The sequence below is a fragment of the Clostridium akagii DSM 12554 genome (genome assembly GCF_000686725.1).
In the GTDB taxonomy this organism is placed as follows: Bacteria; Bacillota; Clostridia; order Clostridiales; family Clostridiaceae; genus Clostridium_I; species Clostridium_I akagii.
Genome location: NZ_KK366007.1, coordinates 298687 through 356357, shown reverse-complemented (window position 1 = coordinate 356357; position 57671 = coordinate 298687). Strand labels below are relative to the sequence as shown.

General features: G+C 30.2%; 54 protein-coding genes, 1 pseudogene and 1 other annotated feature (1 of these 56 running past the window's edge). Of the genes and pseudogenes, 17 read left to right on the top strand and 38 right to left on the bottom strand.

Annotated features, from left to right (window positions below; genetic code table 11):
* The 8 genes from BR66_RS0117220 to BR66_RS0117180 form a co-directional block, all read left to right on the top strand.
* Positions 1-478: the 3' end of a sensor histidine kinase gene (locus BR66_RS0117220; protein WP_026884011.1), read on the top strand. The gene continues 644 nt to the left of window position 1, outside the view; only the last 478 of its 1122 coding nucleotides appear in the window; the start codon falls outside the window, past its left edge; its stop codon occupies positions 476-478.
* Positions 479-508: 30 nt separating this feature from the next.
* The gene (locus BR66_RS0117215) at positions 509-1144 is read left to right on the top strand and encodes a response regulator transcription factor (protein ID WP_207641271.1); all 636 of its coding nucleotides are present in this window, start codon (positions 509-511) and stop codon (positions 1142-1144) included.
* Between the two features lie 461 nt (positions 1145-1605).
* Positions 1606-2394, top strand: coding sequence for an MBL fold metallo-hydrolase (locus BR66_RS0117210; RefSeq protein WP_026884009.1), 789 nt, complete (start codon positions 1606-1608; stop codon positions 2392-2394).
* A 307-nt stretch (positions 2395-2701) separates the two neighbouring features.
* Positions 2702-3637 carry an ABC transporter ATP-binding protein gene (locus tag BR66_RS0117205; protein WP_026884008.1) on the top strand — a complete coding sequence of 312 codons (936 nt, stop codon included), beginning with the start codon at positions 2702-2704 and terminating at the stop codon, positions 3635-3637.
* A 12-nt stretch (positions 3638-3649) separates the two neighbouring features.
* Complete coding sequence (locus BR66_RS0117200) at positions 3650-4831, top strand: ABC transporter permease (protein ID WP_026884007.1); 1182 nt, start codon at positions 3650-3652, stop codon at positions 4829-4831.
* Entirely contained in the window at positions 4824-5981 is a 1158-nt protein-coding gene (locus tag BR66_RS0117195; RefSeq protein ID WP_026884006.1) for an ABC transporter permease, read from the top strand. The genes BR66_RS0117200 and BR66_RS0117195 overlap by 8 nt, the downstream gene beginning before the upstream one ends.
* Positions 5982-6304: 323 nt before the next feature.
* Positions 6305-8041 carry an ABC transporter ATP-binding protein gene (locus BR66_RS0117185; protein ID WP_026884005.1) on the top strand — a complete coding sequence of 579 codons (1737 nt, stop codon included), beginning with the start codon at positions 6305-6307 and terminating at the stop codon, positions 8039-8041.
* Entirely contained in the window at positions 8041-9825 is a 1785-nt protein-coding gene (locus tag BR66_RS0117180) for an ABC transporter ATP-binding protein (RefSeq protein WP_026884004.1), read from the top strand. The genes BR66_RS0117185 and BR66_RS0117180 overlap by 1 nt, the downstream gene beginning before the upstream one ends.
* 250 nt (positions 9826-10075) lie before the next feature.
* On the opposite strand, the gene BR66_RS0117175 is transcribed toward BR66_RS0117180, so the two are convergent.
* The 8 genes from BR66_RS0117175 to BR66_RS0117140 form a co-directional block, all read right to left on the bottom strand.
* Positions 10076-10993: an aldo/keto reductase gene (locus BR66_RS0117175; protein WP_026884003.1), complete on the bottom strand. Its 918-nt coding sequence runs from the start codon at positions 10991-10993 to the stop codon at positions 10076-10078.
* Positions 10994-11169: 176 nt separating this feature from the next.
* Entirely contained in the window at positions 11170-12432 is a 1263-nt protein-coding gene (locus tag BR66_RS0117170) for a DEAD/DEAH box helicase (RefSeq protein WP_026884002.1), read from the bottom strand.
* Between the two features lie 89 nt (positions 12433-12521).
* Positions 12522-12719, bottom strand: coding sequence for a cold-shock protein (locus BR66_RS0117165; RefSeq protein WP_026884001.1), 198 nt, complete (start codon positions 12717-12719; stop codon positions 12522-12524).
* 189 nt (positions 12720-12908) lie between these two features.
* Positions 12909-14258, bottom strand: coding sequence for an MATE family efflux transporter (locus BR66_RS0117160; protein ID WP_026884000.1), 1350 nt, complete (start codon positions 14256-14258; stop codon positions 12909-12911).
* Between the two features lie 171 nt (positions 14259-14429).
* A complete protein-coding gene (locus tag BR66_RS0117155) occupies positions 14430-15065 on the bottom strand; it encodes a CatB-related O-acetyltransferase (RefSeq protein WP_026883999.1) in 636 nt (211 codons plus the stop codon).
* An 87-nt stretch (positions 15066-15152) separates the two neighbouring features.
* Positions 15153-15797, bottom strand: coding sequence for a class I SAM-dependent methyltransferase (locus BR66_RS0117150; RefSeq protein ID WP_035796493.1), 645 nt, complete (start codon positions 15795-15797; stop codon positions 15153-15155).
* A gap of 99 nt (positions 15798-15896) precedes the next feature.
* Positions 15897-16829 carry a GNAT family N-acetyltransferase gene (locus BR66_RS0117145; protein ID WP_026883997.1) on the bottom strand — a complete coding sequence of 311 codons (933 nt, stop codon included), beginning with the start codon at positions 16827-16829 and terminating at the stop codon, positions 15897-15899.
* Positions 16830-16839: 10 nt separating this feature from the next.
* Positions 16840-17127 carry a YciI family protein gene (locus BR66_RS0117140; RefSeq protein ID WP_026883996.1) on the bottom strand — a complete coding sequence of 96 codons (288 nt, stop codon included), beginning with the start codon at positions 17125-17127 and terminating at the stop codon, positions 16840-16842.
* A 112-nt stretch (positions 17128-17239) separates the two neighbouring features.
* Here BR66_RS0117140 and BR66_RS0117135 point away from each other — a divergent pair, with 112 nt between their 5' ends.
* From BR66_RS0117135 to BR66_RS0117105, 7 genes are read left to right on the top strand one after another with little or no spacing between them, the layout of a single operon-like run.
* Complete coding sequence (locus tag BR66_RS0117135; protein WP_026883995.1) at positions 17240-18565, top strand: aminotransferase-like domain-containing protein; 1326 nt, start codon at positions 17240-17242, stop codon at positions 18563-18565.
* A gap of 55 nt (positions 18566-18620) precedes the next feature.
* A complete protein-coding gene (gene sigY, locus BR66_RS0117130; RefSeq protein WP_026883994.1) occupies positions 18621-19157 on the top strand; it encodes an RNA polymerase sigma factor SigY in 537 nt (178 codons plus the stop codon).
* Positions 19150-19554, top strand: coding sequence for a hypothetical protein (locus tag BR66_RS0117125; protein ID WP_026883993.1), 405 nt, complete (start codon positions 19150-19152; stop codon positions 19552-19554). Before sigY ends, BR66_RS0117125 begins: the two co-directional genes overlap by 8 nt.
* A complete protein-coding gene (locus BR66_RS0117120) occupies positions 19547-19750 on the top strand; it encodes a hypothetical protein (RefSeq protein ID WP_026883992.1) in 204 nt (67 codons plus the stop codon). Before BR66_RS0117125 ends, BR66_RS0117120 begins: the two co-directional genes overlap by 8 nt.
* A 46-nt stretch (positions 19751-19796) precedes the next feature.
* Positions 19797-20072 carry a PLDc N-terminal domain-containing protein gene (locus tag BR66_RS26715; protein ID WP_341350072.1) on the top strand — a complete coding sequence of 92 codons (276 nt, stop codon included), beginning with the start codon at positions 19797-19799 and terminating at the stop codon, positions 20070-20072.
* Positions 20073-20089: 17 nt separating this feature from the next.
* Entirely contained in the window at positions 20090-21016 is a 927-nt protein-coding gene (locus BR66_RS0117110; RefSeq protein WP_051624285.1) for an ABC transporter ATP-binding protein, read from the top strand.
* On the top strand, positions 21013-21771 hold the full coding sequence (locus BR66_RS0117105) for an ABC transporter permease (protein ID WP_156946318.1): 759 nt from the start codon (positions 21013-21015) through the stop codon (positions 21769-21771). Before BR66_RS0117110 ends, BR66_RS0117105 begins: the two co-directional genes overlap by 4 nt.
* A 26-nt stretch (positions 21772-21797) precedes the next feature.
* Here the strand turns inward: BR66_RS0117105 and BR66_RS24170 are convergent.
* The 3 genes and pseudogenes from BR66_RS24170 to BR66_RS0117090 all read right to left on the bottom strand — a co-directional run.
* Positions 21798-22148 (bottom strand): annotated as a pseudogene (locus tag BR66_RS24170) (ribose-5-phosphate isomerase A); the annotation flags it as partial.
* A gap of 61 nt (positions 22149-22209) precedes the next feature.
* A complete protein-coding gene (locus tag BR66_RS0117095; protein WP_026883988.1) occupies positions 22210-23268 on the bottom strand; it encodes a Gfo/Idh/MocA family oxidoreductase in 1059 nt (352 codons plus the stop codon).
* A 44-nt stretch (positions 23269-23312) separates the two neighbouring features.
* Complete coding sequence (locus BR66_RS0117090; protein ID WP_026883987.1) at positions 23313-24059, bottom strand: DeoR/GlpR family DNA-binding transcription regulator; 747 nt, start codon at positions 24057-24059, stop codon at positions 23313-23315.
* Positions 24060-24284: 225 nt separating this feature from the next.
* Here BR66_RS0117090 and BR66_RS0117085 point away from each other — a divergent pair, with 225 nt between their 5' ends.
* The gene (locus BR66_RS0117085; RefSeq protein WP_035796489.1) at positions 24285-26051 is read left to right on the top strand and encodes a GGDEF domain-containing protein; all 1767 of its coding nucleotides are present in this window, start codon (positions 24285-24287) and stop codon (positions 26049-26051) included.
* 5 nt (positions 26052-26056) lie between these two features.
* On the opposite strand, the gene BR66_RS0117080 is transcribed toward BR66_RS0117085, so the two are convergent.
* The 20 genes from BR66_RS0117080 to BR66_RS26870 all read right to left on the bottom strand — a co-directional run bounded on the left by BR66_RS0117080 (position 26057) and on the right by BR66_RS26870 (position 46927).
* The gene (locus tag BR66_RS0117080; protein ID WP_026883985.1) at positions 26057-27709 is read right to left on the bottom strand and encodes an FAD-dependent oxidoreductase; all 1653 of its coding nucleotides are present in this window, start codon (positions 27707-27709) and stop codon (positions 26057-26059) included.
* Positions 27710-27777: 68 nt separating this feature from the next.
* Positions 27778-28830: an ACR3 family arsenite efflux transporter gene (arsB, locus tag BR66_RS0117075; RefSeq protein ID WP_026883984.1), complete on the bottom strand. Its 1053-nt coding sequence runs from the start codon at positions 28828-28830 to the stop codon at positions 27778-27780.
* A 26-nt stretch (positions 28831-28856) separates the two neighbouring features.
* Positions 28857-30608 (bottom strand): arsenical pump-driving ATPase, encoded by a 1752-nt coding sequence (arsA, locus tag BR66_RS0117070; RefSeq protein WP_026883983.1) that lies wholly within the window; start codon positions 30606-30608, stop codon positions 28857-28859.
* Positions 30608-30982, bottom strand: coding sequence for an arsenite efflux transporter metallochaperone ArsD (gene arsD, locus BR66_RS0117065; protein ID WP_026883982.1), 375 nt, complete (start codon positions 30980-30982; stop codon positions 30608-30610). Before arsD ends, arsA begins: the two co-directional genes overlap by 1 nt.
* A 35-nt stretch (positions 30983-31017) precedes the next feature.
* Positions 31018-31347, bottom strand: a complete 330-nt coding sequence (locus BR66_RS0117060; RefSeq protein ID WP_026883981.1) for an ArsR/SmtB family transcription factor — start codon at positions 31345-31347, stop codon at positions 31018-31020.
* Positions 31348-31585: 238 nt separating this feature from the next.
* A complete protein-coding gene (locus tag BR66_RS0117055) occupies positions 31586-34177 on the bottom strand; it encodes a RyR domain-containing protein (RefSeq protein ID WP_026883980.1) in 2592 nt (863 codons plus the stop codon).
* 20 nt (positions 34178-34197) lie between these two features.
* Positions 34198-35550 carry an NAD(P)/FAD-dependent oxidoreductase gene (locus BR66_RS0117050; protein WP_026883979.1) on the bottom strand — a complete coding sequence of 451 codons (1353 nt, stop codon included), beginning with the start codon at positions 35548-35550 and terminating at the stop codon, positions 34198-34200.
* Between the two features lie 97 nt (positions 35551-35647).
* Entirely contained in the window at positions 35648-36649 is a 1002-nt protein-coding gene (locus tag BR66_RS0117045) for a 5-oxoprolinase subunit C family protein (protein ID WP_026883978.1), read from the bottom strand.
* Complete coding sequence (gene pxpB / locus BR66_RS0117040) at positions 36649-37353, bottom strand: 5-oxoprolinase subunit PxpB (RefSeq protein ID WP_026883977.1); 705 nt, start codon at positions 37351-37353, stop codon at positions 36649-36651. Before pxpB ends, BR66_RS0117045 begins: the two co-directional genes overlap by 1 nt.
* Positions 37354-37401: 48 nt before the next feature.
* Positions 37402-38424, bottom strand: a complete 1023-nt coding sequence (alr, locus tag BR66_RS0117035; protein ID WP_026883976.1) for an alanine racemase — start codon at positions 38422-38424, stop codon at positions 37402-37404.
* Between the two features lie 149 nt (positions 38425-38573).
* Positions 38574-39341 (bottom strand): LamB/YcsF family protein, encoded by a 768-nt coding sequence (locus BR66_RS0117025; RefSeq protein ID WP_026883975.1) that lies wholly within the window; start codon positions 39339-39341, stop codon positions 38574-38576.
* 67 nt (positions 39342-39408) lie between these two features.
* Positions 39409-40194, bottom strand: a complete 786-nt coding sequence (locus BR66_RS0117020) for a putative hydro-lyase (protein ID WP_026883974.1) — start codon at positions 40192-40194, stop codon at positions 39409-39411.
* Between the two features lie 57 nt (positions 40195-40251).
* On the bottom strand, positions 40252-41364 hold the full coding sequence (locus tag BR66_RS0117015) for a DUF4392 domain-containing protein (RefSeq protein ID WP_026883973.1): 1113 nt from the start codon (positions 41362-41364) through the stop codon (positions 40252-40254).
* A gap of 49 nt (positions 41365-41413) precedes the next feature.
* On the bottom strand, positions 41414-42256 hold the full coding sequence (locus tag BR66_RS0117010; RefSeq protein ID WP_026883972.1) for a D-amino acid aminotransferase: 843 nt from the start codon (positions 42254-42256) through the stop codon (positions 41414-41416).
* Positions 42257-42545: 289 nt separating this feature from the next.
* Positions 42546-42971, bottom strand: a complete 426-nt coding sequence (locus BR66_RS0117005; RefSeq protein ID WP_026883971.1) for an Lrp/AsnC family transcriptional regulator — start codon at positions 42969-42971, stop codon at positions 42546-42548.
* A 302-nt stretch (positions 42972-43273) separates the two neighbouring features.
* Positions 43274-44347 (bottom strand): iron-containing alcohol dehydrogenase family protein, encoded by a 1074-nt coding sequence (locus tag BR66_RS0117000; protein WP_026883970.1) that lies wholly within the window; start codon positions 44345-44347, stop codon positions 43274-43276.
* A gap of 52 nt (positions 44348-44399) precedes the next feature.
* Positions 44400-44660 (bottom strand) — a binding site (T-box leader).
* 58 nt (positions 44661-44718) lie between these two features.
* Positions 44719-45363, bottom strand: coding sequence for a DsbA family oxidoreductase (locus tag BR66_RS0116995; RefSeq protein ID WP_026883969.1), 645 nt, complete (start codon positions 45361-45363; stop codon positions 44719-44721).
* A gap of 81 nt (positions 45364-45444) precedes the next feature.
* Positions 45445-45879 (bottom strand): MarR family winged helix-turn-helix transcriptional regulator, encoded by a 435-nt coding sequence (locus BR66_RS0116990; RefSeq protein ID WP_026883968.1) that lies wholly within the window; start codon positions 45877-45879, stop codon positions 45445-45447.
* 149 nt (positions 45880-46028) lie between these two features.
* On the bottom strand, positions 46029-46703 hold the full coding sequence (locus tag BR66_RS0116985; RefSeq protein WP_051624284.1) for a hypothetical protein: 675 nt from the start codon (positions 46701-46703) through the stop codon (positions 46029-46031).
* A 2-nt stretch (positions 46704-46705) separates the two neighbouring features.
* Complete coding sequence (locus BR66_RS26870; RefSeq protein ID WP_423219389.1) at positions 46706-46927, bottom strand: M56 family metallopeptidase; 222 nt, start codon at positions 46925-46927, stop codon at positions 46706-46708.
* 373 nt (positions 46928-47300) lie between these two features.
* Here BR66_RS26870 and BR66_RS0116980 point away from each other — a divergent pair, with 373 nt between their 5' ends.
* The gene (locus tag BR66_RS0116980) at positions 47301-49040 is read left to right on the top strand and encodes an ABC-F family ATP-binding cassette domain-containing protein (RefSeq protein ID WP_026883966.1); all 1740 of its coding nucleotides are present in this window, start codon (positions 47301-47303) and stop codon (positions 49038-49040) included.
* 356 nt (positions 49041-49396) lie between these two features.
* Here BR66_RS0116980 and BR66_RS24165 read toward each other — a convergent pair whose 3' ends face one another.
* The 7 genes from BR66_RS24165 to BR66_RS0116945 form a co-directional block, all read right to left on the bottom strand.
* A complete protein-coding gene (locus BR66_RS24165) occupies positions 49397-49939 on the bottom strand; it encodes a polysaccharide deacetylase family protein (RefSeq protein WP_084156546.1) in 543 nt (180 codons plus the stop codon).
* A gap of 240 nt (positions 49940-50179) precedes the next feature.
* Positions 50180-50986, bottom strand: a complete 807-nt coding sequence (locus tag BR66_RS0116970; RefSeq protein ID WP_026883965.1) for a hypothetical protein — start codon at positions 50984-50986, stop codon at positions 50180-50182.
* 217 nt (positions 50987-51203) lie between these two features.
* Positions 51204-52253, bottom strand: a complete 1050-nt coding sequence (locus tag BR66_RS0116965; protein WP_026883964.1) for an alanine racemase — start codon at positions 52251-52253, stop codon at positions 51204-51206.
* 85 nt (positions 52254-52338) lie between these two features.
* Positions 52339-53721: a L,D-transpeptidase family protein gene (locus BR66_RS0116960; protein ID WP_026883963.1), complete on the bottom strand. Its 1383-nt coding sequence runs from the start codon at positions 53719-53721 to the stop codon at positions 52339-52341.
* Between the two features lie 216 nt (positions 53722-53937).
* Entirely contained in the window at positions 53938-55107 is a 1170-nt protein-coding gene (locus BR66_RS0116955; protein WP_026883962.1) for a WD40 repeat domain-containing protein, read from the bottom strand.
* Positions 55104-56540, bottom strand: coding sequence for a sensor histidine kinase (locus BR66_RS0116950; RefSeq protein ID WP_026883961.1), 1437 nt, complete (start codon positions 56538-56540; stop codon positions 55104-55106). Before BR66_RS0116950 ends, BR66_RS0116955 begins: the two co-directional genes overlap by 4 nt.
* Before the next feature lie 13 nt (positions 56541-56553).
* Positions 56554-57249, bottom strand: a complete 696-nt coding sequence (locus tag BR66_RS0116945) for a response regulator transcription factor (protein ID WP_026883960.1) — start codon at positions 57247-57249, stop codon at positions 56554-56556.
* Between the last annotated feature and the right edge of the window lie 422 nt (positions 57250-57671).

Below are 57671 nucleotides of genomic sequence, written 5' to 3'. Positions count from 1 at the left end.
TAAAGAAAAAGGCATAGAACTTTTAAATTCTGTGTACAAAAATATAAACAAAAGTATTGAGACAGTTAAAGAAACAGTTCATAAGCTTTATCCTATAGGATACAAAACTAATTTAGAATCATTAAGAGATCTAATTAATAAATTCAAGCTAGAAACTGGAACAACTATGGAATTTGTAATAGATGGTAATGCCTTTGAAATACCCCCTGCTGTTGAAACAGTAATTTATAGTAATGTCCAGGAAGCAATTACTAATTCTGTACGCTACAGCTACTCTAATAATATTAGTATAAAATTATTATATAATCCACAATATATTGAAATTTTCATTTCTGATGATGGTGTTGGTGCTAAAGATTTAAAAAAAGGTTTTGGCATTACTGGCATTGAAGAAAGAATAACCCTTATTGGAGGAACTGTTTCATTTTCAGGAAATAATGGATTCCACATTCATATGGTAATACCTATAATGTCTTAGAAAAATTTGAAAATAGAAAGAGAGATGATAATTATGCCAATAAATGTGGTTATTGCAGATGACGATGCTCTAATACGCGATAGTTTAAAACTTATATTAGATCTTGATAGTGACATAGCTGTCGTTGGGACATGTCTTAATGGTGATGAAGCTTATAACCTTTGTTCAACGATTTCTGTTGATGTGGTCCTTATGGATATAAGGATGCCTGTGTGTGATGGAATTATTGGGACAAAAAAAATCAAAAATCAATTTTCTCACATAAATGTCTTAGTATTAACAACTTTTCAAGATGAAGAATACATAATGCAGGCTCTAAAAAATGGTGCTAGTGGCTATATTCTTAAAAATACGCCTTCAACTACAATAAGAGAATATATAAAAATAGTGAATAAAGGTGCCTTACTAATTCACCCTGAAATTGCTGCTAAACTTAAAGAGATGCTAAATGTTAAAACAGAAAAAGATTTATCAAAATATAACCTTACCCCTAGAGAAATTCAAATCATACAGCTAATAAGTGATGGATATTCTAATACGGAAATAGTTAAGAAGCTTTTTCTAAGTGAAAGCACTATAAAAAACTATGTTTCAACTATCCTTACAAAATTAAACCTAAGAGACAGAACCCAAGTGGCCGTATTCTATCTAAAGAGGAACCTATAATAATAATATGCCTGGGATAAACAAATGCAAGTTTGTTCCATGTTACCATCTTAATAGCAGCATTCTTATTATCAATAATTCCATAGAAATAATAAACTGGTATCTGGAACCTGCAATCTGACAACTGCTTCTTCGGTACTTTAGTACTATGCAATACCTACTTTTAACTCATACATGTGGAGATTAAAAACACTAATATAATATTGAGGAACCTATCATAGTTGTATGATAATTAACCTAAATGCTTCTCATAATTCTTATAGGCAAATTAATGAATATATGCATTGAAAGATTATGTATTTATATCCCACGGTATTACGTTCCATTTTGTGATCAACGTTGATGAGTAATATGAAAAAAAACGACGTAACTAGTAAAAGTTAAAATATGATATAATTACCATTAGTTAAGTTATATTAGTTTTTTATTACGAAGCATAATGGAAAGGTGGTATTGCTTTTATGAAATTTAGAATGGTTAAGAAGAATATATTTATTTTAACAGGGTCGGAATTCAGTTCAAACGCTATTTTAATTTTAAATAACGATGAAGCTGTGCTGGTTGATGGATTAGCAAGTCATGAAGATGCTATTGAACTTAAAGAAATGATTTCAAAAATTTTCAAGACAAAAGTGAAATATATTGTAAGTACACACTATTTCAGCGATCATATGGCAGCTTTTCCACTCTTTCCAGAAAGTAAGATAATCGCCCATAAAGATTATTTACATACGTTTACTTCTGAACTTTATAGAAGTCAAGAAGAAAAAGAACGTTTTGTAAAACCAAGTATAGTTTTTGATAGTTGTTTACAACTTGAATGGGGAATCTATATACTTAATATTTTCCATAATCCAGGTCATACACTAAGCACAATAGCTGTAGATATAGAAGCTGCTGATTTAATTATTACTGGTGATCATGTCTTTTGTAATGTTGCCTATTTGTGCTATTCTACGCCAGAGATGATAAGAGAAGCATTAAATAAAATTCGTATGACAAATCGAAACATTGTTATAACAGGTCATAACGGTATAGCATCTATGGATAAGATAAATGATGGTTTAGAATACTTGATGAGATTGGAAAAGTACGTAAAGGAGTCTCGCACCCAAAATTCTAAGGAATCAATTTTAAATATTAAGATTGAAGACTGTGTTAAACCTAAAGTTAGTATTACTGAGCCAGAAAGGATTTTCCACCAACGCAATCTTCAATTTATTATTGATAAAGAATTATTTTCTAATTAACTTCATAATATTCATATAAAACGTCACAACTATAAAAACCAAACAATTATTAAAAACACCCCATTATTCATAAATGGATTTTGGGGTGTTTTTACGTCGCATTTCAAAGATATTCAAAACAAACTCTGCCCCAAAATATCAAACTTTATTACAATCCAACTCTTAGCTTATTCCTTGTCAGCTACACTTGTCACTTGATACTTTGTAGTACTTTAGTACTATGAACTCCCTACTTCTAGCCCATGCTTATTCATGTTAAAAACACTATTATAATATTAAAGACTTACTAAAAGAGAGGTAATAAAAAATGCCACTAATAGAAATCAAAGATTTAATCAAAAGATATGACAGGAATATAGCTGTGGACAATATAAACTTAAAAATTCAGGAAGGCGAAATATTTGGACTTCTTGGTCCTAATGGGGCTGGTAAAAGTACAACTATAAATATGCTCTGTGGACTTATTAATCCAACCAGTGGTGAAATTATAATAGATGGACTTAAAATTTCTAAGAAAAACACTGAGTATAAAAGAAACCTTGGACTAGTGCCTCAGCAAATAGCAATATATGAAAGTTTAAGTGCGGAAGAAAACATACAATTTTTCGGCAAACTCGCAGGACTTAAAGGAACCCTACTTAAAGAAAGGATAACCGAGTCCTTAGAATTTGTTGGTCTTTTAGATAAAAGGAAATCTGTGCCAAAAAGTTTTTCTGGGGGAATGAAAAGACGGCTTAATATTGCCTGTGCCATTATGCACCATCCTAAAATTATTATAATGGATGAACCTACTGTAGGCATAGACCCTCAATCCAGGAATCATATACTCCAGGCTATTAAAAAACTTAATAGCCTAGGCTCTACTATAATATATACAAGTCATTACATGGAGGAAATCCAGGCACTTTGCAGTAGAATAGCAATAATGGATCATGGAAAACTTATTGCAGAAGGAACCACAACCGAATTAAAAAATCAGGTATCATCAGACAAGAAAATCAAAATAAACGTTAGAGATGTAAACTATAATTCTATAGAAGAAATTAAAGCTATTAGTGGAGTTACAGCCGTAGATTATAGTGGCAATAGCCTGGAAATCATTACAAAACTTGCCCAGAGTTTATTGCAAGATATATTATTTATACTATCAAAAAATCAAAATACAATAATAGGTCTAGAACTTTTAGAACCAAATTTGGAAACAGTTTTTCTTACCTTAACCGGCCGAAAGCTTAGAGATTAGGGGGATATCTAAATGAATATTTTAAATATAGCTATAAATCTATTTAAACTCAGAATTCGTAATAAACTTAGTTTTATACTCATTATATTGATGCCAATTTTAATGATATTTATTATGGGTTATGCTTTAAAACCTTCTTTTGAAGCTAATAACACCATAAAGAAATTTAAAGTGCTTTATGTTAATGAGGATAAGGGCGCTATTGGGAAAGCTTTTGACAATATGCTTCATAATGAGGCTTCAAAATATGTGGATGTAGTAAATACAACTACAACCAGTGTACAATCACAAATTGATAGAGGCAAATATGACGAGGCCATAGTAATTTCAAATAATCTTTCTGCAAGTGTTTTAAAAGGGCAAAAATGCTCAATTAAAATTATAAGCTCCGATAAAGATGAAATTAAAGCTTATGTAGTAAATTCCTTAGTAAATTCTTTTGTTAACTTTACAAATACGCAAACTGCAATACTTAAAAGTTATTCTCATAATTTACCACAAGCCAATATTACTGAAGAAGCACAAAAACTTACAAAGGTGCAATCATTCTATGGAAATACTTTTACCATTCGAAAATTAAACCTAATGTCACCAATAAAAAAATTATCTAGCTACCAGTATTTTACTGCTAGTATGCTACTGTTTTTTATGATGATGTCAGGTATTGGCATTGGTAATAACATTATAAAAGAACGTTCTGAGAAAATTTATACTAGAATTAATTCTTTTCCAGTTAATAAAAGTGAATACCTCCTTGGTCAGATAATTTGTAATGTAACCACCTCTATCTTTCAAGCAATAGCAATTATATTATTTTCTGCATTATTATTTGGAGTTAACTTTGGTAATAATTTTGTTGGAATAGCTATTTCGCTGCTACTTATAATACTGTTATCCTCTTCTTTAGGTGTTTTGTTCTCTAGTATTGTGAATTCACAAAAAGCTCTTAGTACTGGACTTTGTTTAATATTATGGTTTATAGCCTTTATGAGTGGTGGTTTTACACCTGTACCTTCCTTAGAACCTATAGGGAAATTAACATTTTATAGCTGGGGTTTTCATGCTTTAGCTAGCTTTATGACTGGTGGAACTTTTAAAACTGTTACATTTGAACTTACTTCTCTAGCGGTTTTAATAATAGTTTTGTGGACTGCTTCACTAGCTTTATTTAATTGGAGGTCACAAAATGAATAGTTTATTAATAGCTGAAAATATTATAAAAAGAACTTTAAAAAGTAGAAAAGAACTCTTTATTATGCTGTTTTTGCCTATAATTGCCATTGTTATCATGACCTATTTTACGGGTTCCGCCTCTATGGCAAAAATAAATGTAGGAGTTGTTAATTTAGATAAGGGTTTATATTCACAAAAATTTATTAAGGGATTAGGTGATGAGAAAAATATAAACCTTACTACTTTAGATGAAAAAGAAATAAAATCTGCCATCGAAGATTCAAAAGATGTTTCCGTAATTACAATTAAAAATGGATTTTCAAAGGATATTCAAAGTAGCAAAAAGGTTAATGTGGATTTTTATAGTAATGGCGTAAATGAAAATACTGAGAGGATTAAACAAGATGTTAATCAATATATCAGCACACTTTATATGGTTAGTTACAGTGCAAAGGATATTGCTTTAAAAACAAACACAAATGAAAGCAAGCTAATCAATGAATTATTCAATAATATAACCAATGCTAGTCTAGAAACAAATAGTACTGCTCACGGCTCTGCAGATACAAATGCTCTGCAACAAAAACTTATACAATCCGTGGGTTTTTCAATGATGTTTATTATGGTTATAATATTTAATACTATGGGAACTATTATAGATGATAGAAAAAATTTGCTTCTAGCTAGAACTGCAAGCTTTCACGTTAATCTATGGGAAATAGCTCTAGGAAATTTACTCGGAACTCTTATAATAGGCATTATTCAAATAATACCTATCACTTTAGTAATAACTTATGTTTATAAATTACCAATGGGAATTAAAATATGGGGATTGTTTTTTATACTACTATGTTTTATTATTGCAGTAATTGGTATGGCTATTGGACTTTCAGGTATTATAAAGGAAAATTTAAATCCAAGTTTGATCCTTGCCACAGTGAGTTTTCCAACTTGTCTTATTGGAGGCTGTCTAATCCCACAGTCACTAATGCCAAACTTTATGAGAAGTATTGGTTATATAGTGCCTCAAAAGTGGGTATTGTCATCAATTCAAGAACTTTTAGAAGGATCCTCCATATATAAGATTTTTTTTGACCTTATAATAGTATTGATGTTCGGTCTGGCATTTACAACTTTTGGAGTAAAAACAATCAGACCATTAGATGATTAAAATAGTCATTGACAAAAATAAGTAAATGTTTTATTATTAGTAAGTAGTTAAATTTTAACAAGGAGGGGTAGGAATATGAGAATTATATATGCTTTTGTAACAGGCTTTAATTTAATATTTAAAATTTCACAAGATAGCCCTACCTTATCATTCGGATTATAAACCGTAATATTAGACTTTTAAAGTCATGGGCTATCAATTCCATGGCTTTTTTTATTTGCATAATTTCATGTAAATTTTATTGCCATTGGGATGCCATGGCTTTTTTATTTTGAAAAAAATAAAAAAGCTGACAAAATGAATTAGCTAGGGGGAATCATAAATTGAAGAAAATACTTAAATACGTATGGAAATATCACATTTTTATTTTATTACCTTTTGCAGCAATGCTTATAGGTATTATATTAGATCTACTAAATCCTTATCTTACACAGATAATGATAGACAAAATAATAACAGGTAAACAATATAGTCTATTAACTCCAGTTCTTGTTACAATTGGCGGTATCGCAATAGGAAGAGCAATCCTTGGATATATAAAGGAATATGGTTTTGACTGGATGTCTACAAAAGTTGCTATTGATATAAAAGAAGATTTATTTAATCATATTCAAAGTCTTTCTTTTAGCTACTTTGATAGCATGAATACCGGTGAGTTAATGTCAAGAATTGGTGAAGATGTTGATAATATATGGAGAGCTACTGGTTTTGGAGCTGCACTATTCCTTGAGAACGCCATATACTTTATTTTATCTGCAATAATACTTTTTAGATTAAACTGGATACTTGCACTTGTTTGTGTTGCAACAATGCCTATTTTAGCCTACACAACTATGAAACTAGAAAAAGAAATAAATACTGCTTTTGGCAAGATTAGCGATCAGACAGTTATTCTTAATACCACAGCTCAGGAGAATATTGCTGGTGTGAGACTTGTAAAAGCTTTTGCAAGAGAAAAACATGAAATTTTAAAATTTTTAAAGTTAAATAGAACAAATTATGACTTAAATTTAGAAGTAAATCGTATTTGGGCTAAATATAACCCACTACAAGATTTTCTTGGTAATGCATCAACTCTACTTGTAGTTTGCGTAGGTGGTATTTTAGTAATTAAAAATCAAATTACCTTAGGAACTCTAGTTGAATTTAATGGATATGTATGGCTTATGATTTCGCCTATGAGAATGATCGGTTGGATCACAAATGTCCTAGCACAAAGTTCAGCCTCAGCTAAAAAAATCGAAAAAATATTCCAAACTAAAATTGAAATCGAGAGTCCTAAAAATGCATTAACTTTGGATAACCTTAAAGGAGATATTGAATTTAAAAATGTAACCTTTAAATATCACAATGAAATGATTTTAGATAACATTAATCTTAAAATACCTGCTAATAGCACAGTTGCAATAATGGGTACTACTGGTGCCGGTAAATCCTCCCTTATAAACCTTATTGGAAGATATTATGATGTACAAAAAGGCTCCGTTTGTATAGACGATGTAGATGTAAAGGAACTTAATTTAAAATCATTACGAAGAAAAATGGCCATAGTTCCTCAAGATACTTTTCTTTTCTCAGATACTATTGAAAAAAATATACAATTTGGAAAAGCTGATGCAACTCTCGCTGAAATACGAAATGCTTGCAGTGATGCTTGTGCCCTTGATTTTATTGATAAACTTGAAGATGGTTTTGATACTGTTATTGGTGAAAGAGGTATAGGTCTATCTGGAGGACAAAAGCAAAGGCTTTCTATTGCCAGAGCCTTAATTAGAAAATCAAAAATTTTAATATTAGATGATTCTACTTCTGCACTAGACATGGATACAGAATACACTCTGCTTAAAAACCTCTATAAGCAAGTAAGGCAAACTACAACTATTATAATTGCCCATAGAATATCTGCAGTAAAAAATGCTAACATGATAGTCTTTTTAGATGGCGGAAGAATAGTTGAATCTGGAACTCATAGTGAGCTACTTGCTAAAAAAGGCAAATACTACGAAATCTATTGTGAACAATTTAAAGATTTAGATCAAAACGAAAGTGAGGTTATATAATGGCTAAAAATTCTATTAACCAAGATGAAGATTTAAACAAAGTTTCTAATACCGCACTATTAATGCGATTATTTAGCTATTTAAAACCTTATAAATTAAAAGTAGTTATTGTATTAATTCTTTTGATTTATGTAATGTTATGTGGTCTTCTTAATCCTTACCTCTTAAAACTAGCAATTGATAATTATATTTCCCGTAAAGATCTAAATGGCCTAATTACTATATCCGCCGTACTATTTGGTTTTAATATACTATCTATGTTTGCATCAAAAATAAGAATAATCATGATGGCTAAAATAACAAATAAAATAATATTAGAAATTAGACAAGAACTTTATATTCACATTCAAAAACTTTCCTTTTCTTTTTTCGATAACAGACCTATTGGAAAAATACTTGCTAGAGTAATTGGTGATGTAAATTCTCTTCAGGATTTGTTTTCAAACAGTATAACTAATTTTATTCCTGAAGTTTTAACCCTTGTGTGTGTTACTGTTATTATGTTTTCTATGAACGTAAAACTTGCCATTGTATCTATATGTATATTACCATTTTTAGGTTTAACACTGTTTTCAGTGGAGACTTTTTCGAGAAAGAGATGGCAAATATTTAGGCAGAAAAGATCCAATATGAATGCCTATACTCATGAAGATTTTTCTGGTATAAGAGTAATTGAAGCCTTTGCTGAAGAACAAAGGAGCTCAAAAAACTTTTTAACCTTTGTAAATGAGATGATGGATGGTTTTTTAAAGGCAGTAAAACTTAATGATACATTTTGGCCAATAGTTGCTCTGTCTTCTGGTATTGGAACAATTCTTGTATTTTGGTACAGCATAAGTCTTGTAAAAACGGGAAACATTACTGTGGGAACCATGGTTGCCTTTACTTCCTATGTAACAATGTTTTGGAAACCTATTATAGATATAAGTAATTTTTACAATACTCTAATAACAAATTTTGCTGCTGGAGAAAGAATATTTGAAATACTAGACATAGAACCAATGATTACTACTCTTTCAGAGGATAAAATGCCAAAGATAAAAGGAACTGTTGAATTCAAAAATGTAGTGTTTTCCTACGAAGCTGGAGAACCAATTTTAAACAATATAAATTTCAAAATAAATACTGGTGAAACTATAGCCTTAGTTGGTCCAACAGGTGCAGGAAAAACTACTATTGTAAACCTAATAAGCAGATTTTATGATTGCGATTCTGGAAAAATATTAATAGATGGTAAGGACATTAAAAATGTAGAGCTAGAATCCTTAAGAAGCCAAATGGGAATAATGCTTCAAGATACTTTTTTATTTTCAAATTCCATAAAAGATAATATACGTTATGGTAAACTTGATGCTACGGATGAAGAAGTAATTGCTGCGGCTAAAGCAGTTAATGCTCATGGATTTATTATGAAATTAAAAAATGGGTATGATACTGAGGTTAATGAAAGAGGTTCTAGGCTTTCTGTTGGAGAAAGACAACTTATCTCCTTCGCTAGAGCACTTCTGGCAAATCCAAGAATATTAATTCTTGATGAAGCTACTTCCAATATTGATACCCATACAGAAAAGCTTGTCCAAGCTGGTATTAGCAAACTTTTACACGGAAGAACTTCCTTTGTTATTGCTCATAGACTTTCAACTATAAGAGATGCGGATAAAATTATGGTTATTTCAGATGGAAAAATAGGTGAAGCAGGAACCCACGCTGAACTTCTCAAACTTAAAGGACATTATTATGACCTTTATATGGCGCAATATAAGTTTCTTAGCCAGGGAGCTTGACTAACTTAGAATGAGAGTGTTTCAATTTCAAGTGCAACTAAAACTACAAGCTTACAAAACCTAGATTCAATGACAAGCGCAACAACAAAAAAGTAGTGGAGATCATAGTTTCGAAGCCAAAGCATAATTATAAAGGTAGAGTCAAAATGACTCTACCTTTATAATTGTATTTATTCTCACTATCTAAGCCAAACATTAATAAGAAACTCTGAAAATCAATGCAATTTCAGAAATCTTTATTCTGACTTATTCATGGTAGTTTATTTCCTGCTGCTCTATATATTTCATACCATTCCTGCCTTGTTAATTCAATCCTTGAAGCCTGACAAATATCTTTCAAACGACTACTTTTAGTTGTACCTACAATAGTTTGAATTTTAGCAGGATGCCGTAAAATCCAAGCAACTGCAATTGCGGAATTTGTAACACCTTTAATTTTTGCTATTTCATTTATTTTATTGTTTAACTCTGGGAATTTGTCATTATCTAAAAATACTCCTGCAAACATACCATACTGAAAAGGTGACCATGCCTGTATTGTAATGTCCTTAAGTCGGCAATATTCTAGAATACTATTATCTCTATCAATAGAAGCATTGTTTTCCATATTCACATTAAGTCCAGAATCAATCATTCCTGTATTTGTTATACTTAGCTGAAGTTGATTTATAATAATATTTTGTTCTAAATATTTGTTAAGTAACTCTATTTGCATTGGCTTTTGATTGCTCACTCCAAAATATTTAACCTTACCACTACTATGTAACTTTGTAAAAGCTTCTGCAACCTCTTCTGGTTCCATAAGCGTATCAGGTCTATGAAGCAACAATACATCTATATAATCTGTTTTCAAACGTTTCAAGCTTTTATCCACAGAATTTAAAATATGTTCCTTAGAAAAATCAAAATACCCAGGTTGTATTCCACATTTTGTCTGAAGCATATATTTTTCTCTACTGTAATTAGTTGTGCCAATGGCCTCTGCAAAAACTTCTTCTGATTTACCATCACCATAAATATCTGCATGATCAAAAAAATCAATCCCCTGTTCTAATGCAGTGCTGATAAGACTAGCTGCATCATTACTAGTAATCTCGTTAATTCTCATGCACCCTAATGAAATTTCTGATGCACTTATTTCTCCATTTCCAATATTGATTTTTTTCATAATTGACACCTTCCCCTATGTTTATTTGTATCTAAACCTTTACACACATATAATTATAATGGTTATCCAAAATAAAATCCATTAAATAATTGTTACTTAAATGTGAAATAAAAAAACCACAGTAACTCCCAGGTAAACTTACCTAAAAAACTATGGCTTTTAATATATTATTTTTATTATTTGTTAGCTATTTTTTTATTTTTCCTAAAATAACTGTTTGGACGTTGTTTCTTAGAATATTCTTTTTTTCTACTATTGTTATTTTCTGACGCACCCAAAGTATTTGTAACAGTAGTTGAACTTCCCATAGGATAAGGATGATCTTCATTCACTGGTACTGATTTTTCCATGAGTTTTTCAATATCTCTAAGACATTCTTTTTCATCCTGATCACAGAATGAGAATGCAACACCTTCTGCTCCTGCTCTCCCTGTACGTCCAATTCTATGAACATAAGTTTCAGGTACATCTGGTAAATCAAAATTTATTACAAGTGATAAGTCATCTACATCAATACCTCTTGCAGCTATATCTGTAGCAACTAGAACTCTTATTTTCTTTTCTTTAAAATTACTTAAAGCAAGTTGTCTTGCATTTTGTGACTTGTTACCATGAATAGCTTGAGATTCTATTCCCACTTTAGTAAGTTCATCAGTTATTTTATTTGCACCATGTTTAGTTCTAGAAAATACAAGAACTGAATCAAAAGATTTATCCTCTAATAGCTTAATAAGCAAAGCTTTCTTATTGCTTTTTTCAACAAAAAATACTGACTGCTTAATTGTATCAATAGCTAATGCATCAGGAACAACTTCAACCTTTACAGGTTTTATGAGAATTGAATCCATTAATTTTGAAATACTCTCAGGCATAGTTGCAGAAAATAACATTGACTGCCTCTCCCTAGGAAGCTTTGCTATAATTCTTTTTACATCATGTCCCATTCCCATATCAAGCATTCTATCTGCCTCATCAAGAACAAAAATCTCTATATGTTGTAAATTTATATATTTCTGCTGAATTAAATCAAGAAGTCTTCCTGGTGTCGCAATTAAAATATCCACACCTGATCTTAATGCCCTTACCTGTGATCCTTGTGAAACACCGCCAAAAATAGTAGTATTTTTTAATCCTGTGTATTTACCATACGCAGTAAAACTTTCTCCGATTTGGATAGCTAATTCCCTAGTTGGAGCTAATACTAAGGCTTTAATACTTCTATTTCCCTTTTTAAATGTTTGGTCATTGCAAAGAAGTTGTAATGTAGGTATGGCAAAAGCTGCTGTTTTTCCTGTACCTGTCTGTGCACAACCTTCTACGTCATGTCCTTCAAGTAAAGCTGGAATAGTTTGTTCTTGTATAGGCGTAGGATTTGTATATCCATAATCTTTTATAGCCTTCAAGATAGGTTCTATAATATTTAAATTTTCAAATAACATTTTTTCTCCTTTAAGATATAATTTTAAACAACTAAAAACCCCTTAAATATAATAAATATTCAAGGGGTAAATATTAATTAACTAATTAATTAAGCAACTGTAATATTTTCAGCTTGAGGTCCTTTTTGACCTTCAACTACGTCATAAGTAACTTTTTGTCCTTCATCAAGGGATTTATAACCCTCTGAGTTAATTTGTGAAAAATGAGCGAAAACGTCGTTTCCGTCCTCTCCTGTAATAAATCCAAATCCTTTTTCTGCATTAAACCATTTAACTGTACCATTCATAATGTGTACCTCCGAAAAAAATTATTCTTAAACTCATTGTAACAATTCACTAATAAAATCTCGATATCAACATACTATAAATAGTACTAATTGAAATATATTTGTGTTTCATTATTTACTACTAAATTTAAGTCATTCATATAATAACATATAGAAATACAAAAAGCAAGTTATTTGAATATAATTTTATTATACAATACTTTCACTATTAATGCCTTTCGTTTTTTTTAATTCTTTAACACAAAACGGAACTTCATAAGCCAGCATAACAATCCAGCCACCAAGGCAGCTTAGGGCAATCCCTACAACTCCAAATTTTGGTGCTAGTAAGTATGCAAATATTACTCTTCCAACAATTTGCACGAAAGTTGACCTTAATGTAATTTTCAAATCTCCCATTCCTCTGAAATATCCTTGTATTCCATTTGTACACCCTGGAAGAAAATAAAAAAATGCCATCATCTCAAGATATTTTACTCCAAGTTCAACAACTTTGGAGTTTTTATCAGATACAAAAAGGTGCATTATATGTGGTGCTCCAAAAAAAACTATACCTACAATTATGCACCAATATAAAGTTTCAATTTTCATTCCAGACCAAAAACCTTTTTTTAAACGATCAAACTTTTTAGCACCTCTGTTTTGCGCTAAAAACGTGGTCATTCCACTGCTAATACTTTGTTGTGGTGTAAAAGCAAAATCATCAACACGGTTTACTGCATTAAAGGTTGCTATTGCCTCTATGCCAAGTGGATTGACTGCACCTTGGATTAATACTTTTCCAACATAAAGACACGTCTGCTGCATAGCTGTTACCCAGCTATAGCTTATGGTTGTTCGTAGTAAAATTCTATCAAGCACAATTTCTTTTCGTGAAAAACGAAGCATCGGTACTTTCATATAAGCATAGGAAATACATAGTACACTTGAAACCATTTCTGCTGTAACAGTTGCAATAGCGGCCCCAGAAACTCCCCACTTAAGATAAACCACAAAAATTATATCCATTACTACATTTAAAACTGAAGAAATCATTAGAAATATTAACGGTATTTTAGAATCCCCAATGCTCCTAAGTGTTGAAGCATAAACGTTATATAAAAATGTAAATATAAGTCCCAAAAATATAATTCTAAGATAATTTGAAGCTTCAGGAAGTATTTCCTTTGGCGTTCTAATCAGTTCTAACATTGGTTTAGTCATAATTATACAAACAATTATAAGTATTACTGTGAAAATAAGCCCACCTATCATAGTTGTTGAAACTTCACGTTTAAGCTTTTTTATGTTTCCTTCACCAAAATATTGACTCATCAAAACTGAAGCACCCATACAAATTCCCATAATAAAAAACATTACAATATTCATAATTGGATTTGCAATACCAACTGCTGCCAATGCCTTTGTACCAACAAACCTTCCTACTATAATAGAGTCTGCTGCATTATAAGTTAATTGAAAAAAGTTTCCCAGTATTAAGGGCACTGCAAATCTAACTAAATGTTTGGAAATATTCCCTTTTGTCATATCTGTAATCAAAATTAAAGTCACCATCCCATCTTTTATAAAAACATATATATTATTACATCTCAATTTAGATATTTATGCAAACGTGAACAACTCTTTCTTCCTAAGACTTTCTAAATTTATCTATAACTAATTATACACCTATTACAATGTATAATTAGTTATATTTTAGTTTAATGAATACTATAAATTCTTCAACCAATCAATGTCTCCCGCCTGAATAAATGGAATATTCTTTGCTATTTTCTCATTTGTAAAATTCCACCACTCAAGCTTTAGCAAACACGATATTACTTCATCATTAAATCTTTTTTTTATAGCCTTTGCAGGTATGCCACCAACAATTGTATAAGGTGGAACGTCTTTAGTTACCACTGCTCTAGTTCCTACTATTGCACCGTCACCAATTTTAACCCCAGACATTATCACAGCCTGATATCCTATCCAGACATCATTTCCAATAATAATATCACCTTTGTTGTCCCATGCATCTTTTGGTTTTAATGTTTCATCCCATTCTTCACCAAATATAGGAAATGTATAGTTAGATAATGATTTTAACGTATGATTTCCGCTATTCATCATAAATTTCGCACCACATGCAACAGAGCAAAACTTTCCAATAATAAGTCTATCATGGTTAATTGGATAGTGGTATAAAACATTATTTTTTTCAAAGTCTCTAGGATCATTACAAAAGTCATTGTATATTGTAAAATCACCAACTTTAATATTAGTTTTTGTTATGACATTTTTAAGATATATTGTTTCAAAATCATTACTTCTTGGATAAATTTTTTTTGAATTTGGAATAGTCATTTTTACACTCTCCTTTTAAATAAAAATCAGAAAATAACTATTCCGTTTGCAATGCAGATTTTCATTTTTTCACCTCACCTTATTACATTATTTTATATTCTTACCTAGGTAATAAAATCCATTTGATTTATTTCCATTCATTGTGGTATATGTAACTGTTTCTAGCTTAATATCATTATAATCTGATATGATCTCTTTTATCCATTTTATATCATGGTGCCTAAGCACTGCACCCTCTGGCAGTTCAAACACCCCATATTTTTTGTATTTATTTTCATATATTTTATATCTCTTTTCGTTTCTTTCATCTGTATTTAATAAAAAATCATTTATGTATAATATTCCTTTAGGTTTTAGAACCCTTTTTATTTCCTTCATTAGAAAAACTTGTTCTTCATCTTTAGCTATACAAGTTAAAACAGCGAATAAAATTATTGAGTCAAAGCTATTATCTTCATATGGTAAATTTTTGCCTCTCTTTACACATAAATTTAGTCCCGAGAACTGCTCCGTACCTCTTTTTACCATTTTTTCAGAAAAATCTATACCAAATAAATTTTTAAACCCTTGCAAATATAGCTCATTTAATGTCCTGCCATAACCACAACCAACATCCAAAATTTTATCTTCCTTGTCTACAACTTGAGAAAACAATTCAATTTGAAATGGTGTTGTAAAGTTTTTGTCAATAGCTACTCTATCCCAATACTCCTTTTGGTTTTCTATTAACATAATTATAATTTACCTCCTATAATTCAGTATAATAGTTTGTAAACATATTGCTTAAGTATATGTAAATTATATCATATTTTGTACATGCTTATACTATTATTATCCGGCTAGTCTTGTCAATAATATTGCTTTAGAACTTTTAAAAGGATTATCATTTCCCAAAATCATCATAATTTGAGTTTTTTGTATTTTAAAATTGTGTTTTGAAATTAAGAAATTACAAATTTCAGCATTGTAAGTATTGCAATCTATGGATATACTGTCATAGTTGATATTTTTAGCATACTTTGTACAAGCACTTACAATAGAATCTACGGCAACTTTGTAATTCACAGTATTATCTATAATAGCTAATTTTATTTGCAAGTTTTTTGTATTTGTATCTCTTACTGCTTTAGTATGACAGATTACAATGCTATGGACTTTACCATAAGCTTTTACTGTAAAAATAGTACCAAACCCTTCATATTTTATTAGGTGAAGCTCAGAATTCAAATCAAAGTAATGAAATATTTCATTACACATACGTTTTAAATTATCTTTTAAAGTTAAATAATCATGTTCGTTACTTATATCTACTTCATCAACATTATAATCATTGGGTAATGGTAATAAATCATCAAAATTGAGTTGTTTTTTTAAATTCAGTGATAGTCTAAGTGGTGTAAAGCCAAGTCCCATATAAAATCCAACATTGTATTGTGACTCAGGCATAGTATTAAGTCCTATGGTGGACACTTTGTAATTCTCTTTAAGGATTTTTATTGTGTGATTTATTAATGCTTTTCCAATGCCTTTGCCCTGATATTTTGGATGAACTCCAAAAGGACCAAACCAAGCAAATGAGCCACAAAGGTGTATAAAATTATATCCTACCACTGTATTATCTATTTCATATACAAGACTTGAATTATTACTTGCTTCAATATAACCTTCTATTCCTTGTGTTGTTCTTTTTTTATCAGCTTTAAAACTCAATTTATCTATTTCTTTTATCTTTTCAATATCTTCAAATTTCATATTTCTTATCATTTATAGCCTCCTAAATTATGAATTCTTTAAAGCCATCTGCATAATTTGTTGGTATAAATTCAATTATTTCGTATTTTGCAATATTATTTTTATAAAAAGGATCTTGTTTAATTATTAAATTTACCTCTGTTTTATCTTTTGCATTACACAATATTATGCCACCACATCTTGGCTCTTGCCTCCCAGAACATATGAATTTATTTAATGAATAATATTTTTCTAGGTAATTTTTATGGTCATCTAAATTATTCATAACATCTTCAATAGACTTTTTGTATTTTAAAATTATTATAAACATATAATTTATTCCTCCTACAATGTTATTATGGTACAATTATATTGTAAGTCACTAAATTAGCCAATTCAATAATGTAAAAATCATATTGTACTAGTACAATTCAAGGAGATATATGAGTAAATACAATGATATAGTAGATTTTATTAATGCTGAAATTGAAAATGAAAATATAAGCTATGACAAAAAAATGCCTACAATAAGGTATTTGTCCAAAAAATTTAATTGTAGCAAGCAAACAGCTGTACATGCTTATGAAAAACTTCAAAGCCAGCATATTGTATATTCGATACCGCAAAGTGGATATTATTTAGTTGATAAAAAAGAAATTCATACAAATAAAACAAATAAAATAATTAATTTTTCATCAGGTTCACCAGATGAAAGTATATTGCCCTATAAAGATTTTCAACACTGCTTGAATCAAGCTATTGATATATATAAAGTTACCCTTTTTAATTATTCCCCATCTAAAGGACTTACAGAACTTATCATTACTCTAAAAAAGCATTTTGAAGATTATCAGATATTTTGTGAACCAGCGGATATATGTATAACTTCAGGTTCACAGCAAGCAATAAACATACTTTGTACCATGCCATTTCCAAATGGAAAAAGCAATGTGCTTGTAGAACAGCCAACTTATAAAGGTGCTCTAAAGACTCTTGAAATTAGCAAAACTGCTGTTATTGGTATTGAGCGAAAATTTAACGGCATAGATTTTGCTGAGCTTGAAAGAAAATTTGCCTGTGATAATATAAAATGTTTTTACACAATTCCAAGATTTAGTAATCCCCTAGGTGTAAGCTATTCTAATAATGATAAAAAACAAATTTTAGCCTTAGCTAAAAAGTACAATGTTTATATAATTGAAGATGATTATCTTGGAGATTTAGAAGTTAAAAATAATGTTTATCCAATGCATTATTATGATGTTTCTTCTAGAGTGGTATACATAAAAAGTTTTTCTAAGATACTTCTTCCAGGGCTTCGAATTGCAGCGGTAGTACTACCTAAGATTTTAATGAAAACCTTTGAGGAACATAAAAGGTGGATGGATTTAAATACATCAGTTTTATCTCAAGGATCCTTAGAAATTTATATTAAAAGTGGAATGTTTAAAGCTAATAAAAAGAGCATAATAAAAATATATAGCGAAAGGATGTCAGCCTTAAAAGATGCATCAAAACAATTTAGAATTGCTGATGTAAAGTGGCATGTGCCTTACTCTGGTTTTTATGCCTCTATTGAATTTTTAAATAAGATTAATATGAATTGGTTAATTAAAGAATGTGCTAAAAATAACATATGTATTAAAAATATGAAGGGCAACTATTTAGATAATTATTTTAGCAATGGTATTTTAAAAATAAGCGTTGGTAGTTCTAAAATAAGTGATATTAAAACTGGAATTCGTCATATTTCAAAAATACTTTCCTAAGAATGAACTTTTTGCTCCTATCAAACGTTATATTACCGATAAAGAAGGTGCATAATTGGATGAACTGATTTTAATTGAAAAAGCAAAGCTTGGAAATAAATCCGCTTTAAATACACTACTTACTGAAAACTATAATTTTCTAAAGGGTTATATTATTAAAATGACTTGCGACCCTACGTTATCTCAAGACATTTTACAAGAAACTATGCTAAAAGCAGTATTAAATATTAAAAAGTTTTCACCAAAAGCTAAATTTTCTACTTGGCTAATAACCATAGCAACAAATCAATATAGGGATACCTTAAGAAAAAATAAACGTCTTACTCAGCTTGATGAAAATATGGTTTCTACATTATATAGTCCTGAGGAAAACACAATTTCAAAGCTTGAACACCATGAGATTCTTCAGGTTATCCAAGGCCTTAGCTATGAAAAAAGAGCTGTGTTTATACTAAAACATTTCTACTATTATAGCTATGAGGATATTGCTAAAACACTTAAATGTCCTGTAGGAACTGTGCGTTCTAGGTTACATTATAGTGTTAAGTATATAATCCTTGAGCTAGAAAGAAGGGGTATTGTACATGAATGAAAAAGAAAAGCTTATAAATGCACTTATTGATAAACACTATAACGAAGACTATGATATAAACCTTTTAAATAAATCAAATGATGAATCTAAATTTGAAAATAAGATTGATTCTACTTTAGAAAAAATGGATTTAGCTAATAGCGTTGATTTTAATTTTGATATAGATACTTTAAACATAATACAAACAGCTGTGCAAATCCAAACTAAAAGGAATTCCATTAAAGAAAATATATTTTTTTTAATGAGTTCAATTTTAATATTATCCTTACTTAGTATTATTTTTATTAAATTTGGCATAAAATTTTTAATATATTTTCAGCTTTTCCTTATTTTCATTATGCCTTGGTCATTAATACCACTTTCAAAACACGCACTGAGGAGGAATGAAAATGAATAAACCACTACTTATTGCTTTAGCCATAGCAATACCCTTTGCTTTGGCTCAAGGCTTTTGGATATACACCGATGCAAAAAAAAGAGGCGAAAAATATTATTGGCTTTGGGGCTTCTTTGGGTTATTAAACATTCCTAGTAATTTAATTATATATTTAATAGTAACAAGAATAATTATTGATAAATATAAGAAAAAATAAATAAAAAAGATCTTTTCTATTCCTGAAAAGATTTTTTTTATTCCCAATGAACTTTTTGATGAGTATATCGTTATATTTGTATAATCCAAAAATTATACAGAAAGGAATGATAACTATGCTAAGTGGCATGACTATAATTGAAATTATAAAAATGTTTTTACCTCTCATTATATTAGAATTTGGTCTAAAGATATTCTGTTTTTTTAAACTTTATAATGATAAGGTTAAATTTTTTCCAAAGTATATATGGTTAGTAATAATATTATTAATTAGCACTATCGGTCCATTAGCTTACCTAATTATAGGCAGAAAAAGAGACTAAATTTTTCTTAAAAAGGAGTGATAGTTTTGCTAAAGATTAAAAATTTAACAAAAAAATATGGAACCTTTGAAGTGTTAAAAGATATTAGCTTCAAGGTTCCTAGTGGCTCCATATATGGTTTTCTTGGTAAAAATGGAGCTGGGAAAACTACTACTATGAATATACTTACAGGATTAATAAACTGTAACTCTGGAAATATATCTATAGACGGCAAAGATTTTAGTACTAACAAAAGACAAATATTAAAAACTATAGGCTATCTTCCTCAAACGCCAGTATTTTATGGGTTTATGACTGGATATGAATATTTAAAATTCATAGGTAATTTAAGTGGAATGTCACCTAAAGAAATATCTGTAAGAACTGATGAAGTTCTTGAAAAGGTTGATCTTAAAAGTGATGCTGCTAGGCGGAGACTTTCTGGTTATTCTGGCGGGATGAAGCAACGTTTTGGCCTCGCCACAGCTCTATTTAATCATCCTAAAATACTATTTTTAGATGAACCTACTGCTTCTCTTGATCCTGAGGGAAGAATGGAGGTTTTAGAACTAATAGAAAACCTAAGGGTAGAAGGAATAACAGTATTTTTATCATCACACATATTAAATGATATAGAACGGGTTTGCAGTGAAGTAAGCATTTTAGATCAAGGCAAAATACTTGTCTCCTCAAATCTTAAGGAACTGGAAAAGAAATATATACAGCCTATTTTTGATATAGAGGTAGATGGTGATGTTACTTCGCTTAAAGAAGTTCTAATGGATCATCCTTTGATTGAAAATATCAAAGTAAACCAAAACAAGCTTTCAATCTATGTAAAAGATATAGTTGAAGGCAAAAAACAACTTTTAAAACTTATATTATCCACTAATAATACAGTTTTATCCTATAATATTAGAAAATCTAATCTTGAAGACATATTTATGAGGATGGTGATAAAGTGATGAACACCTTTAACTGCTATATAAGGAAGGAAATATTAGAATCTCTCCGTCAATACAAATATTTAATTATTGCTTTAGGTATAATTATATTTGCTATTTCAGGACCTATTATGCTAAAACTTACTCCACTGTTAATAAAATCGCAACCAGAAATAAGCATTAATTCTGACAGTTTCATGACTATAAAATCCTGTTTGCAGAGTTTTATTTCTAGTTTATTTCAAATAAGTATTATGTTTATCGTTTTTACGGTTTGCACTAGTATTGCGGAGGAACTTACTCTTCAAAAGCTGGTTTTTCCGTGCTCCAAGGGTGCATCACCAATGTTCATAGTAATCAGTAAATTTTTGAATTATTCAATACCTGTTACCATACTAACCACTGCTGGTATTTTTATTAATCATTACTATGCAAGTGTTTTATTTAAAAGTTCAGACGTTTCCACTACAAACCTGATTACTGTTTCACTACTAATTAGCTTATATTATATTTTTAATATATCTCTCGTTTTATTTTTTAGTAGCATTATGAAAAAAAGTTTACCTGCAGGAATATTAACTCTAGTTATTGGATATGCCAGTGCTGCAGTAATAAAGGTACCTCATATCAAAGATTTTCTGCCTTACAAACTTGTAAGTGACAGTTCATCATTAACATTTAAAGGTACCACATCAACTGTTCTTTTTACTATTTTCCTCACTATTATTTTTCTAATAGCAACAATATATAGAATGAATCATGTGGATGTAATATGACAAATTACTCCACTTTCACTAGACACCAAAACCTTAGTAACAACATTTGTTAATTTTTTTACAAACTTAGTATCATCCACAAGGAGCACATACTCATCATCCATGGACGCTGTGAGTTTTTCCTTTGTATGTATACCTCCACCACTTTTCATAGCATTTAGGGTTTCATCCACCTCATCACAGCCATCAAAAGCAACCTCTATTCTATCCACAAAAGATGTATGAAGAACTTCTAATCCTTTTTTTATGCAAAGCATTTTTGTTTTAACAGAAGGTGTAACTATTTTCACCGAAAGATCTTGATTTTCTTTTATATAATCAATTAGGTAAGATATGGTACTCCCACCACCTAATCCTATTATAGTATTGTTTTTTATATATTTTAGAGCTTCTTTAGCTCATCACTAGTCAATTTTATCTTCCTCCACTCCAAATTTCTTATTCAAATTTCACCCATTTCTTTTCTTTATTACTCATCTGGGCTAATTCAATTATCTTTATTGTATTTCTAGCCTGATATGCTTTTACTTCTATTTCTTCCTCACCCAAAATAGCTTTATATACATTTTTATAAAACTCTCTATAATCTCCAGCTTCACTTTCTATCTTACCAATAAAATGTGCACCATTAACTTCGGTGTTTATCTTTCCCCATAAATTTTCTGGTTCTACTCCCCAGTTTTCAGTATCCTTAGGTATTATTCCTTTTTTAAGGGCCTCTTCTTGAACATCCATACCATATTTTATGAATGATCCATTTTTACCATACAAACTAAAGTGAGGTCCAGCTTCTCTTACCAGCATCCCTGCTTTTAATGTAACCTTAACTTTAGGATAGTGCAGTATAATTTCAAAATTATCTACAGTTTTTCCTCCACTTCTTTGTATTTGTAAATCAGCAAAAATCTCATCTGGAACACCAAATAAGCACTGTGCTTGATCAATAAGATGAGCGCCTAGGTCATATAAAATACCTGAACCAGGTACATCATTTTCTCTCCATGAATTTTCTTTTATATAATTTCTGAACCTATCATAATGAGCTTCATACTCTGCTAGATCTCCAAGCAAATTTTCTTTAACAATTTTCCTTATTGTTCTAAGATCGCTATCCCATCTTCTATTATGATGCACAGTTAATATTTTATTTTTCTCACCTGCTAGTTTTATTAACTTGTCTGCTTCTTCTGAGGTAACTGTAAAAGGTTTTTCTACCACTACATTTTTACCACTTTCCAAAGCCTTTTTAGCTAGTACATAATGAGCTGTATTTGGAACTGCAAGAACTACAACCTCTATACTTTTATCAGAAAAAATATCTTCTATATTGGAAGTTATTTTATCTTGAGGATACTTTGTTTTAAGTATTTTTAAATTTAAATCATTAGTCTCATAAATTTTGCTTAAATTCAAACCTGGTACACTTGTTATTATAGGTTCATGAAATATCTGCCCTGCTGCGCCATACCCTATTAATCCAATATTTATTATTTTCATTAAATTCAACTCCTAATACATTTATTTTTTAATTAACACCTTGCTTAGTTTGCCACCGTTACTTTTATATTATTTTCCTCTAAGATTCTCAATTTTTCTTTATTTATTTGCTTATCCGTAATTACTAAACTAACTTTGGCTAGTTCCACAATTGATGTAAAACCTACATTATCAAACTTTGATGACTCAGCTAAAACAATAACTTTTTCAGCTCTATAACACATTTCTTTACCAACTTCGGCTCTAAGAAAATCCCCACAAGTAAAACCTAATTTTTCAGAAAAACCATCCATGCCAATAAACGCCTTATTAACTGCAATCCTACTTAAACAAAGTTTTGCTAGCGGTCCAACAATAGTTTGTGATTCCTGTTGTATATCCCCTCCAAGAATGGATATTTTCACATTTTTGTTGTCCGTAAACATTTGTGAGATATACAAAGAATTGGTTATTATATGAATTCCTTTTTTATTTGCTAGTTCTTTTGCTAAAATTGCATTAGTAGATCCTGCCTCAATTAATACATTTTCACCATCCTCTATAAGCTTTACTGCTTCTTTTACTATTTTAAGTTTTTCATCGTATCTGTAATGAATTCTTTTTTCTATAGAATTTGAAGCTATTTGCATGGCACCTCCATGAGTCCGTCTCAATAATCCTTGGTTTTCTAGTAAACTTAAATCTTTTCTTATGGTAACCTCAGAAACAACAAGAATTTTAGATAACTCCTTAACTGTTACTGTAGGTTTTTTTGATACAATATCAAATATTTCATTTCGTCTTTCATTCAAAACTAAATCACCTTTTTCTTTTATTAATACTAAATATTTAAACGTCTAATATAGCTTTACTATACTATTAATTTCATTTTAAGTCAATTTAAGTTTCATATGAAACTATATTGTATGGTTGATTTTTGTTTTAATATGTTTTTTATTCTTAACCTATTCTTAACAAAACTTAATATTAATATCACACTATAATGATATAAAATTATATAGAACTTAAAAACATTTATTCGAGGTGCAATTATAAAAACACATATAGAATTAACTAAAATAATTGATAATAAAGAAATTACTACTGTTTTTCAACCGATTGTAAATTTGAAAACTGGAGAAGTTATAGGATATGAAGCACTTAGCCGTGGACCATTAGGTTCCCCTCTGCATCAACCGGATAAGCTTTTTAAAGCAGCTGCAGACTATAATAAAAGCTGGGAATTAGAATCTCTATGTAGAACTAAAGCTATTGAAAAATCTAGTATGCTTAGCAAAGATAAATATCTTTTTCTCAACGTTGACCCTCAGATATTTAAGGATGAGAAATTCAAAAAAGGATTTACTAAAGAGTTTCTTGCTAGCCATAATATGTCTCCTGATTCTATTATATTTGAAATTACTGAAAAAACTGCAATAGAGGACTATAACAGCTTTAAAATTGTACTAGATAATTATGTGAATCAAGGTTATAAAATTGCTATAGATGATACTGGTGCTGGTTATTCAGGACTAAAGACTTTAGCAGAAATAAAACCACACTATATAAAGATTGATATTGATCTAATTAGAAATATTGATAAGGACACTTTTAAGCAAGCCATAATAAAAACCTTCGTATCACTTTCAAATACAACTAATATGAAACTTATTGCAGAGGGAATAGAGACAGAGGATGAGTTAAGCACCCTTGTTGGTCTTGGCGTATATGCCGGACAGGGTTTTTTTCTTCTAAGGCCTGCCGGTACATTTCTTGCCATACCAGATGAAGTAAAATGTTTATTATTGAAACTAAATAGGTCTGCTGAAGAAAATAATAGTCATTTTCAAAATCATATTGGTGCAATTACCATTAATGATATTGCTTTTCCGTCCTCTACCTTGAGTAAGGACCTAAAAAACTTTTTTCACGGAAAAAACATTACTGGTGTTTGTATTGTTGAGCAAGAGCATCCTGTTGGTCTAGTTATGAAACATTGTTTAGATTCAGTACTAGCTACTCAATATGGAATTGCTGTTTTTTCTAAAAGGCCTGTTTCTCATGTAATGGATATTTCGCCTTTAATTGTGGATTTCTATACATCAGTTAGTGAAGTTTCTAAATTGGCTATGGAGAGAGAAAATGAAAAAATATACGATTATGTTATTGTAACTAAAGACTCAAAATATTATGGTGTGGTAACAATAAAAAATTTACTTCAGCATACAACAATGCTTGAAAGAAACTATGCCAAAGAACTAAATCCATTAACAGGATTACCAGGAAATTCAATAATTCAAAATACTATTTCTTCTATTATAGACTATAACTATGAAGTATGTTTATTATACTTAGATTTAGATAATTTCAAAGTTTATAATGATAACTATGGTTTCGAAAATGGTGATAAAATTTTAAAATATTCAGCAACTTTAATTCAGAATAAAGTTAAAAGTCAATTTCCATTCAACAGTTTTGTTGGTCATATAGGTGGAGATGATTTTGTGTGTATGATAGAAACCTCCTATGGAAAATGTGAAGTTTTTTGCAGTGAACTCATAGGAGATTTTAATAAAGAAGTTTTAGAATTTTTTAATGAAGAAGACAAAACAAATGGTTATATAGAGTCCATAGACAGAAAAGGTAACAAAGATGTATTCAACTTGACCTCAGTGTCTATTGCAGGACTTTATGGTAATTTAAAAAACTTTAACTCCCCTGAGGAAGTAGCTAAAACCATTAGTGGTATTAAAAAAGATGTTAAGAAAAATGGTGGCAATAACTTTAAGATAACTTCACTTTGATAAATTTATTTAGGTGATCCATTTTTGTAGTTTTTAAATCCACCAGATAAATTATAAACCTTTTTAAATTTGTTATTTATCAATATATTTTGTACCGCATTTCCTGTTACTCCTTTATTGCAATAAGTAACTGTAATTTCATCCTTATCTAAACCATCTAAAATTCCACGTATTTTATCTTGGGGAATATTTTCTGATTCCTCAACGTGACCTGCCTCGTATTGCCCAGATACCCTTGCATCTATTATTTTAATCTTTTCCCCTTTTTTTATCCTAGCTTTTAATTCTTCTGGAGTTATAAGTTCTCTTCTTTTATTAATTGCATTGTCAAGTATCATTCCTGTATACATAACTGGATCCTTAGTTGTAGAAAAAGGTGGAGCATATGCAAGATCAAGATGAAATAGATCCTCTACCTTAGCACCAAAGGTTATTGCGGTTGCAAAAACATCAATTCTTTTATCAACACCATTTGTGCCAACAATTTGTACACCTAATAGTTTACTTGTGTTTTTATCCGCTACTGCCTTAATTGTCAGCTCTTCCCCCCCATAATAAATTGCCTTATCTGGCTTTATATTATGGCAAACAACAACTTCATACCCTTCTTTTATAGCCTCTTTTTCGCTTAAACCTGTATACGCTACTGCCAAATCAAATACCTTGAAAATTCCAGTTCCAAGAATTCCTCTAAACTCTAGAGCTCCACCTGTTATTGAATCCCCTACTATTCTACCTGTTTTGTTAGCAGTTGAGCCAAGTGGTCTATAGATATCCTGACCTGTTATAAGTGAATAACTCTCCGCACAGTCCCCACAAGCATATATATAATCATAATTCGTCTGCATTTTTATATTAACCTTTATTGCTCCACTTTCTCCAAGTTCAATCCCAGCTTTTTTAGCAATCATTGCATTAGGTTTAATTCCTACAGCCATAATCACAAAATCCGCTTCTATAATATTGCCACTACTTAATACCAACTTTGTATTTTCAACTTCACCTTCAATTGAGGCTACACTGTCACCTAATATTAGATTAACTGTTTTTTTTATTAAGTATCTTTCAATATATGTAGCCATATCTTTATCAAGTGGTGGCATAACTTGAGGTGCAAGTTCAACCACAGTAACATCAATTCCTAATTCTTTTAGGTTTTCTGTCATTTCAAGTCCAATGAAACCAGAACCAACAATAACTACTTTCTTAGGATTGTTTTCATTTATAAAGTTTTTTATTCTATCCGCACTTTGAACATTTCGCAAATAAAAAACATTATTCTTATCTACGCCAGGTATATTAGGTATTACAGATCTAGCACCAGTTGAAACTACAAGTTTATCAAACTCTTCTACAAAAACTTCTTCAGTATTTAAATTTTTCACAGTTAATTTTTTTCCGCTAGCGTCTATGCTTAAAACTTCATGCTGAGTAAAAACATCCACATTATATTTTTTCTTAAAAAAATTGGCATCTCTTGGAACAAGTTCGCCCCTATCCTTTACTTTGTTCCCAATATAATATGGCAATCCACAGCCTGAGTAGGATATATCCTTATCTTTATCAAAAATAATTATTTCTGCCTCTTCGTCGTTTCTTCTTGCTTTTGCAGCAGCTGATGTTCCACCTGCCACAGCACCTATAATCACTATTTTCATAACTTTTCCTCCTTAGTTTTATAAACATAATATATTACATGAATCTTTTCTAGCATACCTTTGTATTCTTAATTAATTTCTTTATTATATCCAAAATATTTTTTTCCCCACCACAAAGCTACATTGACAAGTCCTATCATTACAGGCACTTCTATAAGTGGTCCTATAACAGCAGTAAATGCTTCTTGTGAATTTATACCAAAAACTGCTACTGCTACTGCTATTGCAAGTTCAAAGTTGTTGCTTGCTGCAGTAAATGATAAGCTTACAGTTTTATGATAATCAATGCCAGCTTTATAACTCATAAAAAATGAAGCTGAAAACATTATTACAAAGTATATGATTAATGGTATTGCTATTCTTACTACATCCATTGGTAGTTCAATAATGTATTTTCCCTTAAATGTGAACATAACTACTATAGTAAATAATAATGCTATAAGTGCCAGTGGACTTATCTTAGGAATAAATTTTTTAGTGTACCATTCTTTTCCCATTTTAGGCTCTAATAATAATCTAGTAAGCATACCACCTAGAAAAGGAATCCCAAGATAAATTACTACTGATAATGCAACTTCTCCCATGGATACGTTAATTGCCATACCTTTAAGCCCTATAGCTTTGGGCAAGACTGTTATAAATATATAGGCAAAAACTGAATAAAATACTACTTGGAATATTGAATTAAACGCAACTAATGCCGCTGCATAATCGTTGTCTCCATCAGCAAGACTATTCCACACAATAACCATTGCAATGCATCTAGCAAGACCAATAAGTATTAATCCAACCATAAGCCCTGGAGTATTTCTTAAAAAAATAGCAGCTAAAGCAAACATCAAAATAGGTCCCACAATCCAGTTTTGTACCAGAGATAAAGATAAAACTTTAGGACTTTGAAAAACCTTGTAAAGCTCCTTATAATTAACCTTTGCAAGCGGTGGATACATCATTACAATTAATCCTATCGCTATTGGCACAGATGTAGTTCCTATTGAAATGCTAGATAACCATTTTGAAAAACTAGGGAATAAATATCCTAGACTTACTCCAAATGCCATTGCAATAAAAATCCATAATGTCAAAAACCTATCTAGAAAAGATAATCTACTTTTTTTCATCTAACTCCCCCTTATAATTCATTCTTTTATTTACTTAATAAATTCAACAAATTTTTTCCTTTTACTTCTTCTGTTTTCCATTCAATCAGTGCAAAATTACCTTTAGAAATGGCTTTAACCTTATTAATCCAAGCCACTTCATTTTCTGCTTTAGCACTAAGAATTTCATTTGTAGTATTGGTTGCATATAAACTTGAATTAATAACCCACCATTTACTACTAATGCCAGCACGCTTAAGATCTTTCTCAAGCCTCATAGCTTCGTAAACAGGTGTTGTTTCAGCTAAGGTTACAATTATAACTTCAGTTTCCTCTGGGTTTTTAAGCGTAGGAAGAAGCTTTTTAACGGACTCAGGAATATCCCCTTCTGAACGCTTAATTTCCTTATTATAGTTTTCTGTGGATTCTAAAAGTAAAAGCGTATGTCCTGTTGGAGCTGTATCTATAACTACTATTTCATTCTCAGATTTTGCCACTATTTCTGCAAAAGCTCTAAATACCGCAATTTCTTGAGTACATGGGCTTCTAAGGTCTTCCTTTATATATTCAAGGTCTTCCTCACTCATAGTTTCTCGTGCTTTACTTAAAACTTCCTCTTTATATTTCGCCAATTCTCTCTTTTCATCTATATTGCTTAAAGTAATGCCAAAGCTCTCATCTATAATAAATTTTAAATGTCCTGCAGGATCGGTTGTAGTAAGATGAACCTTCTTTCCTTTCTTGGCAAGACCTAGTGCAATTGTTGCCGCAACAGTTGTCTTTCCAACCCCACCTTTACCCATAGTAAATATAACCTTTTTGCTAGAAGCATATATGTCATCTACAATGGACTGTAACTTTGGGATCTCCTCTATATTCAATTTTTCTCCATTATTTTTTTTAATATCACCTCTTATAAGAAGAGCTCTTAGATTTTCAAGACCTGTTACATTATATGGTCTTAAAGGTATTTCATAAGTATGCAATTTTTTTATACCTTGTGGTATATCCTTTAGTGACATTTGCTGTTTATTAAAAATATCATTTGATAATTTATCATCAAAATTGTTAAGTACTCCATTTATAATAAGTATTTGATTATTTATGCCGATATCCCTTAACTCCTTTGATGCTCTCTCCGTTTCTTCTAAAGACGCAAATTGCGGCCTGGTAACAAGAATCAAAGTTGTTTTATCTTTATCACCTAAAGTTTTTACTGCCTTATTATAAACTTCCCTTTTGCCTTCAAGGCCTGCTAGTTGGCCAAGGCAAGACGCCCCATGAGTGCTTTCACTTATAAAATTACTCCAGGCAGATGGAAGTTCAAGCATTCTTAGTGTATGCCCAGTAGGTGCTGTATCAAAAATTATATAGTCAAACTCTTCCTTTGTTTTTTCATCAGTGATAAAACCTGAAAACTCATTAAAAGCAGCAATTTCAACTGTACACGACCCACTAAGCTGTTCCTCCATATTCTTAATAACAGCATCAGGAAGCTTACCTCTGTATGGTGCCACAACACTTTTCTTATACTCTAGTGCGGCGGCTTCTGGCTCAAAATTAGCTACAAATAAGTTGGGTTCCCCTTCTATTTGAGTCGCCTTATTAGTAAGTTTTGTATTAAACACATCCTGTAAATTAGATGCCGGATCTGTACTTACAAGCATAATCTTTTTCCCTTGGTCTGCTAAAGTTATTGCAGTAGCACACGCTGCAGAAGTCTTGCCAACTCCACCTTTACCTGTGAAAAATAAATACTTGGTAAGTTTTATCTCTATAGGATTAAAATTTCGGGTCATTAACAGCACCCACCTTTACATCCAGTGCTATTAGGTTTTTTTATCTTCATTTTAGTCTTAAGACTACCCTCTGGAATATCTAGTAGTTTACAAAATTCATCATTTGTAGGATATTCCTTTGTCTTAGCCACTTTACCATCTACAATAGTTGCAGGTAAAAAATCCACCCCATCACTATTAAGCATTTCATTAATCACCTTATTATCCACAAAAGCTTGAGGGTCACTTGATAGATTATATCTTGTTACAACTATCTCTTTATTGTTTAATATGTTAATAACATTTGATACCCTTAATAAATTCAGATCCACGCCAGGTCCACATATTCCAGTTGAGCAACACATTGCAGGTTCAAAAATAACCATTTTTTTCATAAAAAGCACTCCTTATGTTTCTATTTTTTTATACCTTATTTATTTTCACATTTTTCTTTTTCTTTATCCTTACAAATACAATCCTCTGTATCCGTAACCAGATTCATCAAACATAAAACCAATTTATTAGCATTTGTATTATCTAATGAGTAATAACTCCAAAGTCCATCTTTTCTACATTTTACAAGCCCCGAATCCATTAGTACCTTCATATGGTGTGATAATGTTGGTTGAGTAAATTTAAAATCTTCTAATATATCACAAGCACATTTTTCTCCACAAGAAAGCATATCAATTATTTTTAGTCTGTTATGATCTGACAAAATTTTAAATAATTTGGCATTGCTTTCATAACTGTCATTCATTTAATCACCTCTTATATAGATGTATATCTATGTATAGTATAGATTACCATCTATGTATTGTCAATAAAATCGTTTATTGATTCACTAGTATAATATTATTATATTTCTCTTCATCTATATAGTTACTACTTTTAGTATCATACTTGTGTTCAATATATTAATATGAACAAATATGGTGGCTGTCTCAGTATAATTTGAGACAGCCACCATATTTGTATTTCATTTCCATCTCAATATTTCACACTAAAAGATGAGTCTCACAATAGCACAAATATTTTAGCCTTTCTATGTTAAAGTAAGAATTTGCTAATATTTCAGGCCAAGACTTAACATTTTCAATTATATTATTTTTACTGTCACTAGGTAAATTATCCCAAGTTACAAGTAAAGGGTGAGTTTTTTTCTCCTCATCAAATATATCTCCATATTCCCATCTAGCCTCTTTTTTTTCAAGCGACCAACGTTTATGCTCGTATTCAGCTAAAATTCTTACTTCTTTTTCTGTAAAAGTTATTGCTTCTGGTTTTTCTTTAACTGAAATAAGCTCAAAATTAACCTTTTGTAATGCACTAGGTATATGCCTAACTTGATCTCTAGTAGAATCTTTCATTTCTTCGCTGAGTTCTTCCCAGGACTTCACTGAACTAGGATTTGATTTATGGCAGTCTTCATTAAGGATCATATGATTATAATGAAGAGTCATGGCAATTATATCAATTTTCTCACTAAAAAATGCATCATACATTAAATGACGTAAAAATTGTTCTTCATCTACATGTAGCTTAAGCTGTTCTTTAGAAGGCAATTGATATTGTTCCCATTTTTTCGCATTATTTATCATACTCATTTCTATTATTGCTTCCATAGATCTTGATTCATGTTTATATCTAGGAACTTTTAGTAATGCCCTTAATACACCGTTATCTATCTGAACTTCCCCTTTTTTATTTATAAGGTGTGGTGTTTTACGCTCTAACAGTGATCTTAGAAGCATTGCTCTACGAACTATAAATAGTTGGTCCCAATCTTCATCCGTTTGATTTGGTCCTAAAATATTTACATAACCTCTTAGACGGCTGACAAAGTCTGGTCCTTTTGTGCTTTGAAATTCATCCAAAAATTGTTTTTGTTCTATTTCATCCTTAAGATTTTCTCCACAAAATCCTTTAAATGTAGTACTTGTGCCTCCAGCAAATACAAAAATAGCTTTTCCAATAGGATGTACAGCATCTCCAGACCTAAATACTCCATCCTGCATTGGTGCTAAAAAATATTTTAACCATCCCAATTTTCTCCCTTGCAAAGTTGAATCAAATTCATCAAAAAATACTAATGGTAGTTTTCCCTTTAACGAAATATCTCTTACTTTATGGAATGCAACAATTAAGTCTGATTGAGTTTGAAATTCGGATAAGTTGAAATCCAATTTTTCAATTAAATTTGGTGCTATACTGGACGCAACTTCAGTTACACCAAATGATTTCCCCGATCCTGGAGTTCCAAATACAGCAATTGAAAGTGGACGAACAATATTTTCACCAGAAATATACTCGCACATAAGGTTTTTAATGCTTCTATATGCTTCTATTTCTGCTCTATCAACAGTTTTCAAGTTGCCAAATTGTGCTATGGGTATAAACTTTAGTGCACTTTTTTCTCCATATATAACAATGTTATATGCTATTTCAGCTAAATTAATAGAGCTATTATCTTTTATAATGTACCAACAAGACTGACAATCCGGATTATTAGAATTACGTATAGGCACATCTTGTATGTTCTCTTTATAAATAAAATCTTTTTCACCTTCAATAAATATGGAAGGTGCTGGAAAAATATTTTCCTGAATATTTTCACCAAACCCATTTGTAAAATACTTTTGTGCTAATACAATTCCCTCTCTAATACCTTCCCCAACAGATTTACTAAGCTGCTCTTTACTATGGATTCCCGAAATAATGCCACGTGCAACACCAGCAACGAAGCAGTCAGTGAGCCCATACATTTGCCCTTGACTCGCCTGCATGAAGTCTCCTTCAAATTCAGATGTAAGAAAAAATAGTTGAGATTCAGCGATATCTCCTTCATTTTTATAATAAATGGCGCCTTCAAGCCCAAAGTGAACTACAACATGATGACATTTACTAAGAAAATTAATATTAGGATTATTGTTCATCTGCCAAATAAAGTCTAAAGCTGTTCTTTCCCAAGAAAGGCTTTTACTTATATTCACTCCTTTAGAACGTAAATTATCTCCATTAATAACCACTATTGTATTGTCAGCATAAGACTCCTCTAATTTATTCAAAAGGTTATTTGAATTATTGGGGTTGCTCATTTTATATATAATTATAGGATTTTTTTCATGTGACTTTAAAGCTAATGGCCAAAAATCTTCACTTGAATTAAACCCATTATCTTCATCATCTAATATAATCATATCAGCATTTTCATCATCATTTATTATAGGAAGTAGCAATGGTTTGCCAGATGACGGTCCTGTAAATCCAAGAAAACTCTTTTCCCTGTATACTCTATTTCCATTTGCCGTCTTGCCTTTAGGAAACAGTCCCAATTCTGAAGTTGAACTAAGAAGCCCTTTTGGTAAAAAGACCTCAATACCTTGTATTTGTGGAGAAAGTATTGTTGCTCCTGTACCTAATGCAACAAGCTCTGATAATAATAATGCTTCACCAGTTTTGTAAGTACTATGTACATTAGGATAATGTTTCCAATTTAAATCATTGTTACTTTGAGGGTATGTTCTCCATATTAATAAGTTCATACATATATCCCCTGATACCACAATTTTAATTTTTTTGTTGTCCATTATAAAACCTCCTTCTACACTTATTTTTTTAAAAAATACCTACCAAGATATACCCCACTAGCTGCAGCCTGAGCTAAAGAATATGTTGTTCCAGAGCAATCTCCTAGAACATAAAGTCCTTCCTCTTTAGTCTCAAAATGTTCGTTAGTAGTAATTTCAGGTTCGTAAAATTTCGCATCAATTCCATATAACAAAGTATCTTTGCAAATTTTTTTATCTGTTAATTTTTCAATTGTTTCAATAATTTTTAATGCACCATTTATATAAATCCTTGGAATTTCATTATATAAATTCCCACCTTCACTTTCAAGAGTGGGATGAATGCTGTTTTTAATAAGTTGTTCTTTTGTAGTTACTCTATTTTTTATTAAATCCTCAAACCTTTGAATTATTATCCTACCCTTTCCTTTATTTATAGATTTTATTATGCTTGTAGCGTATTCCTTTGCTTGGTTACAATTATAAAAATATTTAGGTATAAGAATAGAAAAATTGAAATTACAACTTGGATTATCTGTTTCAAGGCAATTCTGACCATCTGCCATTACAAGTCCTTCTTGGTACTTTTTTATAACTTTACCTTTAGGATTCATGCAATAAGTTGTAGCTTCAATTTCATTATCCTTCCAACTAATCTTAGTTTCAAAGGACTTTTTAAGAATAGTTTCTAGCTCATACTCATTCATCTCAACCCTTACCCCTAAGTCAATCCTTCTTCTACAAGGCTCAATATTAAAATACTTACAATAATCCAGAAATTTGTCTCCTCCGCTTATACCAGTAGCTAATACAACTACCTTGGAATAAAAGACCTTCTCTTTACTATTCAAATTAAATACACAATTATTTTTATTTATAGAAATTATATCTGCGTCAAATTGAATATTAATCTTACTTTTAAGATATAAATACATTTTACTTATAATTTCATAAGACAAAGTAGTTCCTAAATGCCTTACCTTTGTACTTAGTATACTACAATTACTTTCTTTTGCACGTCTATTAAGTTCTTCATTTGATGTACTATACAATTTAACTTTATCGCCACCAAATAAACATAGTATTTTATCTATTTCCTCCATTATATCTATTACATTTTCATTTCCTATTTTTTCACCTAGTTTACCACCAAAATCATTAGTATAATTAAACTTACCCTCCGACCTACCCATACCGCCAAAACCTTGAGCCTTATTACATATTGTGCAATGAACACATTTTTCACTCATACCAGTTTCTATTGGACATATCCTATCTATAAATTTCTTTCCTTTTTCTATAATCAATATTTTCAATTTAGATTCTGACTGTAACAAAGTATATGCAAGAAAAATCCCACTAAATCCTGAACCAACTATAGTTATATCATACATATATAATCCTTTCATGGAACATATTTTCAATCTATTAATTTAATACAAAACGCCGTACTGGATTTTTCCAATACGGTTCATATATGCAAAGAATATCTTATATACTTATTAACTTCACAGATCTTTTCAGTTTTTCTATATCTTTTTCTCTGCTCAAATATAGCATTTCCGCTTCCTTTAGTGTGATTTTCTTAAATTGAACTTTATCATAGGGCTTAAGTTGAACTAACTTTTGAATATCAAAAGAAGCTACGTGAGCTATTTTAGGGTAACCTCCCGATGTGCCTCTATCAGCTAGAAGAATTATTGGATTTCCATCTGGTGGAATTTGAATAGTTCCAAATGCTACCTCGCCAGATATCATCTCAATATTTTCCTTAAACTCAATTTTAGGTCCGTTCAATCTGTATCCCATTCTATCTGATTTAGCATCTATATTAAAGGTGGCACTAAAAAATTCATTAATGCTCCCTTCATTTACATATTTAAATTGACTGTCTTCAAATACTCTAATCACTGTAACATCAGAACTAGGCAGCATAATATTTTTCATATACCACTTTGCGGCTGAAAAACTTTCTTCTTTACTAAATTCTTTTAGTTTGCTTATTATACTTAATGAAAGCTGACTTTTGTCTCCCAGTTCAAGTCTATCATCTTTTTTCAGAGCTCTTCCATCTTTCCCTCCAATCTTTGCTCTTAAATATGTGCTTTTGCTACCCATAAAAATCGGGATATCGAAACCTCCAGCCACTGACAAATAAGATCTGCAACCACTTATACATTTTCCAAACTTTAATACAATATCTTCATTTAAATAAATAGGTCTTCCCATAGGCACTTTTTTACCATTAATTGTTGGTGAAAGATTGGCCCCAGTTATGGCTATCAAATTCCCTTTTTTTATACTTAATGAAGGTCCAATTAAAGTAATTTCAAGCACGCCTTCATTTTCATTATTCCCTAGCATAATATTCGATAATCTCAATGCATAAGTATCCATAGCGCCGCTAACAATGACTCCATATTTTTGATATCCATACCTTCCAGTATCCTGAATTGTTGTTAAAATACCCGGAGTTAATACAGTTATACTCATCATATCTTCTCCTTTAAATTCAAATATTCATCCTGAGAAATAGGATAAAATTTTGCTATATCACCACATTTTAAAAGAGTTTTATCCTTGCTATTTAAATCAAATAATTTCAAAGGGGTTTTACCGATTATTTGCCACCCTCCAGGAGTTTCTATTGGATAAACTCCTGTCTGAGTTCCTGCAATTCCAACAGAACCTTCTGGTATTGCTATTCTTGGAGACTCACGCCTTGGTGTATATATTTTTTCAGACAATCCCCCTAAATAAGGAAATCCTGGTGCAAAACCAATCATATAAACTAAATATTCTCCTTGAGAATGGATTTTTATAACTTCTTCTACAGTAAGATTATTTACTTCTGCCACGTGCTTTATATCTGGTCCAAATTCATCCCCATAACAAACTGGTATTTCAACTATATGTTCCTCATAATTACAAGAAAAATCAAGCTTTGATAATATCTCTTCTAATTTTAACTTTACTGTTATAAACGGTTCATCACTTTTTATTTTTAAAGGATTATAAATCACGGAAACGCCTAAGAAATATGGTATATATTCTATAAGACCCCAAAATGCATTTTCATCAAGATACGCGCAAAATATTCTTATTTTTTTATTAATATTTTTGTCTATCTTGTTCCCAAACTGAATTAGAGCTGACGTCTCATTTATCTGCAAAATGCTAAAGTTATTCGTCCCCATATTTATCACCCGCCCCAAAATCTTTCTTATAATCAATAATTATTAGCTTTACTCATAAACTCTTTTTACTCTTTTACCTATTCCGCAAACAAACTCATAATTAAAGCTTCCAGCTATCTTTGCTAATTCTTCCACAGTAATAATGTTATCACCATCCTGCCCAATTAAAGTTACTGAATCTTCAATTTTCACATCATCAATGCCAGTAACATCTACCATCATTTGATCCATACAAATCCGTCCTACTATAGGAGCATATTGTCCATGAATCAAGACTTTTCCTTTTGAAGAAAGTCCCCGCATGTATCCATCTGCATAACCTACAGAAACAGTTGCAATCTTAGTGTTTGATTTTGTAATATATGTTTTTCCGTAACTTATACCTGTTCCTTCATGAACTTCTGAAATATTAATTATATGAGATTTCCATTCTAATGCTGGTTTTAATTTTATAGAATTTTTATTTACTTCATCTGATGGATATAACCCATAGGTGATTATTCCACTTCTAACCATATCATAATGATGATCATTAAACTCCATAATTCCTGCACTATTACAAACGTGTTTAATTGGAATGTCTATTTTATTATTTTCCAGCATAGTTAAAAATTCATCATACCTTGCCTTTTGCATTTTAGTGTAGGTTTTATCCCTTTCGTCTGCACAAGAGAAATGAGTGAATATACCTTCCAGAATTATGTTATCCATATACATAATCTTTTTAATATCCACAACACTTTTTGGGCTAACTTTAAACCCAATTCTATTCATTCCTGTTTCTAATGCAATATGGACTTTTATTTTCCTTTTGCATTTCATTGCACATTTTGATATGTTTTCAGCCATCTCTAGATTATATATAGTCTGAGTAATATCATACTCCGCTAAACCTAAATATTGTTTTGGTGAAGTATATCCTAGAATAAGTATTGGTGTATCTATTCCATTTTCACGAAGTTCTATAGCTTCCTCCAGTGTTGCTACTCCAAAATAATCTACTTTATCTTTTAGAAAATTTCCAATAGCAGAAGCTCCATGTCCATATCCATCAGCCTTTATTACTGCCATAACTTTTACTTGACTACCAATTTTTTTTTACTCCATTTATATTGTGTGCTATAGCTTCTAGATTTATTTTTACATAGGTTCTTAAATATTTTTCCATATACTAAATTAGCCTTCTTTCCTTTTCTCTATGGTTCTATAATTATATGTTTTTATACTATTTTCTCTAATGATGTTATTTTTATATTTTCTTTTTCTAAGGCCTTACTTATTGTTTTTACAAATTCCAATGCTTTTATTCCATCTCCATGTACACATATGGAATCCGCTTTAATTGCTATGTCGATTCCATTTATAGTCCTAACTTTATTTTCACTTACCATCCTAATTACTCTTTTAATTGCCATTTCTTCATCTGTAATAACTGCACCATATTTAGTTCTCGCCACTAAAGTTCCATCATCATTATAAGCTCTATCTGCAAAAACTTCACTGGCTACTTTTAACCTAGTGCATATTGCAGCCTCAATCATTTTACTTCCGGATAATCCAAGTAAAATTAAATTTGGATCAACTTCATATATTCCTTCGCAAATAGCTAATGCTAAATTCAAATCTTTTGCTGCCATATTATAAAGTGCTCCATGGAGTTTTACATGATTCATTTTTATTCCATGAGCTAAGCAAAAAGAGTTTAACGCCCCTATTTGATATTGAACAATGACTTTAGCCTCTTTAGCTGAAATGTCCATTTTTCTTCTTCCAAATCCAACTAAATCCGCAAGGCCCGGATGTGCTCCAACAGAAACATTATATTGTTTTGCTAATTTAACTGTATTATCCATAACTACTGGATCGGAAGCATGAAAACCACAAGCAATATTTGCAGAAGAAATGTATGGAATCACTTTTTCATCTGACCCGATTTTATAACTCCCAAAACTTTCGCCTAAATCACAATTCAAATCTACCTTGTGCATAATATCTCCTTTAGGGGAAGTATGACGCAAAATAGACTGACATACTTCCTTGTTATTTTTCCAATGCCTAATACTTTAAATCTATATTTTTTACATCTGTTATTAGCATATGCCCTGGAGAATGAGTAATAACTATTTTAGGCTTAACATTCATAACAACTGCTTGTGGTGTAACTCCACAAGGCCAAAATACAGGAATTTCATTGTTTTTTATAGTAACACGATCTCCAAAGTCAGGTTTATTTATATCTGTAATTCCAATAATTGCTGGATCTCCTATATGAATTGGTGCGCCATGTACCTTAGGCATTTCTCCACTTATTAAAACTGATTTAACTATATTGTCATAGGCAATAGGCCTCATGCTCACAACCATTTTCCCATTAAATATTCCGGCTGGAGTACAATCAATATTAGTAATAAACATAGGCACATTACAATTTTCCTCAATGTGTCTTATGGGAATATCAGCCTGAATAAGCTCTGATTCAAAAGAAAAACTACATCCAATTAAAAAACTTACAAAGTCATCCCTCCATAAATTTTCAATATTAGTATATTCCCCAGTTAAAACTCCATCTTCATAAACTCTATATTTAGGTATATCTTTAGTTATATCAATATCTTCACCTAAATATTTGAGTTTTTTATCTCCAACATCACTAACTTCAAGCACTGGGCAGGATTTAGGATTCCTTTGAGTAAATAATAAAAAGTCATAAGCTAATTCCCTAGGTAAAATCACTAGATTAGCTTGTGCATACCCAGGACACATTCCTGCTGTTGGAGTTGTAATCCTCTCTTCACGTATTAGTTTACGAGCAGCATAAGGCCTCATCTTTGAATAGTCCATATTTTATCACCCCTATATTTCCTACTCTATTCTCTGCTGCATAGTCATATCAGCAGTTTAAATTATCCTTTTTAATTCTTGTAGTTCATTATTTTTAACTTCTTGATTTTCATAAAACCCAAGTTCAATTACTTTTTCAAACCAGGTTGCACAGGTTGTTTCCAGTTTAAGAGCCGACGCTATACATTCCCTCATCAAATTAACTATTGAGCTATTCATTGATAAGCTACATCCGTCTATGGCTGGAATCAAATCCCCATACATATCTATCATGCCACTTCTAGATGCTGTAATTATAACTTCTTCTTCCATTTCTTTTGTATGCATTATATTTAAATCTTTTTTCAAATAAGATAATGCTGCTATAAGTCCATAACATCCCCAGTCTGAAACAGTTGCGGTTATAATATTATCAGCCTTTACATTTGCAAGTATTCCTCCATCACAGCCGCAGCAGCAACTCCCTTTAGCTGCGTATGGAACATATGCTTCCAAATGTTCATTTATAGTTCCCATACCAAGTTCATTTCCAAGATCCCCTATGGCTATATTTAAAACACCTTTTTCTTTTAATTTACTAAATAAAACATCCTGTTTCGCCTCAAGTTCACTTACATCTAGTCCAACAGCATTATGATAAACGCCAAGAGAATTAGCTCCTGGGCATTCTATACTTATAACTGCACTTGGAAGTTCTTCTGCAATTAGTTCATCCGCTTGTTTACTCGCCCATCTTATGTCTTTTGTAAATGTTATAGCTGCTAAAGATAAAGGATACTCTTTTAAACTTTTTATACTATCCTGGAAATGAAGTCCAACTACATAGGCTAAATTTTTTATTGCTATAATATTTTCCTCAGGACATATTATCACAGGTTTCACATTAAAGCCCTTTACTAATGCTCTTGCTAAAAGCATTGTGCTTACAATTCCGTCCATTTCTGCTTTTTTAAATGGAAGTAGCACAAAGCCTGTCATTATATAAACTAAATCTCCTTCTTTTAATGTGCTTATTAATTTTTTAGCACTATTCATTGTTAAAGGTTCTTTAGTGTAGTCTCTTGCCGCACTATATAAAATTCTACAAACTCCATAGCCTCTTGGGTCCAAATTCATTAAATTATCTAAATTTTCCCCTATATTTAAAATTGTTAATTCTTCTTGATTCATAAGCTTTCCTCCTCATTACTAATACTGCCCAAATAACAATTTATACTATTTAATTTGTCTCTTCTAAAAATTCATTCAGTAAGGCCTCTTGCAATTTTTTAACAATCTCAGTTGCTTTTCCACCTACTTGTTTACCATCTATTTCAGATGTAGCCATACAAAATTGTCCTGAACTTGTAACTATAACTTCATCTGCCTCCATTAATTCTTTTAAATTAAAAGCCGTTTCATTCACCGGAATCTCAAATTTTTTACACATTTTTATAATATGTGCTCTTGCTATACCTGGTAAAATCAGATTATCCGCTGGTGCTGTTTTGAAAATTCCATCTTTTATAATGGATACATTGCTATGAGCGCATTCAGTTACTCTATCACCTCTATGGAAAACTGCTTCTTGACAACCCATCTCTTCAGTCTTTTGTGCTGCCATGACACTTGGTAATAAATTCAAAGTTTTTATATTACAATGAAGAAATCTTGTATCCTCTAAAGTAATCAATTTTAATTTTTGTGACATATCCTTTATCTTTAATGGCTTTAATATAATCCATATATTTGCCTTTATATCTTCTGATGGGAAAGCATGATTACGCATACCTGTTCCTCTTGTAACCTGCCAATATACAAATTGATCCCCTGAGTCAACCTTTTGGACCATTTCCTTTAGCAATTCTTTTAACTCAGCCTTTGTACATGGAATCTTGATTTTTAATAACCCTGCGCTGTTAAAAAATCTATCTATATGTTCATCTAATGCAAATATAATATGATTTCTACTATAAGTAGCATCATAAACTCCATCACCAAAATAACATACACGATCATTCATTGGTATTTTCATATTGTTTATCAAATCGTACTCTCCATTGTAATATCCCAAATTTTCCATTTAACTTTTCCTCCTATACAATTAAGAAACTAATACTTATTAATATATAATTTTATGTTAATAATATAAATATACTGTTTTTTTTAATGATTCATTAAATATCTATAGTTATATACTATATTATTAATTATTATTTTTCAATGTTTTACAAAACATATGTATAATTTCTTGTTTATCATAGTTTGCGCAGTATTTTTTACTGTTTTTCATTATTTATCGCGTAAAATTTTCATTTTGATAAATTACCATAGATTAATTCATCAATTGTATTACATAATTCCTATATATATTATCTCTTCACATCTTCTAAAATATAATAGGTTTTTGTTCTAGATACACCCTCTAAACTTTTTATTTCACGATGAATTTTTTCTAGATCTTCTGCTGATTTGCAAAGTATCTTAAGCATAAAATCAAAATCACCTGTTAGATAGTAGCAAAAAACTATATTGTTATTATCTTTAATCGCCTTAGTAAATGATTCATTAAACTTTGGATGATCAAGACTAACTTCCATTAAAGCACTTGTATCATTTCCAAGTTTAGTTTCATCTAATACTATTGTATAATTTTTTATTGTTCCGTTTACTTCCATTTTACGAATACGTTCAAGTACTGCTGAAACTGACAAATGAATTTCTTTGCTTATTGCCGATGCTTTACTCCTAGCATTAGATTTTAAACACTCCAATATTCTATAATCCATATTATCCATAGTTAATCACTCCAATTTAAAAATATCCACCATATAACATTACATATAAAAATAACTAGCCACTATGCTAGTATATCTGCTTGTAATAATCAGGTGCATTGAATAAATCTCCACAAACCTTTTACTTTCTCATTCCAAATTTATACCATAATTATACCATAAGAAGTTTATAACAATAATATCAAAATATTAGTTTGATACTCTTAATGAAATTTTGTTTGAATTATATATTATTTAAATATTTGATTAGATAAATACAAAAAAATACTGCATCAGGCTAAATACCCTATGCAGCATTTTTATTATAAAACTACCTTTTCTAAATCCATTATTGCATTATAAATCATTTGTCTTGTTATTTTATAAGGAACATGTTTTATATCTCCTGTTTCCATGGCTTTATCAAGTACTTTATCAAGATCCTTTTCCTCAACTTCAATATCAGCTAGACAAGTTGGAAGTCCAATACTTTTATTGAAAGCAAAAACTCTATCACGTTCTTTATATTGCTTATCACAGGTAAGCATAACCAAAACACCATAAGAAACCACTTCTCCATGCAAATGATTTTTTTCTATGTTTTCTAGGGTAGTACATCCATAATATACAGAATGTGCAAGGCAACTATTGTAATCATTTATTACAAAAACTGATACAAGCCCTGTGGTGATTATTATATTAAGAATTACTTGTTCTAGTTCACGTGTTACCTTATGTATTTTAACATCTTCGTAGGCTTTTCTGCCATACCTGAGAATTGGTTCTACGCAGTTACGGCTTATATCTACACCTAAAAGATTAGTATGGTCAAGTTCATCATCTCTTGAAGAAAATGTACATTCATATTCTTTCGATAATGCGTCGCCTATGCCTGCCCAAATAAAATCACTTGGTGCTTCTGATATTATTTTAGTATTAATAAAACAATGGGTTGCCGGTTTTTTAGGAAAATATAACTCTTTAAATACATGATCTGCATCATAAATCACTGTGGTTACTGTTATTGCAGCACAATTTGAAGCTATTGTTGGAAATACAAATAATGCTTGCCCTGTTTCATCACACATGGTTTTGCTTGTATCAACGCTCCTTCCACCTCCAACAGCAAATATCATATCAGCATTTGCAACTATTGGATTCTTTTTAAGCATCTCTACATTTTCATAGCTGGAGTCCCCACCAAACCACACAAAATCTAGTATCTCTATATTAGAATCATTAACCCCTTCTAAAAGTGCCTCTTTAGCTTTTGCCATGGCTGTTTTTCCACCAACTACTACTGCTTTCTTTCCATAACCTTTACAAATTTCAGGAATTTTTTTATAAACATCCTCTCCTATACTATAACTTGGTAAAAATACACTGTAATCACTCATTTTTTTGCCCCCTAATTATTTTTTGTAAAATAAAAAGACTCTGCCTCTATTAACTAGAGACAAAGTCTAAAACTCTGCGGTACCACACTATTTGTCACTTAAAAAGTGACCTCTCAAAAATATCTCAAGGAAATCCTCTTCAATATTTGGCAATATAACGGTTGCTACCGGTCTTGCTTACACAATAATTAAATCTTCAGCAAAAACTACTCGTGAGTGATTTTCAATTTCTTCGCAAATCTTATCTCCCACCAAATGATAAGTTCTCTTACTAAATGCTATAAAATTTACTTTTCTCTATCAACGTATTTATTGATTAACTTGTTCACAATTATATGTCTAATTTTGTATACTGTCAAGGCGTTTATTAACTATAATCTATATTCTTCTTCTCTTGCTTTCTCAAGTGTCTCTAAAAATATTTCAGATGATTGTGCACCAGACACCGTATATTTATTATTAATTACAAAGTAAGGAACACCACTGATTCGAAGTTTTGAAGCAATTTCTTCATCCTTTCTTACTTCTTCACCATACTGATCTGATTCCAAAATACTTAATGCTTTAAGGCTATTAATTCCAACTTCACCGGCAAGACTAGCTAACACTTTATGATCAGATATATTTAAAGAATCTACAAAATAAGCCTTTAAAATTCTTTCTGATAACTCATTCATCTTTCCTTCTGTTTTTGCATATTGTGCTAATCTGTGAGCATCAAAACTATTTGTTGGCATTATATTATCAAAATTATAGTTAAGTCCTATAGATTGAGCCTCCGCTGTTATTTGATTATTGGATGCTTTAGCTTGTTCTACTGATATACCATATTTTTTGGCTATAATCTCATTAATATTTTCATCAAATTTCTTTTCAGATGACGGATCTAGTTCAAAGCTTCTGAAAACTAATTCAACCTCGTCCCTATGTTCAAATTTTTCTAATGCAATTTCTAATTTCCTTTTACCCATATAACAAAATGGACAAACAAAATCAAACCAAACTTCTATTTTCATTACTATTCCTCCCCATTTCAATATTTAATGATTATATTATTTCGTACGTGAACGAATTTATTACCTATAAAAAAAATGCTCCTATGGCATTTTTTTTATACTTTTTAAAACTTTATCAAAGTTTTGTTCGAAAATTTCTTTCTCTTTCCTATCAAAATCCTTTAACATCAAATCTAATATCTCAGCTTCTATACTGGCAATTTTCTGTTTTATATACATCGCTTCTGGTGTTAAACTTATATATACGCTTCGCTTATCTTCGGCGCAAATACATTTTTTTACTAATCCTTTGTTTTCATACTTATTTATAATATCAGACAAAGACGATTTAGATATTTCCCAAATATTTGATATTTCGTTAAAAAGCAAGGCACTTCCTTCTTCAGGAAGTATACAAAATAAAGGAATATGATTCTTTAATATTGGTAATCCTTCTTCCTTTATCCTTTTTTCAATATATTTATTAGAAATAGAGTTAATTTCATTTATCTTATCTAATATACAGTTTTTTGTCATTTATTCACCTCGTTCGTTCGAGTATGAATTAATATTAACTCTTAGAGCTTCTTTTGTCAATCCTTACTATTATTTTCTTATCCATTTTGAGATTTATTCTTTTATTTTTATTAATATAGCCAAAAGTGATAATTATCATGTCTTAATAATTATCCATGATAATTACCAGTTCTTGATGAAACTGCAACATAAGGTACTTCTTTACCGTTTATTACAACGTATACTTGGTATAAATCATTACCCAAATATTCGTATCTAGAGATTTTTTTTCCATATGAAGCATAGTAAGTTTTTTCAAATAACTCTTTCCAATTGCTAGGTACAGGTGCATTAAAAGTTATATATTTGGCAAAGTTCTCTACGTTGTTAGCTTGCCCCCCACTGGCAATATATTTTTTATAAAGATTTTCCATATCAACTTGATTTAGGAATGCTGGGTTCCAATTAAAACTCTCTGCCGATGATTTATTTCCTTGACCATTAAGAATATAATCTTTAACTTTTGCTGCAATATCTTCATAGTTAGTGGTAGAATCTTGGCTTGGTATTTTATTACTTACTGATGTACTATTATTTGTAGTAGTACTATTTTGCTTAGCCACATTTCCTTGGTCTTTAGGTGTATTTATTATATTTGCACTAGATGTATTTGCCACATTGTTAGTGGAAGATTCATTTGAGTTAGTTGTATTGGTCTTATTTGTACTATTAGCATTGTCATTACCACTCAGGGTATTTACTTTACTTGAGCAACCCACCATAAATACTAGACACAACGCTACAATAGTCCCTGTAATTGATTTTTTATTAAATAATGAAATCATAATTATTCTCCTTTACTGTATTTATTGGAAAATCCAAGCGTACCAATGTACAAATTAGGTTTTGAAAGTATTTGAAGCATATCAATAATAGTTTCACCATATTCTCTAACTTCCTTGGAATTTAATATTTTAATAGCCGTAACATCGCAAGCCAGTTCACAATCCTGCTTAAACTGATAAAGTGAATAAACAATTAATGGACTATTATATACCGTTGCTAAAATTTTTGCTGTATATTCCGTAATGCTGTCACCATATAACTCAAAAGGTATTTCACCCTAAATCTTTTCTTAAATTATATCATTCTTAATTATTATTTACCATTTAATTTACCATTTAATTTACTAATAATCCCCTCGTGTAGATATTAGTTCTACAACAATTTCATAGCTTCATAACTTCCGTTCCTGAGATAGTTTTTGCTGCTGATATGAAATGATTGAACTTAGTCTAAAAAAATGTTATGATATCAATGTTAAACTCAGTAAAATGTCTTTAATACGAAAATTTAAATGTAAAATTGCAATTGATGAGAGAATACATTGAAGAGCTTATTTTTATAGGCTCTTTTTTAGTGATAAAGAGAGGTAATAAAAAATGATAAAAGTTGATAACTTGTCCTACTCATTTCCCCAAAAGGAACTATATAATAACATTTCATTTACATTAGAAGATGGTGAGCATTGTGCTTTTATAGGCACAAATGGTAGCGGAAAAAGCACACTGATAGATATAATTATGGATCCAGAAAAATATATGTTTGATGGTAAATTAGAGATGTCCCCAAACTGTAGAATTGGGTATGTAAGTCAGTTCTCACAACTAGACGAAAGAAAAGAAATTACAGTTTTCGAATATATAGGTGATGAATTTATTAAACTCCAAAATAAAATGACACGTATTTGTACTGAAATGGAAACATCTTCGGATATTGATACTTTACTAGAGGCGTATCAACAAACTCTAGATGCATTTAATGCAATTAATGGGGATGATTTCGAAAACATTATTGATAAAAAGTTAAGTCTTACAAACTTGATTAAGTATAAAAATCTAATGATATCTGAACTCAGTGGTGGGGAATTCAAGCTTATTCAAGTAATTAAGGAAATGCTAAATAGTCCAGACCTCATTATTATGGATGAACCCGATGTGTTTTTAGACTTTGGAAACCTTAATTCGCTTAGAGATCTAATTAATTCATGCAAAGGAACAATGTTAATTATTACGCACAACAGATATTTGTTGAATCATTGTTTTAACAAAATCCTACATCTTGAAAATCTTGAACTCCAAGAATTTGATGGAAACTATATTGATTATAACTTTTCATTGCTCCAAACTAAAATTGAGTTACAAGAACTAGCCGCTGCTGATAATGAAGAACTTGAGAGAAACCAAATTTTAGTAGATAGACTAAGATTTCTTGCAACTGATCATAATGAAGCCTATAGAGGGAGAGCTCTAAATGCTAGAGTTAAAATTCAAGAAAGATTAGAAAAACGTAAAATCAAAACTCCATTTGTAGATATTAAACAACCTAATATAAGTTTTGCTAGCGATAAGAAAATGGATGAATCCATTGCTTTAAAAGTTAGTGATTACAGTGCTCGCTTTGATGATGTACTTCTAGAAAATGTTAGCTTTGAGATTAAATCAACTGATAAAGTAGCTCTTGTTGGTTTAAATGGTACTGGGAAAACAACTTTACTCACAGAAATTTTCGAAAATACAAATGATTGTATTGAGATAAATGAAAACATTGAAGTAGCTTATTTATCTCAACTTCAGGGCAAAACACTAAATGAATCTAATACAGTACTTGAAGAGTTCTTCGAAGCTGGCTTTAAAACTTATGAAGATATTAAATTGCATATTGCTAGCTATGGTTTTGAAGAAGACATCATTAATCAAAAGATAACTTCTTTATCTGGTGGAGAAAAAAATATGCTTCAATTGGCTAAAGTTTCTGCTAGTAAGACAAATATGCTACTTCTTGATGAGCCCACAAGTCATTTGGACACTTATTCACAAATAGCACTGGAAAAAGCCATAGAGAACTATAAAGGTGCTATTCTAATGATTTCTCATGATTTCTATACTATAGTAAACTGTATGGATTATGTTTTAATCATTGAAGACAAAACAATTAGAAAAACCAGTATGCGAAAGTTCAGAAAGATGATTTATGCTAATCATTTTGACAAAGACTATTTAGAAATTGAACAAAAGAAAAAATTAGTTGAAACCAAAATAGAGTTAGCGTTAAAGGATACTGATTTTACCCTTGCAAAAGATTTATCTAATGAGTTAGAAGAGCTGATTAAGTTATTGTAGCAAGATGCTTGCTGGGAACGTACGTAGATTTATGTAAATCAAATCTACGTACGTTCTTTTTATGTATATGTAGCAACACAGTAGATTTAGTAGGTAAAAATTGCTTGATCCAACGATTGCTTGGTGATATAATTCAGCAATTTCTAGAATCAGAAATGGAAGAACATTTAGGAAGATCTATCCACATATTTTAATTTTCCTCCGGAAATTAGAAAGATAATATATACAAACAATACACTTGAAAGATTCAATTGACAGCTACATATCTCCATTATTAGTAATTTCTAATTAAATTTCTTGTCTTATTTTTAAATTTAATGGATTGTGTCAAAACTATATCCATTTTCCCTAAGATACTATATAACTTCTGGTAGGGCTTGTACAGTATTTTTCTTTGGTCCTGCATTATGCATTAAAACTACTACTGAATCAGATGATGCCGAGGCAGTATTTACTTTTAAATTATTCATTAGTACTGGAACTGCTGGATTGCTACCTTCTGCATCTCCTGTTTCATCATTCCAGTCTACATATGTGTATCCCGCTTTTACCACTGCATCTCTATATGGAACTAATCTATTTCCATGTCCCAAATAGCCACCTGGAAATCTCATAAGCTTTGAGCTATATTGATCGCCTAATATGGATTTCAACACTTGATTACATCTTTGCACATCATCAAGAAAGTTTTCTGCTCCTTCGTTATAACTAATTGAATGACTATATGTATGATTTCCAACCACATTTCCTTCATTTACTTCTCTCTTAACAAGGTCTACGTTCTTTTCCGCACTTTTACCAATTAGAAAAAATGTTGCTTTTATACCATTTTGATTTAATATTTGTAATATAGATGCAGTATTCTCAGATGGACCATCATCAAACGTTAAATATGCAATTTTTCATATTGATAAATTATAACAAAATACCAAGTCCTCAAAGACTTGGCATTTCCCATTTTATTCGGCTTATGATGTGATTCGAGCACATAACCTACTGATTATGAATGTGGAGTTTTACCTTGTGTAGCTTTTACTATATTCCAGTAAAACTTTGTGTACCAATACATTGACAGTATTATCTTGAATTATATCTTCATAGAATTGGTACTATTTTTTATTTGCATTCTTAAATGCACCTTATAGAATTCCAAGGTTCACTAATTTTACTCCACTTGTATTAAAAATCTTTCCATCATCTTGGATAAGCTTATACTCATACTCAGTAGTACTTCCTCCATTTGTAAGTTTTCCTTTTAAATATACATCTACTTTAACTGGAAGACCATCTTCATTAAGATAGATAACATGCATTTCATCGTTTATGTCACCAGATGATACTTTCTTTAATTTTTTGCCATCCGATGTGGTATATGTTCCTGCATCTTTCCAAACTGATGAATCAGCATATAATGCTTTAATACCAGCAAAAGATCGGTTTTTCTGTATGTCTTGTATTTCAGAATCTGCTTCTTTTTGTGTTATTTGATATTCATTACCTTTTACTGCATTACCGTTATCATCTCTTGTTATATTTACAACATGTTTTCCTTCATTATAGGTACTACTATATTTGACAATATTAGCTTTAGCTTGTTTAGTTTTAGCAATCTGAGCATCAGTTTCCTTAAATTGACTATCATTAACCCAAACATTATTTATATCATCTCTAAAATCAAAAGTATTTGGATTCACCCAAGTCTCTTCAATAGACTTAGATCCATCTTTGGAGATTTCGGTCCTTTTTGAATATTCTATGACTCCCTGAGTTGTCTCTCCGCTAACTTTAGCTGCTGCACTATTTTGTACCTGCTGTTTTGACCCTGCCAATGATATTTGTGTACCTTTGTTTGAATCACTTGTTTGATGAACATTGGTTGCTGAATAAGATGTAACAGAAGTGGCCATTACTGCAACCAGTGCAGCTCCTAGAATTGTTTTTTTCATAATAATAATCTCCTTTATAAATATTATTTTGGATTAATCTTATAAGATTTATTCCATAATTTTATTATAGACCTAAGATATTTCAAATTTAATGATAGTTATCTCAGACTTGTAAACAAAATGTATAAGTTTTGTTTTTTTATTACTCTATCACATATCCCTAAAGGAACTGCTTAAGAATTAAAAAACAAAGCTGATTTAATCAATTTAATTAATTTTATAGATTTGATATAACATACTCTTTTTTTATGGAACTATCTGCTAAAATTGAGGACATATGTACAGTTAATATAGAATCTTCACTTATATTATCTGAATTAATCAGTACATTGTTCATAAATTTACCAATACTATGCACAGTTTCGCCTTTATTTGAAATAAGTATTGGTGGTCTAAAATAATGAAAAATCTTTTTTAATAAATTATATATTAAGCCATTTCCAGAGTTCTTAGAACATCCAAAATTATCAATATAACCAAAATTAAGCAAACTTACTTTAATGTCCTTATTTGTTTTAAATGTATTGTTATAGCCTATATATTGATTTTTAGATACTTTATAGGTTCTAATTATTTGTGCATAATAATTGAAAATTTTTTTATATCCTGAATTTTTTCCACTATATCCATAAATTAAATTTCCTACTCTGATACAATTTGTAAAATCAGCGGCTTTATATAAATCATGGTTTAAGAATGCATTTGAGTTTAAACAATGAATATTAGGTATATCATTTATAAAAGGTAAAGTTATACTTTTGAAATAATCTATTTGTTTTAGGGTATATTTTATATCTTTATCATTATGTAAATGAGTATAAATACCATCTATAATAATATTTTTATATTGTGATTTAATTTCTTGTATTAGATCATAAAGCTTGTTTGGTTGTACCCCAAAACGATTCATTCCAGTATTAACATAAATTTGAATTCTACATTTAGTATCTTTGCTAATTTTATGTAAGCACTCTTCGCTATCAATTGTAATTATTATATTTTTTTTCATTTCATTTATATATTTAAAATTATACAATGGTGTTAGAATTATAATATCCTTATTGCTTTGGATCTTTAATGCTTCCTCCATAGTTGAAACTGCAAATGTTTCTACTTTATCGCTTAGAAATCTAGTTATTTCCTCAATTCCAAGACCATATGCATTACCTTTAACTACAGCAATTATTTTTTTACAAGTATTTTTTTTAATTAAATTTACATTATACTCTAATTTATCTAAATTTATTTCACACCAAAAATCTTTCAACAGTATCACTCTCCGTTCATATTTGATTAGAAATTTTTTAACTAATTATAAGTTTATAGGTATTGACTAGTACTTTAAATTGCTACTAATAACAAACAATTGCAGTATTAACATCGATATTATCATATATTGTTTTTGCTAAACTAGGTGGCGAATTTATACAACCATGAGAACCGTTTGTTAAGTATATATTTCCACCAAACTTATTTCTCCAAGTTGCAGGATGTATACCAATACCACCATTAAATGGCATGAATTCAGCTACAGGAACACTGTACCCCTCTCCTATTAATGTAGCATCTTTTTCTTTGTATTTTAATCTATAAACACCAGTTGGTGTTCCGTCATTTATGCTTACATTACCTGTAACAACGTCTCCTTGGACAACAAGAGATCCATTTTTATAGAACCATAAATGCTGTCTTGCAATATTAATTTCCACATAGGTATTCCCGATATCATTAACATTATGAGATGCTGCAGTTTGGCTATACTTTGGTTGCTTCGTTATTACTTGTCCGTTTTTTATAGCTACAATTAAATCATTGACTTCTACTGTGGGGTTAACTAACCATCCATAATCACCGCCACTGACTTTAACCGTTGTTCCAAGGGATGTGACAAAATCTCTTTGCTTGCCAAATGTATTGTAATTATTATCAAGTTCTTCTATATAATTTTGCATTTTGTTTTGATCGAATATAATTTCAAGGTTTTTGTTAACATCAATCCAGTTGTGTATTGTTGAACCATCTAAAACTTCTTTACCTCCAGTAAAGGTATAAGTTATTTTTGAAGCTGTATATTTATCCAGTAATATTTTAGTAGCAAGAACTTCTTTGGATTTTGAAGTATATTTTGGATTTATGTAATAATTTTCCTTCTCAAGATCTATTGATGTTTCTCCCTTGAGAATTGCACTTACTACCTTTGTATACAAAAGTTTGCTATTTATTTTATTGCCTATAACTTCATTTACTATCAAATAACCTGTATCTGCGTATTTAAAGCTAGCATTTTTAGGTTGAATTATTTTTTTACTATCAAAACAAGAAAGCTTATCAAAATGTTCTTTTAATAATTTTTCATCATAAGTCACTATTCCATCCATTTCATAATCTTTTGTACTAAAAATAGCAAAAATCCATGCAAATGAATTCTGACTGTCTTTTAAAACTTGAATTTTGCTCTTTGTTTTATATTTCAAAGAAATATCAGTACCCTTAATCTGTTCTTTCACACCATTTCGTTCTTTAAATTCCAGTGTATATGTTTGGGATTTCATTGATATTTCTTTGTCCACTTGATCTACAGTTTTACCTGAAACATTAATGCCATTAATTACAGAACCATAATAAAAATGGTTGCTAAAAAATAGTAATATACCTAAATATACAGCAAAAAAAATAGCGAAAAAAATTATACTAACTTTCACAGTTTTTTTGTGTATTATTGATTGTATTTCCATGAGGAACCTCCTTTAATTAACTAGATACATTATAATTAAATTATAATACAAGGTTATTTCAATCATTATAGTAGTTATTTCTAACTTGTAAATTATATATCTCTATTTTTTTAAATAAAAAAAAGCCATGTCTACTAGCATAGCTTACATTTCTGTATAATACTTATTGAAAATTGGTTTTTCAGTGTACTGTTCCTTTTTTATGTATCTAAAATACTAACTGCTTTTAAATGAAATCCTATATATTAATGTATTACCACGGATATTGTTACCTTCTTGTTTCTCTTTCTGCATTTCAATAGTCGACACATTCTGAGTAACAAAGTATAACATTTGACTATCCCTTGACCATCTAAGATTAATTATATCTTTTAAATCTTTATAAATTACTACATCGTTTATTATTTTATCATTGTTTAAGTAAGCTACATGAATTTCAGTTTTGCCATCATTGGTTAATGCACCATAAACTATTTTTTTACCACTGGGAGATATGTCCACATTGAAAAATTTATTATATACACTAATTTTCTTATAAGACTTATTTTTAATGTCATATAAATATAATCCATAATCATTATTTATTGCCGAACATGCTATTACAATATTTTTATCATTTAAAGCAATTATAGGCCCTGGCATTATAAGTTTGATCAATTTCCCAGTTCTTATATCTACCATAATCACATTATTATTATAGCTTAAACAAGCTCTTTCACCGTCTTCAGATATTTTTAAAATCAAATTTTCCTTAAAAAGCAATTTTACATCTTCTGGTAGCTTAAATAAGTTTTTTCTCTCATTAGTTCTTATATTCTGGACGAATAGGTAATTATCTATTCCTACAAATCCACTGTTATCAGGAAGCCAAGCTGAGGTAGCCACACCACCAAAAGTTTTGAGCAGTTTTTTCGCTGAAACATCATATATACTAGTCTTATTTAATTTAATATTGTTATTCTTATAAGAAGTCAATATCATTTTACCATCCATAGATATGTGTATCTTACTACCATTAGTAGGATTTTCATCATTGGACTTATAAGTTAATAATTTTTTTCTTATATCATATATACTAGTTTTAACATAAGATGTGTTATCATTCTTATCTAGACTCGTAAATGCAATTGTATTAATGTCTAAAAAATCGTAATCTATAAAAATATATGGTATGATTAATTTCGTAATCTTGTCTACAACGATATGATTCTCTTCATTATTTGAAGTTTTTACATTAAAAAGGCTTCTATCTAGTGTTGTTGTAATGGAATTCTTATTTCCATATGAATATAAATTACTAAAAATAAAAAATCCTATAATAAAACCACTTAATATAATAACCAATCCTATAAAACTTGCAATTTTTATGGTTTTAAATTTTTTCATAAAACATCACCTTCAAATCGTAAAATAACTTCAGTACCCTCTTTTAACTTGCTTTTAATTTCTATATTGCCGTTGTGTTTTTCAACTATTCCTTTTACAATGCTCATTCCAAGCCCAGAACTGCCCCTTTCGCTAGAAACATTTTTAGATATTCTATAGAATGGATCAAATATCTTATCAATAAATTCCTCTGAAATTCCCTCTCCTATATCTTTAATTATTATGAAAATATATTTTTCTTCTTTATAAGCTTTTACATTTATTGTTGAATTCACATTTCCATATTTAATAGAATTGTCAATAAGGTTAATCAATACTTCCTTTAACCTATTTCTATCCGCCTTTAAAAAGAGCTCATCTTTTACAAAATATTCTATACCAATGTTATATTTTCGTCCTTTTATCTTCATTTCATCGCAAGTTTCTTTGATTAATTCACTTATATTTACATTCTTAAAATCATAATTAAAATTTTTAGTAGAAGCTTTTGAAAGTTCTAGTAGCTCTATTACCAAATTATTTAATCTATTACTTTCACTTATAATGCATTTAAGCCCTTTCCTGTTAAACTCATCATCTTTAAGACCGAAGTCCTCAATGCCTTGAGCATAACCCATTATTGTAGTGATTGGAGTTTTAAGTTCATGGGTTACATTATCAAAAAAAAGTTTGTTTTGTTTTTGTACTTCATCTATTGTATCTCTATCATTCTTAATTTTTTCTATCATCATCTTGAATCTAGAACTTAAATATCCGATTTCATCCTTTGAAGTAATATCTATATCAATATTAAAGTTACCCTTAGACACTTCATCAGAGGCCTGGGTAAGTTTTTTAATTGGTTTTGTTATTTGTCTTGCAAAAATAAATGAGGCAATAAAAATAACAACAAATATTAAAGTAGCAAATAGATTAATAATATTTTTGAATTTTTCATTAAAACCATATAAGCTAGAATAATCCTTATTGTATTTAATAATTCCAATTTTAGCATTTGATTCTTCTATAGGATAAGATAAACTTACAGTAACTTTACCGTCTACGAAATTTGTACTATATGAAATCTCACCATTAATGGCTTTTTCCAAGTCATCTGATTTCTTAATTGTTGCTGCTATCTCTGAGCTATGGGAAAGTTTTTTTCCATTTAAATCATAAATGTCTACGGTATTTCCCATTTGAGTACTTAATTGATTAGATATATCCTCTGCCTCAGAACTAATTGAAGTTTTAGTTGCCTCTAAATTATTGAATAAAAAATATTGTTTTAGATATATGTCAATATTTCTTTTTGCCACAATCATATCATTTTTTACAATATTCTTAGTGTTTTGATTTGTGATATTATATGAGATGAAGGCAATTGAAGAAAGTCCTATAAATATTATAATTGAAAAATATACGATAATTTTTTGTTGTATTGAATATTTCATTATTTACACCTTCTCATACAAGCTTGTATCCAACACCGAATACTGTTTCTATAATTGATGAATTTTTATCTTCCTGCATCTTTTTTCTAATACGCTGAATATGTATATCTACAGTTCTAGAATCACCTATAAAATCAATTCCCCAAACCTTATCTAAAAGCACTTCTCTTGAAATGACATTTCCACGGTTCTCCGCCAAATATACTAATAGATCATATTCCTTATTTGTAAACTCTATTTTTCTAGCATTTTTAAATACCTCATGTTTTTCTATATATATTTCTATTTCTTTATCAAGTTTTATCACTTTTACCTCATTATCTGTTATTGATACAGAAGTAAGCTCTATTCTTCTAAATATAGTTTTTATTCTTACAATTACTTCTCTCATGTTAAAAGGTTTTGTAATATAGTCATCTGCACCAAGCTCCATACCAAGTATTTTATCAACAGTATCGGATTTTGCGGTCATCATTATAATCGGTATAATATAGCTAGCTGATATCTTTTTACACACTTCAAACCCACTTATATCCGGAAGCATTAAGTCAAGTAATATAAGATCCGGTAAAAATTCTCCTACAACCCGCAGGCCTTCTTCTCCACAATTAGCCACTTTTGTTCTATATCCCTCATTATCAAGATAATGAGAAACAAGATCAGATATATTTTCTTCATCTTCAATGATAAGTATCTTTCTATTACGCAATAGTCTCCCCCTTTATTTTTCATACTAATTATATTAATCCTTAGTTTTGTACAGTATAATAAATAAATCAATATTCTAAATAGCATATTGATTTATTATACCACCAAATTATTTCAAACTATGATATAGTTATTTCCAACTTGTAACATAATTATTGATTTAACGTATCTGATTTTGACGAAAATTCATTCCTTACAGGTTTACAAAAATGGCTCCACTTGCCTTGCTCCCTGAGTAAATTCACCAAAAAAATTTCACAACTTGATATTGACACTACAGATATAATCATCTATACTGATTATATTAATCAAAGATTATATATCGTCGTGACTATATGTTTGAAAGTAGGTGTTACATTGTTTAGTATTTTTAATAGTATGGGTTTTTTATTTGGTAAAGTCACTGAACAGATGATAGAGAAC

What these genes read in the sequence shown, in the direction of transcription:
- BR66_RS0117015 (WP_026883973.1), bottom strand. Translation starts at nt 41,364, where the DNA reads ATGAATCAAGAAGAATTAACAATTTTAAATATAGGGGAAAATTTAGAT.
- BR66_RS0117000 (WP_026883970.1), bottom strand. Translation starts at nt 44,347, where the DNA reads ATGAGTGATTACAGTGTATTTTTACCAAGTTATAGTATAGGAGAGGAT.
- arsB (WP_026883984.1), bottom strand. Translation starts at nt 28,830, where the DNA reads ATGAAAAAAAGTAGATTATCTTTTCTAGATAGGTTTTTGACATTATGG.
- BR66_RS0116970 (WP_026883965.1), bottom strand. Translation starts at nt 50,986, where the DNA reads ATGAAAAAAACAATTCTAGGAGCTGCACTGGTTGCAGTAATGGCCACT.
- BR66_RS0116995 (WP_026883969.1), bottom strand. Translation starts at nt 45,363, where the DNA reads ATGAAAATAGAAGTTTGGTTTGATTTTGTTTGTCCATTTTGTTATATG.
- BR66_RS0116950 (WP_026883961.1), bottom strand. Translation starts at nt 56,540, where the DNA reads ATGAAATATTCAATACAACAAAAAATTATCGTATATTTTTCAATTATA.
- BR66_RS0117020 (WP_026883974.1), bottom strand. Translation starts at nt 40,194, where the DNA reads ATGGACTATTCAAAGATGAGGCCTTATGCTGCTCGTAAACTAATACGT.
- BR66_RS0117145 (WP_026883997.1), bottom strand. Translation starts at nt 16,829, where the DNA reads ATGATAAGAAATATGAAATTTGAAGATATTGAAAAGATAAAAGAAATA.
- BR66_RS0117170 (WP_026884002.1), bottom strand. Translation starts at nt 12,432, where the DNA reads ATGTTATTTGAAAATTTAAATATTATAGAACCTATCTTGAAGGCTATA.
- pxpB (WP_026883977.1), bottom strand. Translation starts at nt 37,353, where the DNA reads ATGGGGACGAATAACTTTAGCATTTTGCAGATAAATGAGACGTCAGCT.
- BR66_RS0117005 (WP_026883971.1), bottom strand. Translation starts at nt 42,971, where the DNA reads ATGGATAATATGGATTATAGAATATTGGAGTGTTTAAAATCTAATGCT.
- BR66_RS0117200 (WP_026884007.1), top strand. Translation starts at nt 3,650, where the DNA reads ATGAATATTTTAAATATAGCTATAAATCTATTTAAACTCAGAATTCGT.
- BR66_RS0117025 (WP_026883975.1), bottom strand. Translation starts at nt 39,341, where the DNA reads ATGCACAAGGTAGATTTGAATTGTGATTTAGGCGAAAGTTTTGGGAGT.
- BR66_RS0117060 (WP_026883981.1), bottom strand. Translation starts at nt 31,347, where the DNA reads ATGAATGACAGTTATGAAAGCAATGCCAAATTATTTAAAATTTTGTCA.
- BR66_RS0117125 (WP_026883993.1), top strand. Translation starts at nt 19,150, where the DNA reads ATGAATGAAAAAGAAAAGCTTATAAATGCACTTATTGATAAACACTAT.
- BR66_RS0117205 (WP_026884008.1), top strand. Translation starts at nt 2,702, where the DNA reads ATGCCACTAATAGAAATCAAAGATTTAATCAAAAGATATGACAGGAAT.
- BR66_RS0117155 (WP_026883999.1), bottom strand. Translation starts at nt 15,065, where the DNA reads ATGACTATTCCAAATTCAAAAAAAATTTATCCAAGAAGTAATGATTTT.
- BR66_RS0117195 (WP_026884006.1), top strand. Translation starts at nt 4,824, where the DNA reads ATGAATAGTTTATTAATAGCTGAAAATATTATAAAAAGAACTTTAAAA.
- BR66_RS0117180 (WP_026884004.1), top strand. Translation starts at nt 8,041, where the DNA reads ATGGCTAAAAATTCTATTAACCAAGATGAAGATTTAAACAAAGTTTCT.
- alr (WP_026883976.1), bottom strand. Translation starts at nt 38,424, where the DNA reads ATGGCAGTAATAAAGGCTGATGGATATGGACATGGAGCTTCTGCTATT.
- BR66_RS0116990 (WP_026883968.1), bottom strand. Translation starts at nt 45,879, where the DNA reads ATGACAAAAAACTGTATATTAGATAAGATAAATGAAATTAACTCTATT.
- BR66_RS0117120 (WP_026883992.1), top strand. Translation starts at nt 19,547, where the DNA reads ATGAATAAACCACTACTTATTGCTTTAGCCATAGCAATACCCTTTGCT.
- BR66_RS0117135 (WP_026883995.1), top strand. Translation starts at nt 17,240, where the DNA reads ATGAGTAAATACAATGATATAGTAGATTTTATTAATGCTGAAATTGAA.
- BR66_RS0117050 (WP_026883979.1), bottom strand. Translation starts at nt 35,550, where the DNA reads ATGTATGATATAACTATAGTTGGTTCAGGATTTAGTGGGATTTTTCTT.
- BR66_RS0117210 (WP_026884009.1), top strand. Translation starts at nt 1,606, where the DNA reads ATGAAATTTAGAATGGTTAAGAAGAATATATTTATTTTAACAGGGTCG.
- BR66_RS0116985 (WP_051624284.1), bottom strand. Translation starts at nt 46,703, where the DNA reads ATGATTTCATTATTTAATAAAAAATCAATTACAGGGACTATTGTAGCG.
- BR66_RS0117175 (WP_026884003.1), bottom strand. Translation starts at nt 10,993, where the DNA reads ATGAAAAAAATCAATATTGGAAATGGAGAAATAAGTGCATCAGAAATT.
- BR66_RS0117095 (WP_026883988.1), bottom strand. Translation starts at nt 23,268, where the DNA reads ATGAAAATAATAAATATTGGATTAATAGGGTATGGCGCAGCAGGGCAG.
- BR66_RS0117010 (WP_026883972.1), bottom strand. Translation starts at nt 42,256, where the DNA reads ATGGAAAATTTGGGATATTACAATGGAGAGTACGATTTGATAAACAAT.
- arsA (WP_026883983.1), bottom strand. Translation starts at nt 30,608, where the DNA reads ATGACCCGAAATTTTAATCCTATAGAGATAAAACTTACCAAGTATTTA.
- BR66_RS0117055 (WP_026883980.1), bottom strand. Translation starts at nt 34,177, where the DNA reads ATGGACAACAAAAAAATTAAAATTGTGGTATCAGGGGATATATGTATG.
- BR66_RS0116960 (WP_026883963.1), bottom strand. Translation starts at nt 53,721, where the DNA reads ATGGAAATACAATCAATAATACACAAAAAAACTGTGAAAGTTAGTATA.
- BR66_RS26715 (WP_341350072.1), top strand. Translation starts at nt 19,797, where the DNA reads ATGAACTTTTTGATGAGTATATCGTTATATTTGTATAATCCAAAAATT.
- BR66_RS0116980 (WP_026883966.1), top strand. Translation starts at nt 47,301, where the DNA reads ATGATAAAAGTTGATAACTTGTCCTACTCATTTCCCCAAAAGGAACTA.
- BR66_RS0117150 (WP_035796493.1), bottom strand. Translation starts at nt 15,797, where the DNA reads ATGTTAATAGAAAACCAAAAGGAGTATTGGGATAGAGTAGCTATTGAC.
- BR66_RS0117080 (WP_026883985.1), bottom strand. Translation starts at nt 27,709, where the DNA reads ATGAAAATAGTGATTATAGGTGCTGTGGCAGGTGGAACATCAGCTGCT.
- BR66_RS0117140 (WP_026883996.1), bottom strand. Translation starts at nt 17,127, where the DNA reads ATGTTTATAATAATTTTAAAATACAAAAAGTCTATTGAAGATGTTATG.
- arsD (WP_026883982.1), bottom strand. Translation starts at nt 30,982, where the DNA reads ATGAAAAAAATGGTTATTTTTGAACCTGCAATGTGTTGCTCAACTGGA.
- BR66_RS0117165 (WP_026884001.1), bottom strand. Translation starts at nt 12,719, where the DNA reads ATGAATGGTACAGTTAAATGGTTTAATGCAGAAAAAGGATTTGGATTT.
- BR66_RS0116955 (WP_026883962.1), bottom strand. Translation starts at nt 55,107, where the DNA reads ATGAAAAAATTTAAAACCATAAAAATTGCAAGTTTTATAGGATTGGTT.
- BR66_RS0117045 (WP_026883978.1), bottom strand. Translation starts at nt 36,649, where the DNA reads ATGAGTATAACTGTATTAACTCCGGGTATTTTAACAACAATTCAGGAT.